Here is a 55,841-nt window from a genome sequence, read left to right as displayed (position 1 = left end):
TTACTTTTTTCCTTGCCCGCGCTGCGCGCCGTACTGCGCGTCTCGCCCCGGCGCTCGCGCTCGGCGCGGCGCTCGCCGCGTGCGGCCTCGTGCCGAAGGAGCCGATCGTGCAGCAGCCGATGACGGCCCGCCCGCCCGCGCCGCCCGCGAATACGCAGAGCCCCGGCGCGATCTACAACGCGGGCTATGCCGGCCGGCCGCTCTTCGAAGACCAGCGTCCGCGCAATGTCGGCGACATCCTGACCATCGTGATCTCGGAAAACGTGAACGCCACAAAGTCGTCGGCGGCGAACACGAACCGCGCGAGCAATGCCGGCTTCGGCGTGCCGGTCTCGCCGGGCATCTTCGGCGGCCTGTTCAACAACACCAACCTGACGGCGACGGGCGCGAACAAGTTCACCGCGACGGGCGGCGCGAGCGCGGCCAACACGTTCAGCGGCACGCTGACCGTGACGGTCACGGGCGTCCTGCCGAACGGCAACCTGATGGTGAGCGGCGAAAAGCAGATGCTCATCAACCAGGGCAACGAATTCGTGCGCTTCTCCGGCGTCGTCAACCCGACGACCATCTCCGGCAGCAACACGGTCTTCTCGACGCAGGTCGCGGACGCGAAGATCGAGTACTCGGCGAAGGGCTATATCGACGAAGCGCAGAACATGGGCTGGCTGCAGCGCTTCTTCCTCAACCTGGCGCCGTTCTGATCATGAACATTCTCACCCGACTTCTCGCCGTGCCACTCGCCGCGCTCGCCGTGGCCGCCGCATTGCCCGAACCGGCGCATGCCGAACGCCTGAAGGACCTCGTGTCGTTCCAGGGCGTGCGCGACAACCCGCTGATCGGCTATGGCCTGATCGTGGGCCTCGACGGCACCGGCGACCAGACGATGCAGACGCCCTTCACCACGCAGAGCCTGACCAACATGCTCGGCAACCTCGGCATCACGCTGAACTCGGCGAGCACGCAGAACATGCAGTTGAAAAACGTCGCCGCCGTGATGGTGACGGCGACGCTGCCGCCGTTCGCGCGTCCCGGCGAAGCGATCGACGTGACGGTTTCGTCGCTCGGCAACGCGAAAAGCCTGCGCGGCGGCACGCTCCTGATGGCGCCGTTGAAGGGCGCCGACGGCCAGGTCTACGCGATGGCGCAGGGCAACCTCGTCGTCGGCGGCGCCGGCGCGAGCGCGAACGGCAGCAAGGTGCAGGTGAACCAGCTCGCGGTCGGGCGCATTTCGGGCGGCGCGATCGTCGAGCGCGCCGTGCCGAACGCCATCACGCAGGCAGGCGGCACGATGCAGATGGAGCTGCGCGAGATGGATTTCGACACGACGCAGAAGATCGTCGCCGCGGTGAACAACCAGTTCGGCATGGGCACGGCGCTCGCGCTCGACGGCCGCACGATCCAGTTGCGCGCCCCGGCCGACGCGTCCGAACAGGTGTCGTTCATGGCGCAGTTGCAGAATATCGACGTGAAGCCGTCGCAGGCCGCCGCGAAGGTTATCCTGAACGCGCGCACCGGTTCGATCGTGATGAATCAGATGGTGACGCTGCAGAGCTGCGCGGTGGCGCACGGCAACCTGTCGGTTGTCATCAATACGCAGACGGCGGTGAGCCAGCCGGGCGCGTTCTCGAACGGCCAGACCGTGGCGGCGAAGCAGTCGCAGATCCAGTTGAAGCAGGACAGCGGCGCGCTCAAGTTGTTGTCGGCGGGCGCGAATCTCGCGGATGTCGTGAAGGCGCTCAACGCGCTCGGCGCGACGCCGGCTGACCTGATCTCGATTCTGCAATCGATGAAAGCGGCGGGCGCTCTGCGCGCCGACCTCGAAATCATTTAAGGACGACAGCGCATGAACTCGAACGCGAGCGGTATCGCCAGCAGTGCCCTGGCATCCACCGACACGAACGGCGGCATCGGCAATCTGTCGAACCGTTTTGCACTCGACGTGCAAGGCTTCGACGCCATGCGCGCGCAAGCGAATGCATCGCCGCAGCAGGGGCTGCAGGCGGCGGCCAAGCAGTTCGACGCCGTCTTCACGCAGATGATGTTGAAGAGCATGCGCGACGCGACGCCGTCGGACAGCCCGTTCGATTCGAACGAAAGCAAGTCCTTCACGTCGATGCTCGACCAGCAGTTGTCGCAACAGATGTCGTCGAAGGGAATCGGCGTCGCGGACATGATGCTCAAGCAGTTGATGCGCAATGCCGGGACCTCGGGTGGCGATGCAGGTGCCGCCGGCATGGCGGGCGGCGCGGGCGGCGACCTCAACGCGAACGCAGGCAACATCGCGGCCATGAACGCGATGGCGAAGGCCTACGCGAGCGCGGCGGCGTCGAAGAACAACTCGCTGCAATCGGGCGCGGGCTATACGGCGAACAGCGCGCTCGAACCGCCCGCGCGCGGCAACGGTTCCGACAAGGTCAATACGTTCGTCGACCGCCTCGCCGTGCCGGCGCAGGCCGCGAGCGCAGCGACGGGCATTCCGGCGCGCTTCATCATCGGCCAGGCGGCGCTGGAATCGGGCTGGGGCAAACGCGAGATCAAGAATTCGGACGGCTCGTCGAGCCACAACATCTTCGGCATCAAGGCGACGAAGGACTGGACCGGCAAGACCGTGAACGCCGTGACGACCGAATATGTGAACGGCCAGCCGAAGAAAGTGGTCGAGCGCTTCCGCGCGTACGATTCCTACGAGCACGCGCTGACCGACTACGCGAGCGTGCTGAAGAACAATCCGCGCTATGCGCCGGTCGTCGAAGCGTCTCGCGACGCCGCCGGCTTCGCGCACGGCATGCAGAAAGCCGGCTACGCCACCGATCCGCAGTACGCGAAGAAGCTCATTTCGATCATGCGGCAGATCGTTTGACCGGGATGACTGGCGTGACGCTTGCTTATTGGCGCTGCACCATGCGCGTTTCGGCACGGACGCATTCATACGCTGACCGGCATAAAGGGCTTTATCGGCACGCGGGCCGGGCGTGCCGTATCGGCGCGGCGCGTCGGGCAGAATAGGGGCGCGCAAACGTTGCACATCGGATCGGCGTCGAAACGAGGAAATTTTTCGCAGCAGGCCCTTAATTTTTCTACGGAACTGCCGCTAAACCTGAATACCGAGGTACCGGATCGACGCGATCCGGCCCGACGCGCGGTGCCTGCAAACGCGGCCACGCGTGAGCAAAACGAACACGGCTCGCACCATGAACAACAATCAGACGCACGATTACAACGTTGCTGACCAGGAAGATACCGTCGATTTCGGCCGGCGCACGCCGCTCGAAATCGGCGTCTCGCTGCGCAATCTGGTCAATCGCGGGGATTTCCTGACGGCCGAATATGTCGGCGGCCAGATCGTCACGCGCCTTCTGGATGTCGACGTGACGTCGCATACGTTCACCTTCGACTGGGGCGGCGTGGCCGACCAGAATCACGTCGTGCTCGCGGCACCGAAGCTCGTTTTCCACGCGGCGCCGGACGGCGTTCGCGTCGAGTTCTCGACGGGCACGCCGCGCCAGACCTTGTTCGAAGGCCAGCCCGCCTTCGAAGCCGATTTCCCCCCGGTGCTGTACTACATGCAGCGTCGCGAATATTTCCGCGTCGAGGCGCCGGTGCTCGATCCGTACATCTGCAGCGGCGAGTTGCCGAGCGGCGAGCGTTTTCGCTTCGAGGTGCACGATCTGTCGCTCGGCGGCGTCGCGCTGCGCACGATGGACGAGCGCGTCGCGGACCTGGAAATGGGCGTCACGCTGCACGACGTCGATCTGCATTTCAGCACGCCCGGCAAAGTGACGCTCGATCTCAAGCTCGTGTCGCATCGTGAATCGACGACGGCGAAGGGCGATCGACGCTTTACGCTCGGGTTCAAGTTCGGTTCGCTGCCGGGGTCGTCGGAGAACACGTTGCAGCGGCTGATCACGCAGCTCGAAATGAAGCGGCGGTCGCTCGCGAAGTGAACGACGCGTCGGGCTTGCGGCGCCGTTTCGCACGCCCGAACTCGACGACGAATTCCAAGCCGGGCGCCCCACGGGCTTGCCCGGCTTTTTAACAGGTTTTTGCGGTCTTGATTCGGCATCCGAAATAATCGCTGCACGCGTCAGCCGCCGGGCGCCATCTCGCCAAAAGGCGCCCGACCGCCGTCATTCGCGCGAATTAGCCTCACATTTCCCCTTTTCTTCCCGAATTGCTTGCCTGCCGCGGTGCAGATAATGGCTCTATCGCGTCTTGCGTTCTGAATCAGCGAGCGCCTTGCGCGAATGTCCAGGACCGGAGCGAGGCTTCGCCCGTTCGCGCTCAACTTTGTGCGTATCCGGCCGATATATAGAGCAGTTCTCGTCAAGCGGCGGCCGAGTGACGCCGCCTCACCAGGATTCACGCATGTCCAACAACATTTTCAACATCGGCGTCAGCGGTCTCAACGCAGCCCAGTGGGGGCTGACGACGACGGGACAGAACATCAGCAACGCTGCGACGCCCGGCTACTCGCTCGAAAAGGTGTCGTACCAGGAAGCGTCCGGCCAGTACACCGGCTCGGGCTTTCTCGGCAACGGCGTGCAGACGGCCACCGTCACGCGCTCGTACAGCCAGTACCTGACGACGCAACTCAACAACACCACGTCGACGAGCAGCGCCGCCAGCACCTACTACTCGCTGATCTCGCAGCTGAACAACCTCGTCGGCGATCCGACGAAGGGGATTTCGGCGGGCATCAGCAGCTACTTCACCGGCATGCAGTCGGTGGCGAGCTCGCCGAGCAGCACGTCGGCGCGTCAGGTGCTCGTGAGCTCGGCGCAAACGCTCGCGGACCAGATCACCACGGCCGGCACGCAATACAACCAGTTGCGCCAGAGCGTCAACACGCAATTGACGAGCGCAGTCACGCAGATCAACGGCTACACGCAGCAGATCGCCGATCTGAACAAGCAGATCAACATCGCGAGCGCGCAGGGCCAGCCGCCCAACCAGCTGCTCGATCAGCGCGACCTCGCCGTGCAGAACCTTAGTTCGATGGTCGGCGTGCAGGTCGTGCAGACCGACGGCAACTACAACGTGTATATCGGCAACGGGCAGCCGCTCGTCGTCGGCGGCAAGCAGTATGGCTTGCAGGCGGTGACGTCGGCGTCCGATCCGAGCGAACTGGCGATCGCGTTCAAGAGCAGCGACGGCTCCGCCCAGACGCTCGCCCAGACGCAATATGTTTCTGAGTCGGCGTTGTCGGGCGGTGTCGTCGGCGGGCTGCTCGATTTCCGCAGCCAGACGCTCGACCCGGCGCAGGCGCAACTCGGCGCGATCGCGACGAGCTTCGCCGCGCAGTTGAACCAGCAGAACGAACTCGGCGTCGATCTGACCGGGAACAAGGGCGGTGCGCTCTTCACGGCTGGCAGCCCGACCATCTACGCGAACGCGCGCAACACCGGCACGGCGGACGTCGGCGCTTCATTCGCCGACGGCACCCAGCCCACGACCGGCGACTACACGCTCTCGTTCGACGGCTCGAAGTACACGCTCGCGGACCGCGCGACCGGCACGGCTGTCGGCAGCTTCAGCTCGCCGGCGACGAGCGGCACGATCAACGGACTCAAGATCTCGGTGACGGGCGCGATGAACGCGGGCGACTCGTTCACGATCCTGCCGACGCGCGCAGCGCTCGACAACTTCGCGCTCTCGAACAGCAGCCCTTCGGCGGTGGCGGCGGCGTCGCCCGTGCTCACGTCGGCGGCGACGGGCAACGCGGGGACGGCATCGATTTCGTCGGCGAAGGTGGTCGCGGGCTACACCGCGAGCGCGATCAAGCTCACGTATGACTCGGCAGCGGGCGGATTCACGTCGAACGTCGATGTCACGCTGCCCGACTCCACCGTCGTCACGGCGGGCCAGACGATTCCCTACGATTCGTCGAAGGGGCTGACGGTCACGTCGAACGGCGTCTCGGCGACCCTCACCGGCAAGCCCGCCGACAAGGACGCGTTCAACGTCACGCCCAACGCGGGCGGCACGAGCGACGGCAGCAACGCGCTCGCGATGTCGAATCTCATCACGGCGAAGAGCATGAACGGCGGCACCGACACGCTCACGAGTTCCTACGCGAACTACGTGAACCAGATCGGCAACGACACGAACCAGCTGAAGAGCGCGAGCACGGCGCAGACCGCGCTGCTCAACCAGGCGACGTCGGCGCAGCAGGCGGTTTCCGGCGTGAACCTGAACGAGGAAGCGGCGAATCTGATGCAGTACCAGCAGCTCTATCAGGCGAACAGCAAGGTGATCCAGACAGCGTCGTCGCTGTTCCAGACGCTGCTCGGCATCTTCAACTGAGGCACATAGCGATGCGCATTTCCAGCTCCCAGTATTTCACGATGAACGTCCAGACGATGAGCGATCAGCAGAGTTCGCTCGCGTCGATGTACGCGCAGATTTCATCCGGCAACCGGCTGCAGACCTCGTCCGACGATCCGCTCGGCGCGGCGCAGGCGGTGCAGCTGACCATCAAGACCGCGGCGCTGTCGCAGTACGCGACGAACCAGAGCACGGCGCTCTCGTCGCTGCAGCAGGAGGACTCGACGCTGTCCAGCGTGAGCGGCGTGCTGCAAAGCATCCAGACGCAGATCGTGCGCGCCGGCGACGCTTCGCTCAACGACGCGAACCGCTCGTCGATCGCCGACCAGATCAAAGGTTATCGCGATCAGCTGATGAACCTCGCGAACACCACCGACAGCAACGGCAACTCCATCTTTGCCGGCTTCAAGAGCGGCTTGGCGGCGTTCACGGACAACGCGTCGGGGGTCGGCGCGACCTATGCGGGCGACCTCGGACAGCGTCAGGTGCAGGTGAACGACGGCCGCACGATCAACGTCGGGGATACGGGTGCGTCGGTTTTCCAGAGCGTGTCGCCGACGGAAAGCAAGCCTGTCTCGGCTGCGGGAAGCGCGAACAAGGGCTCGGGCACGATCAGCAGCGTCAGCGTGACGGATACGTCGAACGCGGCCAACGCGAAGAGCTACACGATTGCGTTCGCCGTTTCGTCGTCGGACGGCAGCTCGACGTATACGGTATCGCCGTCGCCGGACGGGTCGCCTGTCACGCCGGTGGCCTACACGGGCAAGACCGACATCACGCTCGGCGGCGAGAAGGTGACGCTCGACGGCACGCCCTCGGACGGCGACACGTTCAGCGTGGGGCCGGCTGCGTCGTCGGGCACGGACATCTTCGCGACGCTCGACAATCTCGTGAACGCGCTGAAGCAGCCGACCGGTACGGAAGCGCAGAAGGCCTCGCTTTCCAACGCGTTGACGACGGCGAGCACCAAGATCGACAACTCGTTCAACAACGTGCTCTCCGTGCAGGCGACGGTGGGCGGTCGCGAGCAGGAAGTGACGGCGACGCAGACCTCGATGCAGACCACGGCGACGCAGACGGCGAGCAATCTCGCGGATCTGACGAGCATCAATCTGGTTTCGGCGATCAGTCAGTACGAGTTGACGCAGAACGCGCTGCAAGGCGCGCAGATGGCGTTCTCGCAGATTCAGAAGATGTCGTTGTTTGATTACATCAGCGGGTGAGGGTTGTTGCTGGCGCTGAGGGGGTGGGTCGGTGAGCACCCGTTTGATGCGCCGGCGTTCTCGTGGAACTTGGATTCGCGTTGGTCTATTAGCACTGCCCCTGTCCGGGGCGGGACTTACTTTCTTTGGCTAGCGCAAAGAAAGCAGCTTTTTCAGACAGCAGTTTAAAAGCCGGCAACGCTCTTGAAGTACTGAGTGGACATACCGCCTAAGCGTCGCCCTCAAAGAACAAGTGGGGCCTGGGCGATTAACCACTGTGTCGTCGCACAGTGAATGGATTGGCACAGCAGTCATTCATCCGTTTTCGCTTCGCTGGACGACGGGTACATCAGTCTCGCGGTTGAGCTTCACGGTTGAGGTTAAAAACCGGTGGTTTTTGTTGTGCCCCTCGTTCGAGCGAAGCGCGGACGGAGCTGAACGGAGTGCATACCACTCCGTGTAAGTGCAGGAGATGGCAGTGTGTCCGCGCACCTAGCTGCGTGGATGTTTGAGGGTGACACTTAGGCGCTGCGCCAGTCAGTTCTGCGAGTGCGTTGACGCTCTGGGACTGCTGCCAGAAAAGCTGCTTTCTTTGCTGCTGCAAAGAAAGTTAGTCCCGCCCCGCACAGGCGCAGAGCGAACAGACCACTAAGAAACCAAGTTCCCCAGAAGCTGAGGCCGTCGCCCCCAACCCTCACATCCCCCCCGCAACGCGCCCCATCTGCGAAATCCCGCTTTCAAAAACCCGCTGAAAGAACGGAATCAGATTGGGAATCATGAGCTGGATGAGCAGCAACCCGACGAGCATCGTCACCGGAAACCCCACCTGGAAGATACCGATCTGCGGCGCCGCGCGATTGAGAATACCGAGCGCGAGATTGGAGATCAGCAGCGCGGCGACCACGGGCAACGAAAGCAGCAACCCCGTCGAAAACACGCTCGATCCATACGATGCCAGCGTCCGCCAGCCCTGCGCATGCACGACCGCGCCAAGCACATTCGCGCCGATCGGCACGCTCTGGAACGAATTGACGAGCGCACTCATCATCTGCAAATGGCCGTCGAACACGAGAAAGGCAAGCGTCGCGATCGTGTTCAGATAGCGCGAGATCACCACCGCATTGCCGCCCGCGCGGGGGTCGTAGAGCGATGCGAAGCCGAGCCCCATCTGCTGCCCGATGAACTCGCCCGCCGCATCGATCGCGGCGAACGCAATCTGCATCGTCATGCCGAGCGCCGCGCCGATCAGGAACTGGTTGATGATGATCCACACGCCATCCGCCGAGAAGACGGTGACTTGCGGCATCGCTTCGAGCGTCGGCGCGACGATCAGCGCAATGAAGCCGGCGAGGCCGATCTTCACGCGCATCGGCGTCGCGAGATGGCTCAGAACGGGCGCCGTCGCGATCAGTGCGAGGATGCGCACGAACGGCCACAGGAAAGACGTGAGCCAGACGTTGAGCTGCGCGTAAGTGACGGAGAACATCGGAGCAGGATCAGCCGGTGATCGCGGGCGTGATCGTGAAGACGTGGCGCATGTAGTCGAGCAGCGTCGTGAGCATCCAGGGCCCGGCGATCACGAGCGTCACCGCCACCGCGATCAGCTTCGGAATGAACGAGAGCGTCGATTCGTTGATCTGCGTGGCCGCCTGAAAGAGGCTCACCACCAGACCGACGACCAGCGCGACCAGCAGAAGCGGCGAGGCGAGCAGTAGCGCAACATACATCGCCTGATGCGCCATCGACATGACGGATTCGGGTGTCATCGTCCTTCTTCCTTGATTGAAACTTAAACGAAACTCTGTGCCAGCGAGCCGATCAGCAACTGCCAGCCATCGACGAGCACGAACAGCATCAGCTTGAACGGCAGCGCGATCGTCGCGGGCGACACCATCATCATGCCCATCGACATCAGCACGCTCGCCACCACCATGTCGATGATGAGAAACGGAATGAAGATCGTGAAGCCTATCTGGAAGCCCGTCTTCAGCTCGCTCGTGACGAACGAGGGCACCAGGAGCGACAGCGGCACGTCTTCGGGACCGTTCATCGGCGGCGCCTTGGAAATCTTCGCGAAGAGCGCGAGATCGGTTTCGCGCGTCTGGCGCAGCATGAACTGCTTGAACGGTCCGACGCCGCGCTGCATCGCCTGATCCATCGTGATCGTGCCTTCGGAGAAGGGCTTGTACGCGTCGTTATACGCGCGGTCGAGCACCGGCGACATCACGAAAATCGAGAGGAAAAGCGCAAGGCCGACCAGCACCTGGTTCGGCGGCGTGCTCGACGTGCCGAGCGCCTGCCGCAACAGCGAGAGCACGATGATGATGCGCGTGAAGCTCGTCATCATCAGCACCATCGCGGGCAGGAACGACAGCATCGTGAGCAGCAGCATCGTCTGGACGCTGAGCGAATACGTCGTGCCGCCGTTCGGACCCGGGCTCGTGTTGAAGGCGGGCAAGCCCGCCGTGCTTTGTGCGAACGCCGCGTAGGGAAGGGCGGCGATCACGACCGGCAACGCCAGCTTCACACCACGCACGATAAAACGACTGACCTGCATTTACTTGCTCCCGCCCGCGAATTTTTGCAGACGTTTTGTGGCTTCGCCCGCGAGGGCGTCGCGAAACCGTTGACCGAACGTGCCTTGCAACGTTTGCGTGGGCGCCGGCGTTTCAACACCGGTTGCAGCTGCCTCGGCCGATCCCGCGGGCATCGTGTGCAGAAGCCGCACGTTGCCCGGACCCGCGCCGACGACGAGCCACGTATCGCCGATCTCGACGACCGCGACGCGCTCCTTGCTACCGAGCGACGCGCCGCCCACGACCTTCACGAGCCCGCTGCGCTTGCCGCCCTGATAGCCGAACTTGCGGGCGAGCCATGCGCAGCCGAACACGAAGCCGATGACGATGACGAGACCGAAGAGGGTCTGCAGCACCGCGCCGAAACCGAGCGACGGCACGGCCGTCCCCGCGCCGACGTTCGATGCGATCTGCGCGGCGTGGTTGACGGCGTTCATGTCGGCGGCACGTGCGAGGAGCGGCGCGGCAGCGGCGAGCGCGACGGCGAGGCGTTTCATCGATTCAGCTTCCGGATGCGTTCGGACGGCGTGATGATGTCGGTCAGGCGAATGCCGAACTTGTCGTTCACCACAACCACTTCGCCCTGCGCGATGAGGCAACCGTTCACGAGCACGTCCATCGGCTCGCCGGCCATGCCGTCCAGCTCCACGACCGAACCCTGCGCCAGTTGCAGCAGGTTGCGGATCGCGATCTTCGTGCGCCCGAGTTCCACCGTCATCTGCACGGGGATGTCGAGGATCATGTCGATATCGTTGGGCGTCGAAAGCGTAGCGGCCTTCGAGAGCGGCTGAAACACGCCGGCCGTCGATGCCGCCGGCGTCTCGTTGCCATTCTGTTCGGCAAGCGCGCTTGCCCAGTCGTCCATCGCCATTTCGTCCTCGGTTTTCAGCGTGTTCAGCGTGTTGCCGAGACCGGCCGCGCCGGGCAACGTGCCTTCTTCCATCAAGTCACTCATATCCACCTTCCTTCAGCGTGTCCGTTGCGCTGACCATCTTCTGCACGCGCAACGCATATTGACCATTGAAAATTCCGTAACCGCATTCCATCACCGGCACGCCGTCCACCTTCGCGACCACGGTTTCGGGCACGTTGATCGGCAGCACGTCGCCGACCCGCATGTTCAGAAGCTGCTCGAACGAGGAGCGGATCTCCGCGAGATCGACGGTCACTTCGACTTCGGCCGTCTGCACCTGCTGCGACAGCACGCGCACCCAGCGGCGGTCCACTTCGAGCGCTTCGCCCTGGATCGGCGAGGAGAGCACGTCGCGGATCGGCTCGATCATCGAGTACGGCATGCAGATGTGCAGCGTGCCGCCCGTCGTGCCGAACTCGATCGAGAACTGCGTGACGATCACGATCTCGTTGGGCGTCGCGACGTTCGCGAACTGCGTGTGCATTTCCGAGCGCACGTGTTCGAACTGCAACGGACGCACGCTCTTCCACGACGCGGAGTAGTGCTCGAACACGAGGCTCAAGAGCTTGCTGATGATGCGCTGCTCGGTCTGCGTGAACTCGCGGCCTTCGACGCGCGTATGAAACCGTCCGTCGCCGCCGAACAGGTTGTCGACGACGAAGAACACGAGGTTCGGGTCGAAGACGAAGAGCGACGTGCCGCGCAACGGCTTCACATGGACCAGGTTCAGGTTGGTCGGGATCGGCAGGTTGCGGGTGAATTCGCTGTACTTCTGCACCTTCACCGGCCCGACGGAGATTTCCGCCGAACGCCGCATGAAGTTGAAAATGCCGACGCGCATGAGTCGCGCGAAGCGGTCGTTGATGATTTCGAGGCCGGGCATCCGGCCGCGGACGATGCGTTCCTGCGTCGCGATGTTGTACGGGCGCACGCCGGTCGGCTTGGTTTCGTCGGAAACCTGGTCGACTTCGCCGGTGACGCCCTTGAGGAGGGCATCGACCTCCTCCTGCGACATGAACTCTTCGTGGCCCATCGATATTCCTTTGCGCTGTGCTGTTCGGGGGTGCCGTCGGCTTACTGGACGACGAATTCGGTGAACAGCACGTCGTCGACGCGCACCGGCTGCTGCGCCGTGCCCGCCGTCATTTCGATCGCGGTGCGCAGTTCGCCCGCGAGCGTGCGCTTGCCTTCGACGGTCGCGAGGTCGTCGGGGCCCTTGCCCGAGAGCAGCAGGAGCACGCGGCTGCGGATTTCGGGCATGCGCTCGGTGAGCGCGGCCTGGGTTTTCTCGTCGCGCAGCTTGAGCGTGAGGCCCGTGCGCAGGTAGTGCATCGCGCCGTCGTCGGACTGCAGGTTGACGGTCAGCGATTCGAGCGGGAAGAACACGGGCGGCGGCACCGGCGCGGGTTTCGCGGGTCCGTGCGAGCCGAACTTGTTGATCGCGAAATACGCGCCGCCGGCGCCTGCGCCGACCAGTACGACCGCGCCGACCGCGATGACGAGAATGCGCTTGAGCTTGCCGCTCTTCGCGGGAACGATGGGTTGCTGGTTTGCGGTGGTGGTTGCCATGAGTGCGTACCTCTTTCTGTAGCCTGCATTGTTCGCGAAAGAGGCGTGCGGCGATGGGTCGAACAGAAGGGGGATTTGGGGCTAACTCGCGCGTTTAGGGTTTGCCAGCGCGCGGGCGGCGCTGGCGGCCCAAACGACAAAGGGCGCCTCGGCGCCCGTCGTCATTCGCAAAAGGGGTCGCGGCCGGCGGGCGCCGCGAGGATCAGGCGAACGTGTCCACGAGTCCCACGGTGCGCCGCAGCGGCATGCTCGCCGTCACCGTCGATCCGCCTTCGCCCGCGCTTCCGAGCGCCCCGATGCCGCTGCCATCCCGGCCGCCGCGCCCCGAACCCTGGTTCGCCTGCTGGTCCGAATGACCCGACTGACGCGCGAAACCGTCGTTGACGCTCGCGCTGCCGAGGCTGATGCCGTTCGCTTCCATCGCCTCGCGCAACTTCGGCAACGCCGCTTCGACCGCCTCGCGCACCTGCGCGTGCTGCGACACGAAGAGCGCGTGCGCATGGTTGTCGGCGACTTGCAGCGTCACCTGCAACGGTCCCAGATCCTTGGGATTCAGCGTCAGTTCCGCGCTCTGCTGGTGCGCGTTCGACAGGAACACGACCTTCTGGCTGAAGGCGTCGTCCCAGCCAGAACCGCCGACGTGCGGCGCGATCGCCGCGCTCGTCGCCGCTGCCAGCGTTCCCTGCACGCCCGACGCGCCCGTATTGGCCGTCGCCGATGCCGCCGCGAGCGCGCTCGCGTGCGCGGCTGCGTCCGCGGTCTGCTTGTAGGCCGCCGTGGCGTCGTCGGGCACTGCGAGCGCGGCCGCCTGCGTAGTCGCGAGCGCCGCTGCGTTGGCCGACGCGTTGGCCGATAAGGCCGCTCCCTTGCCTTCCCCGAGCAGCGTATTGCCCGCGTCGGTCGCGCGGTTCGCGCGGCCGAGGCCCGTGCCGGCGCCTTCGGCGGAATTCGCGGAAACCGACGAAACCGCTGCGTTCGCCGGTGCCGCAGCCGGCGCGTTGTTCAGCGCCGCGAGCGCCGCCTGCAACGCGTCCTGCGGAGATTTCGCGTCGACGGCGGATTTGCGCGTCGCGGACGTCGTTTTTGTGTCGCCGGTGGCGGTCGCATCCGTCGGTGCTGCCGTCGCGGCCGTTGTCTCATCCGCCGCGTTCGCCAGCTGGGACAGCGCCGCGTTCGCATCGGCTGCGGCGTCCGCGCGGTTTTTCGCCGCCGCGGCCGTGGTCGCGGCCTGCGCGGCGGCCTTCGCCTGCGCATCGCCGGCGGCGGGCGCGACGTCGTCCTTCGCGTTGGCGGTGTCGGCGGACGATGGCTTGTCGCTCTTTTGAGCGCCCGCGCTCTTGCCGGCCTGATCGCTCTCGCTGGCGGCCTGCGCCTCGTCGGCGTCGCTCGTCGAATCGGACGCGGCGGCGGGTTCGTCGTCGGGCTTGGGCGCGTCGTGCACGCTGCTGCGAGGCGCCGAAGACATCGCCGACGACGCCGCGTCGCGCGCCGCCTGCGCCTGCGCGTTCGCCTTGTCGGTCATGCTTTGCAGCGTCAGGCCGAAGGACGCGGACGCGCTGTTGTCGCGTGACGCCGCCGCGTGGCTCTTCGACACCGGCGACGCCGCGCCAACCGGCGCGCTGCCAAACGATACGGACGACATGTTTTTCCTCTCGAATTCTGTTTGATGGTCCAGCCGCGTTCCGCGCGTCAGGCCTTTTCGGCCCGCATGCGCAGGATCTTCGCGGCGTGTTCGTCGGCGTCGCGCTGTTCGACGCGCGCCGCTTTTTTCTGCAGCAGCGCTTCGCCGCGCGCCGCGAGCACTTCGTAGGAGCCGAGCTTCTGCTTCTTCATGCGCCACTCGGGCTTCGCGGCCTCCAGCCGCTGCTCGCCCGCCGCGAGGAGCGCGCGCTGCTGGCCGATCGCGGCGTCGAGCGTATCGACGAAAGCCTGGAAGTTGCGCAGCGTCTGCGCCGTGGTCCCTTGCTGTGCCGACGCCGTGAAGCGCGCGTGATATTCGTCGCGATAGGCGATGAGCGAATTCAGCTGTGCCTCGATCTCGTTCCTCTCCTGCTGGAGCTTGCCGAGTTTCTTGGTGGCGGCATCGAGTTCTTCTTCCGCGAGGTTGATCAGCGTCTTGATCGGCAAATGTTTGGACATGAGCTTCAGTTTCCTCAGCTTCCTTGGTCGAATAACTGGTCGAGCTGGGCGAGGCTCGGCTCGAACGGCGCCTGTTCGCGGAATCCCTGCTGCAGGAACGCTTCCATGCGCGGATAGAGCGCGATCGCGCGGTCGAGCAGCGCGTCGCGGCCGCTCGAATAGGCACCGACGTTGATCAGATCGCGATTGCGCTGATAGCGCGAGAGCATCTGCTTGAACATGCGCACGCGCTCGAGATGCTTGTCGTCGATCAGCGCGGTCATGGCCCGGCTGATCGACTGCTCGATGTCGATGGCCGGATAGTGCCCCGCTTCGGCAAGCGTGCGGTTCAGCACGATATGGCCGTCGAGAATGGCGCGCGCCGAATCGGCGATGGGGTCCTGCTGATCGTCGCCTTCCGTCAGGACGGTATAGAACGCAGTGATGGACCCGCCGCCTTCCGGTCCGTTCCCCGTCCGTTCGACGAGTGCCGGCAATTTGGCGAACACCGACGGCGGATAACCCTTGGTCGCGGGCGGTTCCCCGATCGCGAGCGCGATCTCGCGCTGCGCCATCGCGTAACGCGTGAGCGAGTCCATCAGCAGCAGGACGTGCTTGCCCTGATCGCGGAAATATTCGGCGAGCGAGGTCGCGTAGGTCGCGCCCTGCATCCGCAGGATCGGCGAGACGTCCGCCGGCGCCGCCACGACGACCGAACGCGCGAGACCGTCCTCGCCCAGAATCTGCTCGATGAATTCCTTCACTTCGCGGCCGCGTTCGCCGATGAGGCCGATCACGATCACTTCGGCGCTCGTGTAGCGCGCCATCGTGCCGAGCAGCACCGATTTACCGACGCCCGAGCCCGCGAACAGGCCCATGCGCTGTCCGCGTCCCACGGTCAGCAGCGTGTTGATCGCGCGCACGCCCACATCCAGCACCTTGTGGATCGGCTCGCGGTTCAGCGGGTTGATGGTCGGCGCGGAGAGCGGTGCATCGACGCGCGCGCCGAGCGGCCCGAGTCCGTCGAGCGGACGGCCCGACGCGTCGACCACGCGCCCGAGCATTTCCCAGCCGACCGGCAGACGCTTCGCGCCCGCCATCGGATCGTTGATCGGCGCGCTTTCCAGCGGATAGACGCGCGCGCCGGGCAAAAGGCCCGCGACTTCGGTCGTCGGCATCAGGAAGAGCTTGTCGCCCGAGAAGCCGACCACTTCGGCTTCGGCCATCGGAATCGAACTGCCGGCAGGCAGCTCGATCATGCATTCGGAACCGACGCCGAGCTTCAGCCCGACCGCTTCCAGCACGAGGCCGGCCGCGCGCGTGAGACGTCCGGACGGACGCAGCGGGCGGGCGATGCCGCTTCTTGCCTTGAGCGCGTCGAGCTGCGCGCGCCAGCCGTCGAGATGCGGATTGCCGGCCAGATCGGCCAGTTGCACGATGGTTTGCGCCGCGCGTTCCTCGACGCTCGCCGCGACGGTTTCGCCGTCGTTCGGCAGCGGCCCGAACGACGCGCGCGCGATTTCCTGTTCGAGTTCGCTCAAGCCGTCCTGCGTGATGCGGCGCGCGGGCGCGATCGGATGCGGATGGGCCTGCTGATGCGAGTTCACCACGGCTGGGTCCTCCCGAGCGCCGCCGCGACGCGCTCCCAGCGCGTGACGTTGGTCGCGTCGATTTCGCCGGTCGCGGCCTGCGCGCGGCAGCCGCCGCGTTCGATCGCGGGATCGGTGCGCACGCTCCAGCCGGCAGCTTGAAGTTCTTCCTGCAAATACGCTTCGACGACCGGCAGATCCGCCGGATTCACCGTCAGATGCGGGGCGCCCGCGAGCGCCGGTTCGGCGGCGATCACTTCGCGGGCGACGGCGAGAAGCGCCGTCGGATCGAGCGCGATGTGCTGCTGCACGACCTGTTGCGCGATGTCGAGCGCGAGCGCGGTCAGCGATTCCGCGACCACCGCGTCGGCGGCCTGAAGCGCGGTCTTGAACGCGTCGGCGAGATCGGCGAGACGCGCGGCTTCGGCGAGCGCCTCCTTGCGGCCGTCCTCGAAACCTTTCGCGAGACCCTGCTCGTAGCCGGTCTGATACCCCATCGCCTGCCCGGCGACGTGCCCCTGCGCGAGTCCCTGCGCGTGTGCGTCTTCCTGCACGCGACGCAAATGGGCTTCGAGCGCGGCCTGCTCGGCGGCGCTGTTGTCGACTGTCACCGGGTCGAACGACGCCATCTCCCAGCGCTGGTACGCCGAAAGCTGCGGCTTGTGCGCCTTTTGCGCGCGAGCAGTATCAGACATAAGCATCCTCGGCCTTGCCGCCTAACTGGATCTGGCCGGTTTCGGCGAGATTGCGCACGATCTGCAGGATCTTGCGCTGTTGCTGCTCGACTTCCGACACGCGCACCGGACCGCGCGAATCGAGGTCTTCCGCGAGCAGTTCGGCCGCGCGCTGGGACATGTTCGACAGGAACTTCTGGCGCAGCGCGGGCTGCGCACCCTTCAGCGAGACGATCAGCGTCTCGGATTCCACTTCCTTCAGCAGCAACTGGATCGCGCGGTCTTCGAGGTCGAGCAGGTTTTCGAACACGAACATCTGGTCGACGATCTTCTGCGCCAGTTCCGCGTCGTATTCCTTGACGTTTTCCAGCACGCCTTCCTCGTGATTGCTCGACATGAAGTTGAGGATTTCCGCCGCCGTCCGGATCCCGCCCATCGGCGCGCGCTTCAGGTTGTCGGAACCGGAGAGGAGCGTGGTCAGCACGTCGTCGAGTTCGCGCAGCGCCGCCGGCTGAATGCCGTCGAGCGTCGCGATGCGCAGCAGCACGTCGTTGCGCAGGCGCTCCGTCAAAAGCGAGACGATTTCCGACGCCTGGTCGCGGTCGAGGTGCACGAGGATCGTCGCGATGATCTGCGGGTGCTCATTCTTGATGAGTTCCGCGACGGCCGCCGAGTCCATCCACTTCAGACCTTCGATGCCGCTCGTGTCGCTGCCCTGCAAGATGCGGTCGATCAGCGCGCCGGCCTTGGTTTCGCCGAGCGCCTTCGTCAGCACGGAGCGGATGTACTCGTTCGAATCGAGCGAGAGCGCCGTGTGCTTCTCGGCTTCGCTGACGAATTCGGTCATCACGTTGTCGAGCTGCTCGCGCGTGACGTTCTTGAGCGCCGCCATCGTCGCGCCGATCTTCTGCACTTCGCGCGGAGCGAGGTACTTGAAGACTTCGGCGGCTTCTTCCTCACCGATCGACATCAGGAGGAGGGCGGATTTATTCAGGCCTTCAGCGTTCATCGGACACCCAATTCTTTACGACCGTCGCAACGATTCTCGGATCCTGGCGCGCCACCATGCGTGCGTAGTCGAGATTGCGTTCGAACTTGGCCTTGCTGCTTTCATGACCGAGGAGACTGACCTCGGCATCCTTGTCTTCTTCCGCCGTCTTGGCGTCAGGCATCGACGGGCCGTCGAGGAGCGACAGTTCGTCGGACGGCGAGAGCGCGGCGGGCGGCTCGGGCGGCGGGAACGCGCGGCGCATCGCCGGCTTCACCATGCTGAAGTAGAGGAACAGCGCCACGAGGCCGATGCCGAGATACTTCGCGAGCTGGATGCCGCGCGCGATCATGTCCGGCGTACGCCACCACGGCAGGTCCGGCGTGAGGTCGGTGTCGCCCGAGAACGTGCTGTTCACGACGTTCACCGAGTCGCCGCGCTTCTCGTCGTAGCCCATCGCGTCCTTCACGAGTTGCTGGACCTGCGCGAGTTTCTCGGCGGCGAGCGGCGTCATCGTGACGTTGCCCTTCGCGTCGACCTGCTTCTGGTAGTTCACGACCACCGCCACCGACAGCCGCTTGATGCCGCCCGTCGCCTGCTCGAAGTGGCGCACCGTGCGGTCGACTTCGTAGTTGGTGGTCGTGTCCTTGCGCAGGTTGGTCGGCGTGGTTTTCACGGCCGCGCCCGTCGCGTCGGGCGCCGGCGCCACGATCGGCGCGGACGCCGGCTGCGGCGGCTGGTTCGACAGCGCGCCCGGCACGCCCGAGGCGCCCGCGCCCGAACTTTCGCTCGATTCGCTCGATTGCTGGCTGCGGATCGCCGTCGCCTGCGAGTTGGCGTTCGGGCCGTAGCTCTCGGCGGTCTGTTCGAGCTTCGAGAAATCGACGTCGGCGCTTACCTGCGAACGCGCGTTGCCCGATCCGAAGAGCGGCGCGAGGATCGCGTCGATGCGCTTTTGCGTGTTGTGCTCGATCTGCTGGACGTATTTGAGCTGCGAGGCGTCGAGACCGTTGACGGCGCTCTGCTGCGTGAGCAGGTTGCCGTCCTGATCGACGATGTTGACGTTTTTTACCGGCATGTCCGGCACGCCGGAGGAAACCATGTGCGCGATCGCCAGCACCTGGCCTTCGTCGAGCACGCGGCCCGGATACAGATTCACCATGACGGACGCGGTCGGCAGTTCCTTCTCGCGCACGAAGACGGTCGGTTTCGGAATCGCGAGATGCACGCGCGCCGTCTTCACCGACGAAATCGAGCCTATCGTCTTTTCGAGTTCGCCTTCCAGCGCGCGCTGGTAGTTCACCTGCTCGGCGAATTGGCTGATGCCGAACTTCTGGTTGTCCATCAATTCGAAGCCGACCGAGCCGTTCTTCGGCAGGCCCTGGCTGGCGAGCCGCAGGCGCGTTTCGTGAACCTGCTCGGACGGCACGAGGATCGCGCCGCCGCCGTCGGACAGACGATACGGAATGTTGCCCTGCTGGAGCGCGGCGACGATGGCGCCGCCGTCGCGGTCCGACAGATTGGAGAACAGCACGCGGTAGTCCGGCTGGCGCGACCACAGCACGAGGGCGGCCACCACGGCCGCCAGCAAGGCGACCGCGACGATCAGCGGCATGCGCGGATTCGAGCGGAACTGCGACAGCATCGGCATGCGCTGCGCGAGACCGCCGAAATCGGCGCCGCCGCCGAGGCTCGCGGCGGGCGAGACGTTCCCGAGCGTGCCGGGCTGGGCACCGGCCAGGCCCATTCTGGCGTCGGGCGTAATGAGGGAATTGTTGGGCGTTTCCATTGCGTCGATGCTCTCCGAATCTTGGCGTCGTCCCGGTCGCGCCTTGAATCACGCGCCCATTGGAGACTTTCACGACAGGATTATCCGCACACGGAAGCAAGTCGATTCGGCAAACAGAGCCGGGTTTTACCCCTTCTTTCACCGCTTTGGAAAACGCACCACTGCTATTCTTTTTTGCAATCGGTCGTACCGTATCGACGAACCGCCCAGACAGGAAGCAGTGAGGTTGCGCATTCCCGTCTGCGGCCTGGGACAGCCCCGGTTCGAAGTCCTGCTTCACCCTCGATATGCCGCGTCCGGTTCCCCTGTCATTCGGAGCAAACATGAATTCTTCCATCAACCCGCTGGGTTCCGCGCTCGCCGCACTGCATTCCATGGCCGCACAGGCGACCGGTGGTACCGGCGCGACGGTCGCCACGGGCAGCGTGACGGGCACATCGTCGTCGAGCGCGGTCAGCGCGGGCGGTTTCGCCGACGCGCTCAAGTCGTCGATCGAAAAAATCAGCGACAACCAGACCAAGGCGCTCGGCCAGGCGCACGCGTTCGAAGTCGGCGCACCGAACGTCTCGCTCAACGACGTGATGGTGGACATGCAGAAGGCGAACGTCGGACTGCAATTCGGGCTGCAGGTCCGCAACAAGCTCGTTTCCGCCTACAACGACATCATGCAGATCTCGGTCTGACCGTTCGCCCGGGGACTCGCGGCGCCTCGCGCCGGGAGCAGGTTCGCCTTGTGGCCTAAAGCTTTTGCGCGTTTCTCCGATAACCCCGATAACAGCACGATGCAAAGGCCGCGCAGACGACGCGCGCAGCCGGGCGTCGGCGGCATCGATTCACACCGGGAACGCCCCGGCCGGCGTCTCGCAAAGCACGTTCGTTCGTGCGACGCGCGCGAGGGTCGCGGTGAGGCGTATCGGACGCATAAGGAGAACCACAGATGTATTCCCCAGGACACGCTGGAGCGAGCGCCTACGCGCGCGTCGGCCTTCAGACAGGAGTGACCGGCGCAAGCCCGCACCGGCTGATCGTGATGCTCTATCAGGGCGCACGTCAGGCGGTCGCGCAGGCGCGGATGCATCTGCAGCAGGGCAATGTCGAGGCGCGGGGCATCGCGATCGGCAAGGCGATCAGCATCGTCGAGACCGGTTTGCAGCAGGCGTTGAACAAGGAGGCGGGCGGCGAGATCGCCGAGCGGCTGGACGCGCTGTATACATATATGACGCACCGGCTTCTGGAGGCGAACTTGCGTCAGGACGAGCGGTTGCTGGTGGAGGTCGACGGCCTTCTCGCGACGCTCGAGGAAGCGTGGATAGGAATCGGACCGGAAGTGGCTCAGGCGGCCGCGGCGAATGCGGCGGCGCATGCCATCTAAGAATGAAGACAACTGAAGAATATTTCGAGCATTACGAGGCCATTGCGGCACTTTCCGGCCAGATGCTCGTCGCCGCGCGCAGCGGCGAATGGGGCGAGCTGAAGTCGATGCAGGTGGCGTACCGCCAGCTCGTCGATCGCCTGAAGGAAGTGGACAGCGGCTCCGAACTCGACGAAAGCGCGAAGGCGCGCAAGCTCGATCTGGTGAAGCGGATTCTCGCCGACGACGCCGCCATCCGCGATCTGACCTCGCCGTCGCTCGCACGCCTGTCGGCGCTGTTCACGACGAACAGTCCGGCGCGCGTGCTCAAGAAGATCATCGGACTGCGCTAGACAAGTCGGGCGCAGCCCTGTTGCATGGACCGGAGCGGGCACAGGGTGCCTGCTCCGGTCGACAAGGAAACCGGCATGACGGGACTGGACAACGCGATTTCGACGCTCCTCGCCAGCCGGGCCGAGTTGCTCTTGTCCGCGATCCGTCCGTCGCCGGGCGCCACTACCGGCCAGACGACGACCCAGACCGGCACGTCCGAACTGCTCGTCGAGGCGCAGCCAGGCACGGGCGGCGCGCAGAATGGCGCGTCGGGAGCGGGCGGGGCGTCGGCGCAGACGGCGCTCAGCACCGTCGCGCGCACGCTCGACGCCATTTCCCGCTTCGGCGGCGGCGCCACGCCGGCGCTCACCGGCACCACGCCCCTCTGGCCGACCGCGCCGCGCGCCGCGAGCGCTTTCGCGGCGCTCAGCGGCGGCCTCTTCGATCACGCGTTTTCCTCGCCGTCCACCCTCGGCGCAGTCGCGAACGCCGCCGCTGCCCGCGCCGCGAGCCAGCCGGCGCCGCCGCTGCCCGCCAGCGCGCTCGCGGCGGCGCTCTCGAAGACGGTCGGCGAAAGCGGTCTTTTCTACGAATCCCATCTCGTCGACTGGCTCGCGGGCCAGCGCCCGGCGGCTTCGCTCGCGAGCGAGCCGCAAGCGCGCGTCGATCCGCGCGCGATGGCCCTTCCTCTGGACATTCCCGATCAGCCCGCCGACGCCGATGTCTGGCTCGACGACCCGCGCGGGTCGCAGCGTTTCGCCGGCGCGGCCGACCTGCCGGACCTGCAGGGGACGCCGCACGCGTTCGTGCCGCCGCGCAACGCGGAGCAGGCGGCGGCGCTCGCGCATTCATTGCGCGATGCGCCCGCTTCGGTGTTTTCTCCGGCGGGATCGGCGGCGGGAAGCGCGGCGAGCGCGCCGGCGCCGAAGGACTCGGCCGTGCAGGCGGCGCTGATGGCGGGAATCCATCCGTCGACGATTCCGCTCGTGCGCCAGCAGCTCGACCTGCTCGCGACCAATCAGTTTCGCTGGTCCGGCGAAGCGTGGCCGGGCGCGCGTTTCGAATGGGAAATCGCGCCGCAGGAACGCGACGCACGCGCGCCCGACACCGGCGCGTCCGCCGAACGCCCGTGGCGCACGCGCGTCACATTGTCGCTGCCGACGCTCGGCACCGTCGACGCCGATCTCGTGCTGACGGGCGACAAACTCGTCGCGCGGATCAACGCGGGCGCGCATGGCGCGGCGCGCCTTGCCGCCGATGGCGAGGCGTTTCGCGAGCAACTCGCGGCGGCGGGCATCGGGTTGGCGGGACTGTCGATTCGCGCGGTGGGCGGCGCGGGCGAGAGCCTCGACGGCGGGGCGCTGGCGAGTGCTGCGGGTGCGCACAAGCCAGTGCCGTCGCCGTTCGAGCATCTGTTCCGGGCACCGGGCTCTTCAAGGGGGACGGGATCGTGAGCGCGCCGAACTACCCGTCCGACGTGCGCAAGCAGGCGACCGCGCTCGCCTACGACAATTCCAATCGCGATGCGGCGCCACGCGTCGTCGCGAAGGGCTACGGGATCGTCGCGGAGATGATCGTGCAGCGCGCGAAGGAAGCGGGGCTGTATGTGCACGAAGCGCCGGAGATGGTGTCGCTGCTGATGCAGGTCGATTTGGACGCGCGCATTCCGCCCACGCTGTATCAGGCCGTGGCGGAATTGCTGGCGTGGCTGTATCGGCTGGAAAACGGCGACGCGTCGGGCGAATCCGCGCCTTCCCCTAGCCATTTGTCCACGACGAAAGCTCCCCGCTTGCCGCGCTGACGAGACGCGTCGCGCGCCTACGCCGCGAACGCCCGCGCGACCAGCGACGCGTGATCGAACCGCCCGGGCAGCGTGCCGTAGACACGGCCCGTTTGTCCGCAGGCCTCGCCGAGCCGCGTCTCGATGAACGCATCGGCCACCGCTTCCGGCGCATGCCGCGCGAGCAGCACCGCCTGCGCCGTCAAAACCAGTTGCTGCGCGATCCGCCGCGCCGATGCCTCACGCGTCGCCGGATCGTCGGTGAGTGCGCGCACGAGTGCGTCAAGCGCCGGAGTCAGCGCCGGATGCGCGCGCGCGGTCTCCTGCCACGACGCGAACATCGCGTGCGCCGCCTCGGACTCGCGCTCGAACGCCCGCAGCACGTCGAGGCACATCACGTTGCCGGAACCTTCCCAGATCGAATTGACCGGCGCCTCGCGATAGAAGCGCGCCATCGGCCCGGTCTCGACGTAGCCGTTGCCGCCCCACACTTCCATCGCCTCGCCGGTGAATTCGAGCGCACGCTTGCAGACCCAGAACTTCGCGGCGGGCGTGATGAGCCGGCGCCACGCGCGCTCCTCCGGCGTGCCGCCGGCCGCGGCGCTCGTCTCGAACGCGCCCGCGAGCCGCATGAAGAGCAGCGTGGCGGCTTCGGATTCGAGCGCCAGGTCGGCGAGCACGTTGCGCATCAGCGGCTGGTCGACGAGTTTCGCGCCGAACGCGCTGCGATGCCGCGCGTGGTGGATCGCCTGGACGAGCGCGGCGCGCATGAGTGCCGCGCTCCCGATCACGCAGTCGAGCCGCGTGTAGTTCGCCATCTCGATGATCGTCGGCACACCGCGCCCTTCTTCGCCGATCATCACGCCGTACGCGTCGAGAAACTCCACCTCGCTGCTCGCGTTCGACCGGTTGCCGAGCTTGTCCTTCAGGCGCTGGACTTCGACCGTGTTGCGGCTGCCGTCGGGCGCGAAGCGCGGCACGAAGAAGCACGAGAGCGCGTCGCTTTCGCTTGCGCGCGCGAGCACCAGATGGGCGTCGGATTGCGGCGCGGAAAAGAACCACTTGTGCCCGAGCAGCCGGTATTCGCCGCCGCGCCCGGGCGTGCCCGCCGCGTGGGCGCGGGTTCGGTTGCTGCGCACGTCCGAGCCGCCCTGTTTTTCGGTCATGCCCATGCCGACCAGCATCGAGCGCTTGCCTTCGGACAGCGGAATGTCACGCGGATCGTGCTCACGCGAGAGCAACGCATCGCGCAGCGTCGCATAGAGCGCCGGTTCCTTTTGCAGCACGGGGATGCTGGCGAAGGTCATCGTCGGCGGACACAGCGAGCCCGATTCCAGCTGACCGTGCAGGAAATAGCCGGCACAACGCGCGGCCATCGCGCCTGCTTTTTCCCGATACGCGTCCTCGAACGGCAGCGCGTGGAGCCCTTCGCGCCGCAGCAGCGCGAGCAGTTCGTGCCACGCGGGATGAAACTCGATGACGTCGATGCGCTCGCCGCGCGCGTCGTGCGTGTGCAGTTCGGGCGAATGGCGGTTGGCGAGATCGGCGAGCGCGAGCACGTCGGGCTGTGTCAGCGCGCGGCCGTGACGCGAGAGCGTCTCGGCATGCCAGCCCGCGCCTTCGCGCGCGAGCGCGGCGACGAGCGCTGGATCGGCCGAGAACATGTCGTAGCCGACGAGCGGCGGACTCTGATTGAAGACATCGTGCGTCTCGCCGAAGCGCGGCGGTCGTGATGGCGTGCTCATCGTCGTCGGTCTCCTGTGTCGGCCGGAGTTAGCGCTTACTCCGGCCCCCATGCGCTTACTCCGCTCCCATGCAAGATGTTTGCGGTCGGCCGGAGTTGGCGCTGTCGGCCCCATGCGTGGGGGTTGCGGCCTCTGCGCGCCGCGCCGCGCGACCATGCGGCAATGTCACGGCGCCGGAAAAGATCCACGCCTCGCCGTGATCGAATCGCCTTTAATGCGCCCGACCATTCATCTCGAATTTAAGAATCATAGGCGGCGCATTCGTTCGATGCCTAGAGGAAAGATTCGCCGAAAAACCTTTCGAAAACCATGCGACGCGCGTGCGCGAAGCCCTGTCGCCACAAGGCGCGGCCCGCGCGAATGCCGCGTTGAGGTAAATCCGATTTTTTATTTAGACAACCTGAACTAAGGAATGCCGATCCTATAATCAGCGCGCCCAAATGGGGCTGCTGTGCAATCACGCATTTCGAGGGAAGCATTTCATGAGCATTAACATTATCCAATTGGTACAAGGCGCTTTGACCGAAAGCGTGTTGCAGCAGCTCGCTACGCGTATCGGCGTGGCGCCCGAGTCTGCAAAGCGTGTGGTCGGCCTGGTGGCACCGGCGCTCGTCGGCTCGCTGATGAACAAGGCGGCGTCGCCGGAAGGCGCGCGCGGGCTGTTCGCCGCGGTCATGTCGCCGGACACGAACGCGAACATCATCGAGCAATTGCCGTCGCTCGTGCAAGGCGACGGCCTGCAGAAGCTGCTCGGCATGGGCACGCGTCTCGTGGGCGCAGTCGCGCCGGCCGAGCGTCTCGAAGCGCTGGCCGGCTCGGTCGCGACGCAGACCGGCGTGGCCGCCAGCGCGACGCACGCGCTGACGGGCGTGGTCGGCACGATCCTGCTCGGCGTCCTCAAGCACTACTTCACGCAGCACAACGGCGCTGCGGGCGCGTTGCCCACGCTGCTCGGCCATCAGCTTCCGTTCGTGAAGCCGGCCCTGAACGACTCGATCACGAGCGCGCTCGGTCTTGGAAGCGCAGGCAGTTTCCTCTCCGGCGTCGGCGCGCAGATGAAGGCGGTGTCGTCGCATCTGGAGCATCCGTCGGCGCAGAACGCACGCGTATCGGCCGTGAACAGCTCGGTCGACAAGATCGTCGTGCAGGAGAAGGCAAGCAAGAAGAAGTGGTGGTGGCTCGCAGTGCTGGCCGCGCTCGCGCTCCTCGCGCTGTTGCTCGGCCGCGGTTGTGTCGGCGAGAAGCAGCAGCCGGCAGCGGAACCTGCCGCAGCGTCGGACGCAGCTTCGGCGGTAGCGGCATCGGCGGCTCCTGAGGCATCGGCGGCATCGGCCGCTCCCGCAGCAATGGCCGCGGCGCCCGCTTCGGAAGTCGCTTCGCAACCGGCCGTCGTGCCGACCAAGGACGCGCTGCTGACGTTCTCCGTCGACAAGGCCGGCGTGCCCACGCTCAACGCAACGGTTGGCAGCGAAGCCGAGAAGAAGACCTTGCTCGACGCGCTGACGGCGAAGTTCGGCGAAGGCAAGTTCACGGCGAACGTGACGGTCGATCCGGAGACGAAGCCGGCTTCCTGGCTCGACAAGCTCAATGGCCTGCTGCCGCTGATGGCGTTGCCGGGCGCGGAAGTGAAGCTCACGGGCGAGAAGATCGAACTGAGCGGCACGGCAGCGGACGCAAAGCTCGGCTGGCTCGACAAGCTGAAGAACCTCTTCGGCGCGGGTTTCACGATCGGCACGTTCGACGTGAAGCAAGCCGTGGCGAGCGCGAAGGATTCGTTCATGAACGCGTTCAGCGCATTCAAGTCGGATGACTGCGCGGCAACGGATGTCGCGAAGGTGCTGAACCTGCAGGTGATCAACTTCGCGACCGGCTCGGACGTTCCGCCGCAAGACGCGCAACTGGCGCTCGCGAAGTCGGCCGAATTGCTGAAGACCTGCACGACGGCCGGCAAGACCGTGAAGATGGAAATCGGCGGCTATTCGGACAACGTCGGCCGTGCTGAAACGAATCTGGCGCTCTCGAAGAAGCGTGCGGAAGCGGTGCGCGCGTTCCTCGTGAAGCACGGCGTTCCGGCCGATTCGCTGACGCCGCAAGGCTACGGCGATGCCAACCCGGTCGCGGATAATTCGACGGCAAGCGGCCGCTTTGCGAACCGCCGCATCGAGTTCAAGGGTCAGGAATAATTGACCCTGGCGGGCGATGCGTCGCTTCGCTCGTGACTGAAAACGCCGTCCGCTTCATCGAACGGGCGGCGTTTTTTCGTTCAGCGCGGCCCGGCGTTCGGATCGCGCGACGGAAAGCGTTCCGCCGACAGGAAATCCTGACCCAAATTCGAGGGCAACGTCTGCCGCGCGACGTCGAGCCACGCGCGCGCCGCATGCGACAGATATCCGTTGCGCCGCCAGCCGACGGCCATGTCCCAGCGGATCTCCGGCTCGACGACCGGGCGGCAGGTGAACGTATCGGCGTCGAGGCGGCGGCAGTAGGGCGCCGGCAACAGCGCGATACCGACTCCGGCCTGTACCAGCGCCGCCATGAAGTCCCAATGACCGCTGCGTCCGACGATCGTCGGCGAAAAGCCTGCTTCGCGGCACGCGTTCAGCACGACGTCGGAGAGCGCGAGGCTCTCGCCATAGAATACGAACGGCTCGCTCGCGAGGTCCGCGAGCGCGACTTCCGCTTCCTGATCCCAGCGCGAGCCTTTCTGCGCGACGAGCCACAGAAGCTGACGGCTGACCGGCAGGACGTCGAACATCGCGAGGTCGACGGGTTGCAGCACACCGCCGAGTTCCAGTTCGCCGTCGAGGAGCGCGGCCTCGATCGCCTTCGATCCGCGCTCGAACAGCTTCAGTTCCACCTTCGGATAGCGCTGCTTGAATGCCGCGATCGCGGGCGTGAAGAGCGAGCCGCCCATCGGCGGGATGCCGATCGTCAGCGTGCCGCGCCCGAACGTGCCGAGATCGTTGAGCTCGGCTTCGAGCAGCGCGTGCGCGGCCAGCACGTCGAGCCCGCGCTGATAGACGATCTGGCCGGCGTCGGTCAGCACCATCTGGCGCCCTTCGCGCAACAGAAGCGGCGAGCCGATTTCGTCTTCGAGCGCCTTCACCATCTTGCTGATGGTCGGCTGCGTGACGAACATTTGCTCCGCCGCGACGGTGAAGCTCTTCTGCTTCACGACTTCGACGAAATACCTCAGCGCACGCAACTCCATTCGACTCTCCGCGATTCCGAAATGGAATGTTCCAGATAAGTTTAAGTCATTTTTATTATGTTTAAGGGCGCCCTATACTTGGTCTACAGGTTAACCCTAGTCCGACGCATCGAGGCCCACCATGTCCTTTCTTATCGCTGTCTTATCGAACGCCATCGGCTCGCAGGGCGCGATCGGCCGTTTCATGCGGATCGCGCTACAGAGCGCGGCGCTCGCGGCCATCTGGTTCGTCGCCGATATCGTCGCGCGCAAGCTGGCGCTGCCGGTGCCGGGCGGCGTCGTCGGCTTGCTGGCGCTGCTCGCGCTGCTCTTTTGCGGCGGCGTCGCGCCGCGCTGGGTGAAAGCCGGCGCCGACTGGCTGCTCGCCGACATGCTGCTGTTTTTCATCCCCGCCGCAGTGGCGGCCGTGCAGTACGGCGGCCTCTTCATGGAAGACGGCTGGCGCCTCGCGCTCGTGGTGGTCGGCGGGACGCTGATGGTGATGATCGCGGTGGCATTCGCCGTTGATCGCGCTGCGCGCTTCGAACGGCGTCTCGCCGTGCGCCGCGCGGTGATTGCGCGCCACGCGGCGCGGGCGTGAAGTTCGAATAAACGCACCGAAACCGGCCAGCCGATGACCCACTTCTACGACTCCCTCTTCGCCGACGACGCCGCGCGTCTCATCGCGGCGGGCTGTTTCGTGCTGACGATCGCGCTCTATTTCGGCTCGAAGCGGCTCTACGCGCGCTTTCGCAGTCCGTGGCTCACGCCGATGCTGGCCGTTCCCGTCGTTCTCGCGCTGATCGTGGTGTTCGCGCGGATTCCGTATCCGGTCTATTTCGCCGACACGCGCTGGCTGATGTGGCTGCTCGGCCCGGCGACGGTTGCGTTCGCCGTGCCGATCTACGAATACCGGCATCTGCTGAAGCGGCACTGGATTTCGCTGTCGGTCGGCGTGACGGTCGGGATTCTGGTCGCGGTCGGCGGGTCGCTCGTGCTGGCGAAGCTGCTGCATTTGTCGCCGGAATTGCAGCGCAGTCTCGCGACGCGCTCGGTATCCACGCCGTTCGCGCTCGCCGTCTCCGACAAGATTCACGCGCCCAGGGACCTCACCGCGCTGTTCGTCATCGCGACGGGCGTCTGCGGCATGCTCTTCGGCGAGATCGTGCTCGCGCTCGTGCCGCTGCGCACGCGGCTCGCGCGCGGCGCGCTGTTCGGCGCGGCGGCGCACGGCGTCGGCACCGCGAAGGCGCGCGAGCTCGGCAGCGAGGAAGGCGTCGTCGCGAGCCTGACGATGATGATCGCGGGTGTCGTGATGGTGCTGATCGCGCCGCTGCTTTCTGTCTTGCCCTTCTGATTCCCGCGCTCAAACTCCCCGCACATTTTTGCTACAATCGCCATTCGCTTCCGAGGAGCGTTGCGACGGTTTCAGCATCAGCGAAGCCGCCAGGCTCGGAGCATTCAATCCGGACGGTTCGAAGGCGTGACAAACGCTCATTGACCGGCCGCATCGAACGGCGCTCACGTCAACATTTCTAGCTTATTAGAAAGGAGGGCGTGATGAACGCCGCAGTCATCGATTCCAAGAATTTCACCGATTACGTCGTCGCCGACATGTCGCTTGCCGCCTGGGGCCGCAAGGAACTCGACATCGCCGAGACGGAAATGCCCGGTCTCATCCAGACGCGCGAAGAGTACAAGACGCAGCAGCCGCTGAAGGGCGCGCGCGTCGCCGGTTCGCTGCACATGACGATCCAGACGGGCGTGCTGATCGAAACGCTGACGGCGCTCGGCGCCGACGTGCGCTGGGCGTCGTGCAACATCTTCTCGACGCAGGATCACGCCGCGGCCGCCATTGCCGCGGGCGGCACGCCGGTGTTCGCGTTCAAGGGCGAATCGCTCGACGAATACTGGGAGTTCTCGCACCGCATCTTCGAATGGCCGAACGGCGAATTCGCGAACATGATCCTGGACGACGGCGGCGACGCCACGCTCCTCCTGATCCTGGGCTCGAAGGCCGAGAAGGACCGCTCGGTCATCGGCAAGCCGACGAACGAGGAAGAAGTCGCGTTGTACAAGTCGATCGCTTCGCACCTCGACGCCGATCCGACGTGGTATTCCACGCGCCTGAAGCACATCCAGGGCGTGACGGAAGAAACCACGACGGGCGTGCATCGCCTGTACCAGATGGAGAAGGAAGGCCGCCTGCCGTTCCCGGCGATCAACGTCAACGATTCGGTCACGAAGTCGAAGTTCGATAATCTCTACGGCTGCCGCGAGTCGCTCGTCGATGGCATCAAGCGCGCCACCGACGTGATGATCGCGGGCAAGATCGCGGTCGTCGCGGGCTACGGCGACGTAGGCAAGGGCTGCGCGCAATCGCTGCGCGGCCTGGGCGCGACCGTGTGGGTCACGGAAATCGATCCGATCTGCGCGCTGCAGGCGGCGATGGAAGGCTACCGCGTCGTGACGATGGAATACGCCGCCGACAAGGCCGACATCTTCGTGACCGCGACCGGCAACTACCACGTGATCGGCCACGACCACATGAAGGCGATGCGCAACAACGCGATCGTCTGCAACATCGGCCACTTCGATTCGGAAATCGACGTCGCGTCGACGCGCCAGTACACGTGGGACAACATCAAGCCGCAAGTCGATCACATCATCTTCCCGGACGGCAAGCGCATCATCCTGCTGGCGGAAGGGCGTCTCGTGAACCTCGGCTGCGCGACCGGCCACCCGTCGTTCGTGATGTCGAATTCGTTCACGAACCAGACGCTCGCGCAGATCGAACTGTTCACGCGCGGCAACACGTACGAGAACAAGGTCTATGTGCTGCCGAAGCATCTCGACGAAAAGGTCGCGCGTCTGCATCTGGGACGCATCGGGGTGGACCTGACCGTGCTGTCGGACGAACAGGCCGGCTATATCGGCGTCGACAAGAACGGTCCGTTCAAGCCGAACCACTATCGTTACTAAGCGGTTCACGGTAGCGCCGACGTAGTCGAACGACGGGCGAGGGCGGCCAGCCTTCGCCCGTATTCACGAATGCCGTAGACAATTTCACCGGAGAATCATCGATGACCGTGCTGTTGACCTGGCTGATCAATGCGCTCGCGCTTTTGATCATCACCTATCTCGTGCCGTCGATCCACATTCGCAACTTCGGCACGGCGCTGATCGTCGCGATCGTGCTGGGTCTCATCAACGCGGTATTGCGCCCGGTGCTGATCCTGCTGACGCTGCCAGTGACCGTGCTCACGCTCGGGCTTTTCATCCTCGTCGTGAACGCGCTCTGCTTCTGGCTGTGCGCGTCGCTGCTGAAGGGCTTCGAGGTGTCGGGATTCTGGTCGGCGTTCTTCGGTTCGATTCTCTACAGCATCGTGTCGTGGCTGCTGTCGGCGCTGATCTTCGGGCAGCGCAACTTCGGGTGACGTGACGTTATGTCGCCCGTACATTGACCATCATGAAACCGATCGAACTTTCATTCGAATTCTTCCCGCCGAAAACGCAAGAAGGCGTCGACAAACTGCGCGCCTCGCGCGCGCAACTCGCGCTGCTTAAGCCGAAGTTCGTCTCCGTGACGTTCGGCGCGGGCGGCTCGACGCAGCAAGGCACGCTCGATACCGTGCTCGAAATGAAGCAGGAAGGCCTGGAAGCGGCGCCGCATCTGTCGTGCATCGGGTCGTCTAAGGAGAGCTTGAGGGCGATCCTCGGTCAGTACCGCGAAAACGGCATTCGCCATATCGTCGCGCTGCGCGGCGACCTGCCTTCGGGCATGGGCGAAGTCGGCGAGCTGCGCTACGCGTCGGAGCTGGTGAGCTTCATCCGCGCGGAACATGGCGACTGGTTCAACATCGAAGTGGCCGCGTATCCGGAATATCACCCGCAGGCGCGAACGCCCAAGAGCGATCTGGAGAACTTCGTGCGCAAGGTGCAGGCGGGCGCGAATTCGGCGATCACGCAGTACTTCTATAACGGCGACGCGTATTTCCGTTTCGTCGACGAAGCGCGCAGGCTGGGTGTGGATGTGCCGATCGTGCCCGGCGTCATGCCGATCACGAACTTCACGCAACTGGTGCGTTTTTCGGAGATGTGCGGCGCGGAAGTGCCGAAGTGGATCGCGCGCCGGCTGGAAAGCTATGGCGACGACCGCGAGGCGATTCGCAATTTCGGGCTGGATGTGGTGACGGATTTGTGCCGCCGCCTCGTCGATGCAGGCGCGCCCGGGCTGCATTTCTATACGCTGAACGGCGCGGCCGCGACGAAGACGATTTGCGAGCGGTTGAATCTGAAGGGTGTTTGACGTATTACCTGTTTTGCCCGCGCGGCGTTCGCCGCGCGGTTTTCGTTTCCTCTCGTTTCGGTTCCAATTGCCCCGCTCGTTTCAGTTTCAGCGCGTCGCCTTGCGCGCGGCAACCGATATTTCGCGCCCCGACCTATCACGTCCACGCATCGTCGATAACCTAACCGTATCGAATCGCGCCCACGTGAAAAAATCCTCGAAGAATCAACTGCGCGCGCTGAATTTGTTCGTGCTACGGTAGCGCCCGAATTCGCCGTCGAGCCCGTTTTTCGCGCGCCGATCCGCACCCGCAGCGCTTGATTTTCATCGATCAGAAAGCGTTCCTTACAGATTCCCGCGGTAAAACGCCGCGCGCGGAAGACCCGGCCCCGGATTGCATTCATCGCGTATGTTTCGCACATCGCACATAAAGCCGTACTTCGCCGCGCCAGAACGAGCCCCTGCGGATTTCACGCGAAATCCGCTGCCTTGTTCGGGCCGGTAAAGCTCAGTAATATCGCGTCACGCTGGAACACCAGCACCGAACCTGGAGGAAACATGAAAAAAAATGGCCTGTTGCGAGCCGCTCGCGTGTCGATGCTCGTCGGCGCCGCCGTCACGGCGTCGCTCTTTGCAGCGACCGCCGCCCACGCCGCCATCCCGAACAAGACGCTCGTCTATTGCTCGGAAGGCAGCCCGGCCGGTTTCGATCCCGCTCAATACACGACGGGCGTCGATTTCACCGCGAACACGTTCACCGTGTATAACCGCCTCGTCGAATTCGAGCGCGGCGGCACGAAAGTCGAGCCCGGTCTCGCGGAGAAGTGGGACATCTCGCCGGACGGACTGACCTACACGTTCCATCTGCGCCACGGCGTGAAGTTCCAGACGACGTCCTTCTTCAAGCCGACGCGCGAATTCAACGCGGATGACGTGCTCTTCACGTTCAACCGCATGCTCGATCCGAACCAGCCGTTCCGCAAGGCGTACGCGGTGCAGTTCCCGTACTTCACCGACATGGGCCTCGACAAGCTCATCACGAAGGTCGAAAAGGTCGATCCGTACACGGTCAAGTTCACGCTGAAGGAAGTCAACGCGCCGTTCATCCAGAATCTGGCGATGGAATACGCGTCGATCCTCTCGGCCGAATACACCGACAAGCTGCTGAAGGACGGCAAGGCCGCCGACATCAACCAGTATCCGGTCGGCACGGGCCCGTTCATCTTCCGCAGCTACACGAAGGACGCGACGATCCGCTTCGACGGCAATCCCGACTACTGGAAGCCGAGCGAAGTGAAGGTGTCGAAGCTGATCTTCTCGATCACGCCGGACGCCGCCGTGCGCGTGCAGAAGATGAAGAACAACGAGTGCCAGGTGATGAGCTATCCGCGTCCGGGCGACATCGGGCCGCTGAAGGCCGCATCGAATCTCGATACGCCGTCGCAGCCGGGCTTCAACGAAGGCTACGTCGCGTACAACGTGACGAAGAAGAACCTCGGCAACACCGACGTGCGCCGCGCGCTCGACATGGCGATCAACAAGAAGGCGATCATCGAATCGGTGTATCAGGGCGCGGGCCAGGCGGCCACCGCGCCGATGCCGCCGACGCAATGGTCGTTCGACAAGAACCTGAAGGCGCAACCGTACGACACCGCGAAGGCGAAGGAACTGCTGACGAAGGCGGGCTTCCCGAACGGCTTCGAGATCACGCTGTGGGCGATGCCGGTTCAGCGCGCGTACAACCCGAACGCGCGTCTGATGGCGGAGATGATCCAGGCGGACTGGGCGAAGATCGGCGTGAAGGCGAACATCGTCTCGTATGAATGGGGCGAGTACCTGAAGCGCGCGCACGCGGGCGAACACGACGCGATGCTGATTGGCTGGACGGGCGACAACGGCGATCCCGACAACTGGCTCGGCACGCTGCTCGGCTGCGACGCCGTGAAGGGCAGCAACTTCTCGAAGTGGTGCTACAAGCCGTTCGACGATCTCGTCGCGAAGGGCCGCGTGACCAACGACATCGCGCAGCGCACGAAGGCGTACACCGACGCGCAGCAGATCTTCGGCCAGCAACTGCCGTTCTCGCCGATCGCGCACTCGACGGTCTATCAGCCGGTCAGCAAGAAGGTGACGGGCATGAAGATCGAGCCGCTCGGCTACGTCCGTTTCGACGGCGTCGGCATGCAGTAAGCTGGCAAGCGGTACGCTTTTTGCACTAACTCATAACTAGTCGAAAAGGTCCGGCGACAAGGGTCACGAGCCCGCGTCGCCGTTCGCATTTTTCCTCCCCCAAAGAGACGACCATGTTCCGATTCGTTTTGCGGCGCATAGGCATGGTGATTCCGACGTTCATCGGCATCACGATCCTCGCGTTCGCACTCATCCACCTGATCCCGGGCGATCCCATCGAAGTGATGATGGGCGAGCGCGGCGTGGACCCGGCCGCGCACGCCGAAGCCATGAAACGGCTCGGGCTCGACCAGCCGCTGCCGCTTCAATATCTCCACTACGTCGGACATGCGCTGAAGGGCGACCTCGGCATGTCGATCATCACGAACACGAGCGTGATGGGCGAATTCATGGCGCGCTTTCCCGCGACCGTCGAGCTGTCGATCTGCGCGATGATCTTCGCGCTCGTGGTCGGCCTGCCGGCGGGCGTGATTGCGGCGTTGAGACGCGGCACTGTCGTCGATCACGGCGTCATGGGCACCGCGCTCACCGGCTATTCGATGCCGATCTTCTGGTGGGGCTTGATCCTCATCATGTTCTTTTCCGCGAAGCTCGGCTGGACGCCGGTGTCGGGCCGCATCGCGGTCGAATACGACATTCCGCACGTCACGGGCTTCATGCTGTGGGACGCGCTCTTTTCCACCGACGAAGGCGCGTTCAAGTCGGCCGTGAGCCACCTGATCTTGCCGACCATCGTGCTCGGCACAATTCCGCTCGCGGTGGTGGCGCGGATGACGCGCTCGTCGATGCTCGAAGTGCTGCGCGAGGACTATATCCGCACCGCGCGCGCGAAGGGTCTCGCGCCCGCGCGGATCGTGGTCGTGCATGCGCTGCGTAATGCGCTGATTCCCGTCGTCACCGTGATCGGCCTGCAGGTCGGCACGCTGCTCGCGGGCGCGGTGCTGACCGAAACGCTGTTCTCGTGGCCGGGCGTCGGCAAGTGGCTGATCGACGCGATCTCCCGGCGCGACTATCCGGTCGTGCAGGGCGGCATATTGATGATCGCGACGCTCGTGATTCTGGTGAATCTCGTCGTCGATCTGCTCTACGGCGTGTTGAATCCGCGCATTCGCCACACGAGGTAATGAATATGCACCCCCACGCTCACATTCGTTCGCTGCCCCCCGAGGGGGCGCATGCCTCCTTTGAGGCGGCTCGGCAGGAGGCATGATGCACCCCCACGCTCACATTCGTTCGCTGCCCCCCAAGGGGGCGCATGCCTCCTTTGAGGCGGCTCGGCAGGAGGCATGATGCACCCCCACGCTCACATTCGTTCGCTGCCCCCCGAGGGGGCGCATGCCTCCCTTGAGGCGGCTCGGCAGGAGGCATGATGGCCGACATCCAAAACAATCTCCCCCCACAAGCCGTCACGCCGCCGCCGAGCGGTCGGCTCGTCGCGGGCCGCGAGTTCTGGGCGAACTTCTCGCGCAATCGCGGCGCCGTCGTGTCTGGCGTGATCGTGCTCGTGCTGATCTTCATCGCGATCTTCGCGCCGCTGATCGCACCGCACAGCCCGATCGAGCAATATCGCGACTTCGTGAAAATCCCGCCCGCGTGGCTCGAAGGCGGCAACCGCCAGTTCCTGCTCGGCACCGACGAAGCCGGCCGCGACATCCTCTCGCGCCTGATGTACGGCGCGCGGCTGTCGTTCTGGATCGGCTTCGTGTCGGTCGTGCTCGCGCTGATTCCGGGCGTCGTGCTCGGCCTCTGCGCCGCCTTCTTCCACTGGCTCGACACGCCGATCATGCGCGTGATGGACGTGTTGCTCGCGCTGCCCTCGCTGCTGCTGGCGGTAGCGGTCGTCGCGATCATCGGGCCGGGGCTCGTCAACACGATGCTCGCGATCGCGATCGTCGCGCTGCCGGGTTACGTGCGTCTCACGCGCGCCTCGGCGCTCGGCGAACTGCAGAGGGAATACGTGACGGCTTCGCGCGTCGCGGGCGCGGGCACCGTGCGGCTGATGTTCTCGCAAGTGCTGCCGAACTGCGCCGCGCCGCTGATCGTGCAGGCGACGCTCGGCTTTTCCTCCGCGATCCTCGATGCCGCCGCGCTGGGCTTTCTCGGTTTGGGCGTGCAGCCGCCGGCGGCGGAATGGGGCGCGATGCTCGCCTCGGCGCGCGACTACATCGAAAGCGCGTGGTGGATCGTCACCATGCCGGGTCTGTCGATCCTGATCTCGGTGCTCGTCATCAACCTTCTCGGCGACGGGCTGCGCGACGCGCTCGATCCGAAACTGAAACGGATGGCATGACATGAGCGATCTACTGACTATCCGCAATCTCGAAGTCCGCTTCGGCGGCACGCAGGCGGTCGATCGCATCGACCTGAGCGTGAAGCCCGGCGAAGTGGTCGGCGTGGTCGGCGAATCCGGCTCGGGCAAGAGCGTCACGATGATGGCGCTGATGGGCCTGATCGACGCGCCGGGCGTCGTCACCGCCGACGAAATCGCTTTCGATGGCAAGAACCTGCTGAAGGCGTCGGCGCGCGAGCGTCGCCGCATCATCGGCAAGGACATCGCGATGGTGTTCCAGGACGCGCTCTCGAGCCTGAACCCGAGCTACACCGTCGGCTATCAGATCAAGGAAGTGCTGAAGCTGCACGAAGGCCTGCGCGGCGACGCGCTGAACCGCCGCACGCTTGAACTGCTCGATCAGGTCGGGATTCCCGATGCGAAAAGCCGCGTCGATGCGTTTCCGCACCAGATGTCGGGCGGCATGAACCAGCGCGTGATGATCGCGATGGCGGTCGCGTGCAATCCGAAGCTGCTGATCGCCGACGAGCCGACCACCGCGCTCGACGTCACGATCCAGGCGCAGATCATGGAACTGCTCGTGCAGTTGCAGAAGGAGCGCGGCATGGCGCTCGTGCTGATTTCGCACGATCTCGCGGTCGTGTCGGAAGTGGCACAGCGCGTGGCCGTGATGTACGCGGGCGAGATCATCGAAACGAATCACGTGCCGACGATCTTCAGTGAGCCGCATCATCCGTACACGGAAGCGCTGCTCGCCGCGATTCCCGAGCACAGCCGCGGCGCCGAACGGCTCGCCGCGTTGCCGGGCATGGTACCGGGCCGCGACGATCGTCCGAGCGGCTGTCTTTTTGCGCCGCGCTGCAAGTATGCTGTCGATGAGTGCTGGAAAGGCCGTCCGGCGCTCTTCCAGCTCGATCCGAACGACCCGGCCGTGCGGGCGCGCTGCATCAAGCCGCTCAACATGCAAGCCGTGGAAGCACCAGGAGGCGCGCGATGAACGCGGTCCCTCAAGATTTCACTCAGAACAAGGACATCGTCCTCGCCGCCGACAAGCTCGCGAAGCACTACAGCGTCAAGCGCAGCATGTTCACGCAGGGCACGGTGAAGGCGCTCAACGGCGTGTCGTTTGCGCTGGAGCGCGGCAAGACGCTCGCGGTCGTCGGCGAATCGGGCTGCGGCAAGTCGACGCTCGCGCGCCAGCTCACGATGATCGAGCCGCCGACTTCGGGGCGTCTGCTCATCGACGGAGAAGACGTCGCCGGCGCCGATGCCGCGAAGATCGCCGCGTTGCGCCAGCGCGTGCAGATGGTGTTCCAGAACCCGTTTGCATCGCTCAATCCGCGCAAGACGGTCGCGCAGACGCTCGGCGAACCGCTCGCGATCAACACGAAGCTCACCGCCGCCGAGCGCGCCGAGCGCATCGCGCACATGATGCGCACCGTCGGCCTCAGGCCCGAGCATGTGTCGCGCTATCCGCACATGTTCTCGGGCGGACAGCGTCAGCGCGTCGCGATCGCGCGGGCGATGATCTTGGAGCCGCAGATCGTCGTCGCCGATGAACCGGTGTCCGCGCTCGACGTGTCGATCCAGGCGCAGATCCTGAATCTCTTCATGGACTTGCAAGCGCAGTTCGGCACGAGCTACGTGTTCATCTCGCACAACTTGTCGGTGGTCGAGCATATCGCCGACGACGTGATGGTCATGTACTTCGGCGGCGTCGCCGAACTCGGCGACAAGAACACGATCTACGCGCACCCGCGCCATCCGTACACCCGCGCGCTGATGTCGGCGACACCGGCGATCTTCGAGGAAGACCGCACGATCAAGATCAAGCTGCAGGGCGAAATGCCGTCGCCGCTCAATCCGCCATCGGGCTGCACGTTCCATCAGCGCTGCCCGTATGCGATCGAGCGATGCCGCACTGAAGAGCCGGCGCTGCGCTACGTCGATGGGCGGCATGTCTCGTGTCACCGTGCGGAGGAGGTGGGGGAAGCCGATGCCTGAATTGCGGGCGGCGCGCACGATCACGCGCCGCTTCGCGTTTGGCGCAGTGGCGGCGGTGATGGCTTTCTGCTGCGCCTTGCCGGCCTTTTTTTCGACGGCCGCGTGGGCCGTGGGCAATACGCCGCCTGCTGCCGTGCCGCCGCCGCACGGCGCGCTTTCGCCGCCCGCGCGCGCCGACCGCTCCGATGGCACGACGGCAAGCGGCCCGGTGCGCGCCCAGCCGCCGCGCATGCCGTTCTACGTCGCGACCAAGGGTCAGACGACGCTCTATGTGCTTGGCACGCTGCACGTCGGCTATGCGAACGACTATCCGCCGGACCAGCCGTTTCGCAAGCCGATTCTCGCGGCGCTCGATGCGTCGCCCGTTCTCGCACTCGAAATTTCCCCCGACGATCTGCTCTTCTCGCAGGAAGACGTGCAGCGCTATGGCATGTGTCGCAGCGAGTGTCTGCTCGACTATCTGCCCGATTCGATGTGGAAACAGGTCGAGGCGCGCATGCGCAGCAATCCGGCCGCGCTCGCGCAATTGCGGCACACGCGGCCCTGGCTCGCGTCGATGCTGGTCGAGACCTACGACACGCTCAAGGCCGGCTTCCTGAGCGAGTACGGCACGGAGGCGCAATTGCAGAACGTCTACTTGCGGGCGAAGGGAAGGATCGTCGGACTGGAGACGCTCAACGAGCAGATATCGACGTTCACGCGGCTCACTTCGCCGCAGCAGCGGGAAATGCTCGCGCAGGATCTGGTGCAGACGCCGGCCGAGAATGTCGCCGACGTGAAGGAGTTGCACCGGCTATGGCGGATCGGCGACGCCGATGCGCTCAAGGCCTGGGACGATGCGAAAGGGCAGAAGCTCGCGCGGTCGAAGGCGTTGGCGGCTTCGGTGGATAACCGCGTTGTCTACGAACGCAATCGGCGCTTCGTCACGCGCATGCTGGCGCTCGCCGCGCTGAACAAGCCGCTCTTCGTGGCGATCGGCGCACTGCATCTCGGCGGGCAGCGCGGCGTGCTCGAATTGCTCAGGCGGCATGGGTTTGTAGTCGAGCCGGGGTGAGGCGTCGATGCATCGCACCGGCTCGGCCGATCAAAGAAACATCAGCCAGTTCAACAAAAAGATATTCACGACCAACAAGGAAAGCGCCGTCGGCACCTGCACCTTGATCACCGCATTCTTATCAGGCAACTCCAGCAGCGCCGCCGGCACGATATTGAAATTCGCGGCCATCGGCGTCATCAGCGTGCCGCAGTAGCCCGAGAACATGCCGATCGCGACCATCGTCGCCGGATTGCCGTGGAAGACGCCCACCAGAATCGGCACGCCCACGCCGCCCGTCATCACGGGAAACGCCGCGAATCCATTGCCCATCACCATCGTGAAGAGCGCCATGCCGACGCAATACACCGTCACCGCCACCAGCCGGTAGTCGAGATTCACATAGGCCGTCGTCACGTGCGCGACCGCCTTCCCGACGCCCGCATCCGAGAACACCAGCCCGAGCATGCCGAGCATCTGCGGCAATACGGCTGCCCACGAGAGCGCGTCGATCAGGCGCCGCGTCTCCTGCATCGACTGCCCGACGGTATCGCGCGTCATGACGCAGGCGATCGCGAGCGCGATCACGCAGCCGATCCCGAAGCCGATCAGCGTGACGTTCTTCAGTTCGATCAGCGGCGTGCCGCCGAACACCAGATACTTCGCGCCGAGCGTCACGATCACGGTCACGACCGGAATGGTCAGCGCGGGAACGAAGAGCTTGTTGCCGAGCCGCACCGCGCTCTGGCGGCGCGTCTCCTCCGACAGCATCTTCGGCTTCGCGCCCGTCACGCCGCCCAGTCCGGCGATCAGCGCCATCGCGATCACCAGCACGCCGACTACCGCCGGCGGCAGCAGATCGCCGATCAGGAAGACGAGCGCATAGACCAGCCAGAACGTGCCGGCGGTGAGCCGGCGCGGATGCGACTTGTCCGTGAGGATCATCCCGCCGACGACCACCAGCACGAGACCGACCAGATAGAACAGATAGTTGATCGTGAGCGTCATGCCTTTTCTCCCGCGACGTTGCGCGTCAGCGCATCGAGTTCGCGCGCGAGTTGCCGGTCCAGCAGCCACAGCCGGAAGCCGTGGATGAGAAACGCGCAGATCGCGGTCGGGATGCCCCAGACGGCCACATGCAACGGCTCGACGACGATCCCCGCTTCCTTCAGGAACGTGACCATCAGCACGATCGCGCCGAACGCGACGAAGATGTCCTCGCCGAAGAACAGGCCGACGTTGTCGGTCGCAGCGGAATACGCGCGCAGCTTGAAGCGGATCTTGTCGGAGAACTTGCCGTAGCGCGCTTCGGTCGCGCCCTCCGCCATCGGCGCGAGGAGCGGGCGCACCATCTGCGGATGACCGCCGAGCCCGGTCAGGCCGACGGCCGCCGTCAGTTCGCGAATCAGCAGATACACGATCAAAAGACGCCCGGCCGTCGCCGCCTTGATGCCGGAAATCCAGATTTGCGCGCGTTCGCGCAGACCGTGCCGTTCCAGCAGGCCGATCACCGCGAGCGGCAGCAGAATGATCAGCGGGATGTTGCGGGTCTTGAGAAAACCCGTGCCGATCGCAGCAAGAATGCGATCGAGCGGAAAATGCGCCGCAAAGCCCGTGACCATCGCGGCGGCGGCCACGATCAGCATCGGATTGAAGCGCAGGACAAAGCCCACGATGATGACGGCCACACCTATCAGTGGCCATAGATTGACTGCGGTTGCCATGAGATCTCCAATCGGTTCGACGTCATGTCCCGGAGGGCCGGGACGCGTTCCCGATGCGAACGCACGAGCGCCGCACCGGTGTGCCAAGCGGCTCTGACGGCCGCTTTGTGCTAAAACGCCCCGCGAAACCGCCGGGGCGTTCAATGCTTCATTGCCTCAATACTTCGGTATCGCGCAGTCAGTTGCCGTGCGCGGCCCGCACGTCGATGCCCGCATCCGCGAGCGCCGTGCGGATGCGTCGCGCGAATGCCAGCGCGTGCTCGCCGTCGCCGTGCAGGCAGATGGTCTGCGCGTGGAGCGGCACCCATTCGCCGCTCACGGCCTTCACGCGCTGCTCGCGCACCATCGCGAGCGTGCGGTCGAGCACGATGTCTTCGTCGTCGAGCAACGCGCCCGGCTCCTTGCGCGGCACGAGCGAGCCGTCCGCGCGATAGCCGCGGTCGGCGAACACTTCCTCGATGGCGACGATGCCCGACTTGCGCGCGGCCTCGACGAGCCCGCTGTTCGCGAGCCCGAACACCATCAGCGACGGATCGAAGTCGTGCACGGCGGAAACGATCGCATCGGCGATGGCCGGGTTGCGCGCCGCCTGGTTGTAGAGCGCGCCGTGCGGCTTCACGTGCGCGATGCGTCCGCCTTCGGCCTGCGCGATCGCCGAGAGCGCGCCGAGCTGGTACAGCACGCCCGCGTAGATCTCCGAGGCCGGCAGGTCCATTTCCTTGCGGCCGAAATTTTCGGGATCGTTGAAGCTCGGATGCGCGCCGATGGAGACGCCCTTTTCGACCGCCCAGCGCACGCAATCGCGCATCGCGGTGGCGCCGCCTGCGTGCCAGCCGCACGCGATGTTCGCGGAGCTGACGAGGTCGAGCAACGCTTCGTCGGAGCCGCAACCTTCGCCGAGATCGGCATTGAGATCGATTTCCATGTCGTTCACCTGATCCTTTGCGTTCATCGGGGGCTCCGCGCGCAGCGTTCTTCGTGCATCGCGATCGCGGTCTGCACCTGTTTCACATACATCCGTTCCTCGGCGAGCGCGTGGCGCGCCTCTTCCACCGACGTCTCGATGAACCGTACGCCGCTGTTCAACCGCGCCTGCGCGAGCTTCCACAGGTCGGCCTGGATCACGGCGCCGATCTTCGGATAGCCGCCCGTCGTCTGGGCATCGCCCATCAGGACGATCGGCTGACCGTTCGGCGGCACCTGGATCGTGCCGGGCAGCACCGCGTGCGACAGCAAATCCGTCCCGCTCTTGCGCTCGAGCGCCGTGCCCGCGAGGCGAAAGCCCATGCGGTTGCTGTTCGGCGTGATCGTCCATTCTTCGTTCCAGAAGTCCGCCTGGGCCGCGTCGGTGAAGCTCTCGTATTCCGGGCCGCGCAACACGCGGATCGGGATCGACCACGCGACGCCCGCCGCGTGCCGCCCGCGCCGCAGCGGTTCGTCGACGAGCACGAACTTGCACCACGCGGGCGCCTTCACGCCAAACGCGGGCTCGTCCGGCGAAAACGCGATGCCCGGATGCGGCAGCGGCACGCCGACCGGTAGCCGGTCGCCGTCGGTGAGCGCGCGGCCGCCGAGCCCGCCGAAGCACGCGCCGAGATCGGTGCTGCGCGAGCCGAGCATCGGCAGCACGTCGATGCCGCCCGCCACGCACACGTAGCCGCGCATGCCGCGCTTTGCCGCGCGCAAGGTGAGTTCCTGACCCGCTCGCACGGGCAGGCTCCACCACGAAAAGACCGGTTCGCCGTCGAGCGTCGCGCCGAAATCCGTGCCGGTGATCGCGACGCGCGTCGCGTGTTTGAAGCGCAGCACGGTCGGTCCGAAGGTCACTTCGATGCCCGCCGCATCCGGCGCATTGCCGACGATCCGGTTGCCGATTTCGAGCGACAGCGCATCGAGCGCCCCGCCCGAACTCACGCCCAGATGCCGGTAGCCGTGCCGCCCGAGGTCCTGCACGGAGGTGAGTACGCCCGCGCGAATCACGTCGATCATGCCCGCACCTCCAGCGCGGTGAAGCGCACGCGGTCACCGGGCTGCATGAGCGTCGGCGGATGGCGGGCGGGGTCGAAGAGCTTGAGGTCGGTGCGTCCGAGCAACTGCCAGCCGCCCGGCGACGCCGCCGGATAAATGCCCGTCTGCTCCCCGCCGATGCCGACCGATCCGGCCGGCACTTCGAGCCGCGGTTCCGCGCGGCGCGGCATGCAGAGCGACCGGTCGAGGCCGCCCATGTACGCGAAGCCCGGCTGGAAGCCGAGGAAGAACACGACGTACTCGGCCTCGGTGTGCCGCTTCACGACTTCATCGACCGACAAGCCCACGTATTTCGCGAGCGTCGCGAGATCCGGTCCGTCGGTGCCGCCGTAGCGCACCGGAATCTCGATCTCCGCCGCGCCGGATTCGACGACGGCCACGGTGTCCCAGCCGTCGTCCAGTTGCTGCGCGAGGCTTTCGTATTCGGCTTCGAGCGGATCGAACACGATCGTCAGATTGTTCATGCCGGGCACGACTTCGACAATGTGCGGCCAGAGCCGCGCGCTGTCCGCGAGCGCCCACATGCGGCGCTGGCAGTCGAGCGTCGCGGGCGGCGGCGCCGTGCAGACGAGGGCGGTGTCGCCGAGCGAGTGGATTTGTGGTCGTGTCATGCGTGTTTTTCGGGTAAGCGGGACGCACACGATGATGCAGGGCGCCGCGGCAGAATGTACATTATCAATAAATTATCGACAAATTATCTATCAGCGTTTCTTCCGATGCGCTTCGAAATCAGTCGATACGCTACACTCCAACGCACTCAAAACCGGGCGAGAACCATGCCGCGCCATCCCACCAAGATCGTTTCCTCCGAGCATCTCGTCTCCGAATCGAGCGCGGAACTGTCCGAACTCGAATACGGGCTCATCATGGCGAGCAACGCGTTCAACCGCTGGATGGTGCGCTGCATGTCGGCGGCGGGCGCGAAGGACATGACGGCGGTCGAGGTGTCGCTGCTGCACCACGTGAGCCATCGCGACCGCAAGAAGAAGCTCGCCGACATCTGCTTCGTGCTGAACATCGAGGACACGCATGTCGCTACGTATGCGCTGAAAAAACTCGTGGCGCGCGGCTACATCAAGAGCGAAAAGACCGGCAAGGAAGTGTTCTTTTCCGCGACGCCCGCCGGCCGGGAGCTATGCGGCAAGTATCGCGAAGTGCGCGAGAGTTGTCTGATCACGACGCTGCGCGAAAGCGGTCTGACGAACGAACAGATCGGCGAAGCGGCGCAACTGATGCGTAATGCGTCGGGTCTTTACGACACCGCCGCGCGCGCCGCTGCTTCGCTTTGATCTTTGATGCACGCGCTCAATAAATTGCGACTTCGGTGACGACCGCATCGAGCGGCATGTCGTGCGCCTCGTGCGGCAGCGAATCGCACCGGCTGGCTTCGAACGCGACGCCGATCGTCACCGGCTTTTTTGCCGCCGGCCACGCGGCCAGCGTGCGATCGTAATAGCCGCCGCCATATCCCAGCCGATAGCGGTGTTCGTCGAACCCCACGCAAGGTATCAATAACAGATCCGGCACGACCGCGCGCTCGTCGAGCGGTACCGGAATGCGATAGCGGCCCGCCTTCATCGGCGCATCCTCGCGCCACGCGTGAAACAGCATCGGCGCATGCTTCTCCACGACGACCGGCAGCGCCGCACTGCGCGACGCATCGAGCGCGAGCCACACGGCGAGCGCATTGCGCGCATCGAACTCGCCCGCAACCGGCCAGTAAAAGCCGATGCACGACGCCTCCGGGTGCCGCGCGATCGCGGCCATCAGACGGCGTGCGAGCGCCCCGTTTCGCGCCGCGTGATCAGCCTCTTCGCGTTGCGCTTCGCGGCTTGCGAGCAAGGTCGCGCGCAGTGCGCTTTTCGGTTCTGGAGAAGGGTTGCGTGCTATGCTTTCGACCAATTCGCGCTCCTGAAATAACGATGTCAAAACGCCTCAATCGAGTATATCTCGCGGTCGGTTCGGTGCTCGCGACGCTCAGTTTCGTCGCTTGCAGCACCGCTTCCGCCGTCCGCCCCGACGCCGACTTCATCCCTTCGTCCGACGACCGCGTCTTCATGCAGTTGCGCGAAGCGGCGCGCAACAACGACGCGGGCAAAGCCGCCGCGCTCGCGGCGCAGATTCCGGAGTATCCGGCGCCGGGATATATCGAATACTTCACGATCAAGCCGCAACTGTTCGACTCGCAGGGCCACGCGCGCGTCGATGCGCCCGACGAACCGGTGCTCTCGTTCCTGCAGCGCTACGACGGCCAGGCCATCGCGGACCGCATGCGCAACGACTACCTCGTGGTGCTCGGCGGCCGTCACGACTGGCGCAACTTCGAGCAGCAGTATTCACGTTTCGTGCTCAACGACGACACGCAGGTGAAATGCTACGCGCTCGAAGCGCGCGCGGCACGCGGAGAAAATGTCGCCGACGCGGCGCGCGCCCTGCTCGTCGATCCGAAATGGTATGGCGACGGCTGCGTCGATCTGATCGGCGCGCTGGCTCGCAACCAGCAATTCTCAAGCGACGACGTCTGGCAGCAGATTCGTCTCGCCTACGAGCAGAACTATACGAACACGGGCGCGAAGATGGTCGATGCGCTCGGACAGGAACGTCCCGATGCGACGCTCTTCGACAACGCCACCAGCACGCCGCCGCTCTATCTCGCGCGCGGCGTGATGCCGAACACGCCGGCGCATCAGCTGACGCTCGTCGCGATCACGCGCATGGCGCGCAACGATCCCGCGATGGCCGCCGCCACGTTCAGCTCGGTCGCACCGAGCCTGACCGCGCCGGAGCGCGCGATCGGCTGGGGCACCATCGGCTATCAGGCGGCGCTCAAGCGCATGCCGGGCGCGGCGGACTGGTATCGGCTGTCGGTGAATGCACCGCTGTCGGTTCCGGCTTATGAATGGCGCACGCGCAGCGCGTTGCTCGCCGGCGACTGGAACATGGTGCGCTGGTCGGTCGAGCAGATGCCGCCCACGCTGCGCAGCCAGCCCGCGTGGATCTACTGGCACGCCCGCGCGCTGAAGCAGGCCGGCGACACCGCGACGGCCGCGCGCGAATTCCAGTCGATTGCCGATCGCTTCGACTTCTACGGCCAGCTGGCTTCGGAAGAACTCGGCCAGAAGATCACGATTCCGCCGCGCACATCCGTCTCCGACGCCGAGATCGCGCAGATGCAATCGGTGCCGGGCTTCGCGCTGTCGCAGCGTTTCTACGCGATGAACCTGCGTCTCGAAGGCAATCGCGAATGGAACTGGCCGCTGCGCCAGATGAGCGATCGGCAACTGCTCGCCGCCGCGCAGTACGCGCGCCGCATCGAACTGTTCGACCGCACGGTCAATACCGCCGACAAGACCAAGACGGAGCACGATTTCTCGCTGCGCTATCTCTCGCCGTTTCGCGAGATCGTCGAGCGCGATGCACAGAACACCGGGCTCGACGTCGAATGGGCGTATGGGCTGATCCGGCAGGAATCGCGCTTCATCATCAACGCGCGCTCGGAAGTCGGCGCGGGCGGGCTGATGCAGCTGATGCCGGGCACGGCGCAGCTCGTTGCCAAGAAGATCGGCCTCGGCACGGTTTCCCGCGCGCAAATGAACGACATCAATACGAACATTCTGCTCGGAACCAACTATTTGTCGATGATCTACAATCAATTCGACAATTCTCCGGTGCTCGCCACGGCAGGCTACAACGCCGGTCCGGGACGTCCGAACAAGTGGCGCGGCGACCTCACGGCGCCGGTCGAAGGCGCGATTTTTGCTGAAACCATTCCGTTCTCCGAGACGCGCGACTACGTGAAGAATGTGCTGTCGAACACCGTCTACTATGCGGCGCTGTTCGAAGGCCGTCCGCAATCGCTGAAGGCACGGCTCGGCTACATCGCGCCGTAAGCCTTGCCTGCAAGGCCGCGCGTTTCATCACTCCGTTCAACGGAAAGACGCGCGGCCCGGGTGTCACGTGAAGCAGTCACGTGAAGCAGTCACGTGAAGCAATCGCGTGAAGCCCTTGCGTGACGCCGCCGCCATCCATCAGGGGCGAATATGCGACATCAGAAAGTAGCGCTGATCGGCGGTTCGGGTTTCATCGGCAGTCATCTCGTGAACGCGCTCGTCGAGTTGGGCAAAAATGTGCGCATCGCGACGCGGCGGCGAAACAATGCCGCGCACCTGACGCTGCTTCCCGTCGATGTGATCGAAACCGACGTGCATGATCCGGCGCAGCTTGCCGCGTTCGTCGCCGAGGCCGATGCGGTGGTCAACCTCGTCGGCATCCTGCAAGGGCGGCGCGGTGATCCGTACGGTCCCGAGTTCGCGAAGGCGCATGTCGAGTTGCCGAGGCGGATCGTCGCGGCTTGCGAGTCGAAGGGCGTGCGGCGTCTGTTGCACATGAGCGCAATCGGCGCCGATCCGAACGGCCCGAGCATGTATCTGCGCTCGCGCGGCGACGGCGAGAAGGTGATCCGCGAATCGTCGCTCGCCACGACCATCTTCCAGAGTTCGGTCGTGTTTGGCCCCGAGGACAACCTGCTGAACCAGTTCGCGTTTCTCGAACGCCTGTTCCCGGTGATTCCGCTCGCCTGCGCCGACGCCCAGTTCCAGCCGGTATTCGTCGGCGACGTGGCGAAGGCGATCGTCAACGTGCTCGATCTCGATGCCGCGAGCGGACGCACCTACGAACTCGCGGGGCCGGCCGTCTACACGCTCGCGGAACTCGTGCGCTTCAGCGGCGCGACGATCGGCAAGCACGCGAAGATCATCAAGCTGCCGGACAGCCTCGGCCGATTGCAGGCGATGGCGCTCGAACTGGCGCCCGGCGAACCAATGATGTCGCGCGACAATCTCGATTCGATGAAAACGCCGAGCATCGCGAGCGGACCGCTCGCGCCGGAACTCGGCATCGGCGAGCCGGCGAGCATCGAGGCCATCGCGCCCCTGTATCTGACCGGCAATTCGTCGCGCTCGCGCTTCAGCACGTTTCGCGCGTCGGCGCATCGTTAATTTTTTTTTCCTTCAAGCGTGCCCATGAAACTTCTTATCGGTGACAAGTCCGTGTCGTCCTGGTCGATGCGACCGTGGCTCCTGCTGACGCACTTCGCGATTCCCTTCGACGAAATCGCAGTGCGCCTCGGCCGTCCCGACTCGAAAGAGCAGATCCTGCGCTATTCGCCGTCGGGCAAGGTGCCGTGCCTGATCACCGATGCGGGCGAGCCGGTCTGGGAATCGCTCGCGATCATCGAGACGCTTGCCGAACAGTATCCGCAGCACGCCATGTGGCCGCGCGACGCGTCGGCCCGCGCACGGGCGCGCAGCATCAGCGCGGAAATGCACGCGGGTTTCGCGGACCTGCGCAGCGACATGCCGATGGATGTCAAGAAGCGCGCGCCCGGCACCGGCCACACGCCTGAAGCGCTCGCCAACGTGGCGCGCATCGAGGCGATCTGGCAGGCGTGCCTGAGCGCGCACGGCGGCCCGTTCCTGTTCGGCGAATTCGGTATCGCCGACGCGATGTTCGCGCCGGTCGTGATGCGCTTCAATTCCTACGCACCGCCGCTCTCCGACGTGGCGCGCGCCTACGCCGAGCGCGTGACGGCACTGCCGGCGGTCGCCGCGTGGATCGACGCCGCGGGCAGCGAGCAATGAACATCTACGCCGTGGGCGGCGCGATCCGCGACGAACTGCTCGGCGTGCCGGTAGTGGATCGCGATTACGTCGTGGTCGGGGCGACGCCCGAGCAGATGGTCGCGCAAGGGTATCGGCCGGTCGGGAAGGACTTTCCGGTGTTCCTGCACCCGGTGACGCATGAGGAATATGCGCTCGCGCGCACCGAGCGCAAGACGGCGGCCGGCTATCACGGCTTCCAGTTCTACTATTCGCCCGACGTGACGCTCGAAGAGGATCTCGCGCGCCGCGACCTGACGATCAACGCGATGGCGCGCGAAGTGAGCCCGGACGGCGAACTCACCGGTCCCGTCATCGATCCGTTCAATGGGCGCGCCGATCTCGCGCAGAAGCTGTTTCGCCACGTCGGGGAAGCGTTCGTCGAAGATCCGGTGCGCATTCTGCGCATCGCGCGCTTCGCGGCGCGTTTCGCGGATTTCACCGTCGCCGACGAAACGCGCGCGCTGATGAAGAAGATGGTCGCGGCGGGCGAGGTCGACGCGCTCGTGCCCGAACGCGTGTGGCAGGAAGTGTCGCGCGGACTGATGGAGCGCACGCCCTCGCGGATGTTCGACGTGCTGCGCGAAAGCGGCGCGCTCGCGCGCATCCTGCCGGAAGTCGAGGCGCTGTGGGGCGTGCCGCAGCGCGCCGACTATCACCCCGAAGTCGATACCGGCGTGCACGTGATGATGGTGCTCGACTACGCGGCGTCGCAGGGTTTCGCGCTGCCGGTGCGGTTCGCGGCGCTCACGCACGACCTCGGCAAGGCAACCACGCCCGACGATATCCTGCCTCGCCATATCGGTCACGAAGGACGCAGCGTCGATCTGCTCAGGCCCTTGTGCGAGCGGCTGCGCGTGCCGAACGAATGTCGCGATCTGGCGCTGCTCGTCGCGCGCGAGCACGGCAACATTCATCGCGTGATGGAGATGGGACCGGCGGCGCTCGTGCGCCTCTTCGAGCGCTGCGACGCGCTGCGCAAGCCCGCGCGTTTCGCGGAGGCCTTGCAGGCGTGCGTCGCGGACGCGCGCGGGCGGCTCGGCCTGTCGCAGCAGCCGTATCCGCAGGCGGAGCGGCTGCGCGAAGCGCTGGTGGCGGCGCGCGCGGTCGATGCGGGCGCCGTCGCGCAGCACTACGCGAGCGCGCCCGCGAAGATCAAGGACGCGGTGCATCACGCGCGCGTCGAGGCGGTCAAGGCGGCGCTGGAGAACGCGGCGGGTTGAGCGGACTTGTGGTGGCCTGGCGGTATTCGGGTCTACTGTGCAATGGTTCCTCACCGCCCGACTGAATCCGCATCACACACCACGTGTGCCGCTCGCGCCCTGCACGCGTTGCGCTTGCCGGCATCGATCCCGAAAGCGCACCTGTCGCCATCCTGCCATGCCGTCATTGTCACGGCCGTCGCGCATCGTTCATGATTTTGACTCACATCTCCTGCAATGAAGATCGAATTCTTGCGGACCTAATTTTCGGATGAATCGTATGGGGGCGGGCCGAACGCCGTGCGATTTTACGGTTTGTCATCCTAACGGTTGACTTGAAAACCCGGCTTTCAGAGCCGGGCAAACTCATGCAAAACGGAGGGCAGGCAAAAAGCCAACCTTTCTTAGTAGGCCGAGCGGCCACGACGTCGATCGTTGATCGTCAGCCGCATTCATATCAGGATCCGAAAATGACAACGAAAACGAAACTCTGCATCCTTGCACTCACTTTGCTTGCCTCGCACACAGCCTTCGCTGCGGGCGGCAAGGGTATGACGTGGTTCAAAACGGGCCATGCGAATGGCGTGGACAGCGTGAGCTGCACCAACACTGACGGCACGAAGTGCGACGCATACCAGGGTGATACTGCTTGTTCCATTAAACTGCCCGTGCTCTGTATCAATCAGGACGGTGCGCCGGGGCCAGTCCCCAGCAATTCCTATAACGGTTGGGCCAAAGGCAACATAGGCCTGAGCCGGGCAGTGCGTGGCGATACCATGACGAGCCTTGCCGATGGCAATGCAATCTGCCGCGGCGAATTTGGTCCCGGCTATCGAATGGCGGAATTTCACGACGGCAGCGGCGGCTGGGGCTGGCAAGCGTACGGAAACATAGATGGCTCGAGCCGCTTTTGGGTGACGACAAGCGATCAGTCGTCCAACTGCTGGAACAAGTGATGCCCCGTCGATGAGTTCTTGATTGAGCCAGCGCTTCCTCCTCTGGCGACAGGCCCGTGCTAAAGAGGAGGAGTCGCTGTGATCGATTCGGCGTTGCCCGCGCCGTCTAAAGCAGCCGTGCGATCAGCGAAAGCAGCATCGAAAGAATCAGCGTCGACATGAACGGGAACGGATACTCGCGCCCGAACAGACGCAGCGTGAAATCGCCGGGCAGCCTGCCGATGCCGAGCTTTCTGAGCCACGGCCAGCAGGCCGAGAGGATCGACAGCGCGACGAAGGTGGTGAGCAGCCAGCGGATCATGGCGCGTTCCTACAGCGTGTGCGAGCGGTCGCCGGCCGCGAAGGCGTCGAGCGTCTCGTCGATGCCGCGCGAGAACGCGATCACCTTGAACAGCTCGCCCATCTCCGCTTCCGACAACAGCTTCTGCACCGCGTTGGCCGCCGGCAGATAGCGGCGGGCGTCGGCGGGATCGATGTCGGTGAGGACATCGGTGATGCCCGCATTCATGAGAAAGCGCGCCTGCGACGTGAAGCCGAGCAGGTCCGCGCCCGTGTCTACGCCCGCTTCGGCGATGCCGGTGAATTCCACGTGCGCGGTGATGTCCTGCAAGCCGGGATACAGGAACGGATCGGCGTGCGCGCGATGCCGGTAATGGCACATCAGCGTGCCGCCCGCGCGTTGCGCGTGATAGAACTCGTGACGCGGAAACCCGTAGTCGATGAAAAACGCCGCGCCGCGCGTGAGCATCGCGCAAACCGTCTTCGTGAACGCGAGCGCAGCTTCGTGCGTCTCGGTGACGTATTCGGCGAACGGCTCGTCGTTGACGGCGTCGATGGCGGTGTCGATCGTCGCGACGAGCGGATCGGCGGCGAGCGGCTTGTCGTCGAAGGCGAAACGGCCGTCCAGTTCCACCACGCCGCGTTCGTGCCACGCGCCGAGCTTGCGCACGACAAGACGCACCGGCATCGCATCGAGCACTTCGTTGCCGATCACCACGCCCGCGAATTCCTCCGGAAGCGCATCGAGCCATTTCACCCTCGACGCGAGGACGGGTGCCTCGGCTTCCAGCGTCGCGCTCTGGCGCTCGCGCAATTCGCCCGACAAATCGACGATGGAATAGCTGTCGAACGGGACGTCGAGGTCGGCGAGCGCGTTCAGGAGCCCCGCCGCCAGCTTGCCCGTGCCCGCGCCGAATTCCATCAGGTCGCGCGTGCCGCTTTTCCGTAGCGCTTGCGCAACAGGCCGGGCGAGCGTGGCGGCGAAGAGCGGCGAGAGTTCCGGCGCCGTCACGAAGTCGCTGCCGTCTTCCGCGCGACGGCCGAATTTCATCGCGCCGCCGCTGTAGTAGCCGAGGCCCGGCGCGTACAGCGCGAGTTCCATATAGCGGTCGAAGGGCAGCCAGCCGCCCGCGTCGGCCATGCGCTCGCGAATCAGGGCCGTGAGCGCTTCGGATTGCGCCAGCGCGTCGGCGCCGGGAGCAGGTAAACTGTCGGATTGTCGGGCATTCGGATTCATCCCAGTATTGTAAATGAGCGTTTCTTCTTCAGTTTCCGCGCCCGTTGGGCCCCAGTCGGCCGAGAAGCCGCGCGTCGTGCTCGTCACCGGCGCGGCGAAGCGCATCGGCCGGGGCATCGCGCTCGGTTTTGCGTCGCGCGGCTGGGACGTCGCCGTGCATTTCGGCGAATCGGAGCACGACGCGCGCGAAACGGTCGCGGAAATCGCCGCGCTCGGCCGCCGGGCGGTCGCGCTGCGGGCGGATCTCGCCATCGAGGCGGAGGTCGCCGCGCTCGTGCCGGCCTGCGTCGAGGCGCTCGGCGGCCTGGCTTGCGTGGTGAACTGCGCGTCGCGTTTCGTCGAAGATACCGCGCAGGATTTCGGCTACGCCAGACTGCTGGAAATGACCGCCGTGAACCTCGCCGCGCCGCTGACGCTGGCCCGCGCGCTCTACGAAACGGTGCCGGAAGCGGCCGTCGAGGACGAAAACCAGCGCGGCGTCGTGATCAACGTGCTCGATCAGAAGCTGTACAACATGAATCCGGATTACTTGTCGTACACGCTGACCAAGGCCGCGCTCGACAACGCGACCATCGCGCTAGCGCAGGCGCTCGCGCCGAAACTGCGCGTCGTCGGGCTCGCGCCCGGCCTCACGATGATCTCCGCCGGCCAGACGCCCGCCACGTTCGAAGCGGCGCACCGCGTGACGCCGCTCGGACGGGCGTCGCGGGTCGAAGACGTCGCCGAGGCCGCCTGCTATCTGGCGACGGCGCACGGCGTGACGGGCACGACGCTCGTCGTCGATGGCGGGCAGCATCTCGTGCCGAGCCCGCGCGACGTGATGTTCATCATCGGCAACCCGCATTGAAGACGCACGCACCACCTAACGGAAAACACCATGCTTGCCGCACTTTCGCATCCCCGGCTTGCCGACTGCCGGCGGCTCTTTCTGCGCAATTACGAAGTGCGCATCAACATCGGCGTGCATGACTTCGAAAAGCAGGGCGAGCAGCGCGTCGTGATCAATGTCGAGCTGTTCGTGCCGCTCGCGCTGTCGACGCCTGTCGAGGACAAACTGCGCGAAGTCGTCGACTACGACTTCATGCGCTCGACCATCGCGGAACGCGTGAAGCGCGGCCACATCCATCTGCAGGAAACGCTCTGCGACGACGTCGCGGCCGCGTTGCTGGCGCATCCGCGCGTGCTGGCGGTCGCCGTATCGACGGAAAAGCCCGACGTTTATCCCGACTGTGACGCCGTGGGCGTCGAAGTCTTTCGCATCAAAGAGGAACGAGCATGAACACGCCCGCTCAAGCCGCCCCGCACGCGCACGGAGAGACGCCCGAGCGCGCCGCGCTCACGCGCCGCGAGCAAAAGGAGGCCTACGAGAACAACAAGCTCTTCAAGCGCCTCGCGCGGCAAGTGGGCCAGGCAATCGGCGACTACAACATGATCGAGCAGGGCGACAAGGTGATGGTCTGCCTGTCGGGCGGGAAGGACAGCTACGCCATGCTCGAACTCCTGATGCGACTGCGCGAGCGCGCGCCGATCGACTTCGAGATCGTCGCCGTCAATCTCGACCAGAAGCAGCCAGGTTTTCCGGAGCACGTGCTCCCCGACTATCTGAAGAAGCTCGATATTCCGTTTCATATCGAGAATCAGGACACGTACAGCATCGTCAAGCGGCTGGTGCCCGAGGGCAAGACGACGTGTTCGCTCTGCTCGCGGCTGCGTCGCGGCATCCTGTACCGCGTCGCGGGCGAACTGGGCGCGACGAAGATCGCGCTCGGCCATCATCGCGACGACATCCTGCAGACGCTTTTGCTCAACATGTTCTACGGCGGCAAGCTGAAGGGCATGCCCCCGAAGCTGCAATCCGACGACGGCAAGAACGTCGTGATCCGGCCGCTCGCCTACGTGAAGGAAGCGGATCTCGAGAAATACGCCGATCTGCGCGAATTTCCGATCATTCCGTGCAACCTGTGCGGCAGCCAGCCGAACCTGAAGCGCGCGGAAATGAAAGCGCTGATCCGCGATTGGGACAAGCGTTTTCCGGGGCGCGTCGAGAACATGTTCAATGCGCTCGGCAACGTGGTGCCGTCGCATCTGATGGATCACACGCTGTTTCCGTTCGCCGGCCTCCGGGCGACGGGCGAGGCCGATCCGCAAGGCGACATCGCATTCGACGAGGAACCGTGCGCGAGCGAACCGTCAGGCACGACGAACACCGTTTCAATCGTCCAGTTCGATGACCTTTGACGCACTGCGCAATCCGGTTCCCCGCAAGGCCGCGCGGGCTTCGCACGGCCCTGGCCGCCGCGGCCGCCATGCTATATTGGCCGCCCGATTTTCCTCACATCATTCGACGCGATGAACATAGTCATCCTGGCTGCCGGCATGGGCAAGCGCATGAATTCGGCACTCCCGAAAGTGCTGCACGCGCTGGCCGGCAAACCGCTGCTGTCGCACGTGATCGACACGGCAAGAACGCTCAAGCCGACGCGCCTCGTCGTCGTCGTGGGACATGGCGCCGAGCAGGTCCAGGCCGCCGTCGGCGCGCCGGACGTGCAGTTCGCCGTGCAGGCGCAGCAGCTCGGCACGGGCCACGCGGTGCAGCAGGCGCTGCCGCTCGTCGATCCGTCGGTGCCGACGCTCGTGCTCTACGGCGACGTGCCGCTCACGCGGGCGAGCACGCTCGAACGTCTCGTCGATGCCGCGAGCAACGGCCGCTACGGCGTGCTGACCGTCACGCTCGATGACCCGACGGGTTACGGGCGCATCGTGCGCGATGCGGCGGGCGCCGTGCGCAAGATCGTCGAGCAGAAGGACGCCA

The 55,841-nt window shown here is 65.2% G+C and carries 56 protein-coding genes and 1 riboswitch (2 of these 57 cut by a window edge); of the genes, 33 read left to right on the top strand and 23 right to left on the bottom strand.

Annotation, left to right across the window (positions count from 1 at the left end; genetic code table 11):
• The 6 genes from AWB66_RS19110 to flgL all read left to right on the top strand — a co-directional run.
• Positions 1-701: the 3' portion of a flagellar basal body L-ring protein FlgH gene (locus AWB66_RS19110; protein ID WP_087631745.1), read on the top strand. 7 nt of this gene lie to the left of the window's left edge; only the last 701 of its 708 coding nucleotides appear in the window; its start codon lies off the left edge, out of view; the stop codon is at positions 699-701.
• Positions 702-703: 2 nt separating this feature from the next.
• Entirely contained in the window at positions 704-1,831 is a 1,128-nt protein-coding gene (locus AWB66_RS19105; protein ID WP_087631744.1) for a flagellar basal body P-ring protein FlgI, read from the top strand.
• A gap of 12 nt (positions 1,832-1,843) precedes the next feature.
• Complete coding sequence (flgJ, locus tag AWB66_RS19100) at positions 1,844-2,860, top strand: flagellar assembly peptidoglycan hydrolase FlgJ (RefSeq protein ID WP_087631743.1); 1,017 nt, start codon at positions 1,844-1,846, stop codon at positions 2,858-2,860.
• Between the two features lie 331 nt (positions 2,861-3,191).
• The gene (locus tag AWB66_RS19095; RefSeq protein ID WP_087631742.1) at positions 3,192-3,944 is read left to right on the top strand and encodes a flagellar brake protein; all 753 of its coding nucleotides are present in this window, start codon (positions 3,192-3,194) and stop codon (positions 3,942-3,944) included.
• 421 nt (positions 3,945-4,365) lie between these two features.
• Entirely contained in the window at positions 4,366-6,303 is a 1,938-nt protein-coding gene (flgK, locus tag AWB66_RS19090; RefSeq protein WP_087631741.1) for a flagellar hook-associated protein FlgK, read from the top strand.
• Positions 6,304-6,314: 11 nt separating this feature from the next.
• On the top strand, positions 6,315-7,547 hold the full coding sequence (flgL, locus tag AWB66_RS19085) for a flagellar hook-associated protein FlgL (RefSeq protein ID WP_087631740.1): 1,233 nt from the start codon (positions 6,315-6,317) through the stop codon (positions 7,545-7,547).
• A 673-nt stretch (positions 7,548-8,220) separates the two neighbouring features.
• Here flgL and fliR read toward each other — a convergent pair.
• From fliR to fliF, 13 genes are all read right to left on the bottom strand, one after another.
• Positions 8,221-9,012, bottom strand: coding sequence for a flagellar biosynthetic protein FliR (gene fliR, locus AWB66_RS19080; protein WP_087631739.1), 792 nt, complete (start codon positions 9,010-9,012; stop codon positions 8,221-8,223).
• A 10-nt stretch (positions 9,013-9,022) separates the two neighbouring features.
• Positions 9,023-9,292, bottom strand: a complete 270-nt coding sequence (gene fliQ, locus AWB66_RS19075) for a flagellar biosynthesis protein FliQ (protein ID WP_087631738.1) — start codon at positions 9,290-9,292, stop codon at positions 9,023-9,025.
• A 23-nt stretch (positions 9,293-9,315) separates the two neighbouring features.
• Positions 9,316-10,083 carry a flagellar type III secretion system pore protein FliP gene (gene fliP / locus AWB66_RS19070; RefSeq protein ID WP_125469749.1) on the bottom strand — a complete coding sequence of 256 codons (768 nt, stop codon included), beginning with the start codon at positions 10,081-10,083 and terminating at the stop codon, positions 9,316-9,318.
• On the bottom strand, positions 10,084-10,599 hold the full coding sequence (fliO, locus tag AWB66_RS19065) for a flagellar biosynthetic protein FliO (protein ID WP_087631737.1): 516 nt from the start codon (positions 10,597-10,599) through the stop codon (positions 10,084-10,086).
• The gene (gene fliN, locus AWB66_RS19060; protein ID WP_407642299.1) at positions 10,596-11,045 is read right to left on the bottom strand and encodes a flagellar motor switch protein FliN; all 450 of its coding nucleotides are present in this window, start codon (positions 11,043-11,045) and stop codon (positions 10,596-10,598) included. Before fliN ends, fliO begins: the two co-directional genes overlap by 4 nt.
• Before the next feature lie 4 nt (positions 11,046-11,049).
• A complete protein-coding gene (gene fliM, locus AWB66_RS19055; RefSeq protein ID WP_087631736.1) occupies positions 11,050-12,048 on the bottom strand; it encodes a flagellar motor switch protein FliM in 999 nt (332 codons plus the stop codon).
• Positions 12,049-12,089: 41 nt separating this feature from the next.
• Complete coding sequence (gene fliL, locus AWB66_RS19050) at positions 12,090-12,584, bottom strand: flagellar basal body-associated protein FliL (protein ID WP_087631735.1); 495 nt, start codon at positions 12,582-12,584, stop codon at positions 12,090-12,092.
• A gap of 202 nt (positions 12,585-12,786) precedes the next feature.
• On the bottom strand, positions 12,787-14,226 hold the full coding sequence (locus tag AWB66_RS19045) for a flagellar hook-length control protein FliK (protein WP_087631734.1): 1,440 nt from the start codon (positions 14,224-14,226) through the stop codon (positions 12,787-12,789).
• Positions 14,227-14,273: 47 nt separating this feature from the next.
• Positions 14,274-14,723 carry a flagellar export protein FliJ gene (fliJ, locus tag AWB66_RS19040; protein WP_087631733.1) on the bottom strand — a complete coding sequence of 150 codons (450 nt, stop codon included), beginning with the start codon at positions 14,721-14,723 and terminating at the stop codon, positions 14,274-14,276.
• Between the two features lie 14 nt (positions 14,724-14,737).
• Positions 14,738-16,312: a flagellar protein export ATPase FliI gene (fliI, locus tag AWB66_RS19035; RefSeq protein ID WP_327354866.1), complete on the bottom strand. Its 1,575-nt coding sequence runs from the start codon at positions 16,310-16,312 to the stop codon at positions 14,738-14,740.
• Positions 16,306-16,992 (bottom strand): flagellar assembly protein FliH, encoded by a 687-nt coding sequence (gene fliH, locus AWB66_RS19030; protein WP_407642296.1) that lies wholly within the window; start codon positions 16,990-16,992, stop codon positions 16,306-16,308. Before fliH ends, fliI begins: the two co-directional genes overlap by 7 nt.
• Entirely contained in the window at positions 16,979-17,974 is a 996-nt protein-coding gene (gene fliG, locus AWB66_RS19025; protein ID WP_087631731.1) for a flagellar motor switch protein FliG, read from the bottom strand. The genes fliH and fliG overlap by 14 nt, the downstream gene beginning before the upstream one ends.
• On the bottom strand, positions 17,964-19,742 hold the full coding sequence (fliF, locus tag AWB66_RS19020) for a flagellar basal-body MS-ring/collar protein FliF (protein WP_087631730.1): 1,779 nt from the start codon (positions 19,740-19,742) through the stop codon (positions 17,964-17,966). Before fliF ends, fliG begins: the two co-directional genes overlap by 11 nt.
• A gap of 323 nt (positions 19,743-20,065) precedes the next feature.
• Here fliF and fliE point away from each other — a divergent pair, with 323 nt between their 5' ends.
• The 5 genes from fliE (at position 20,066) to AWB66_RS18995 (ending at position 23,227) form a co-directional block, all read left to right on the top strand.
• Positions 20,066-20,425, top strand: a complete 360-nt coding sequence (gene fliE / locus AWB66_RS19015; protein ID WP_087631729.1) for a flagellar hook-basal body complex protein FliE — start codon at positions 20,066-20,068, stop codon at positions 20,423-20,425.
• Between the two features lie 254 nt (positions 20,426-20,679).
• The gene (fliS, locus tag AWB66_RS19010) at positions 20,680-21,114 is read left to right on the top strand and encodes a flagellar export chaperone FliS (RefSeq protein ID WP_087631728.1); all 435 of its coding nucleotides are present in this window, start codon (positions 20,680-20,682) and stop codon (positions 21,112-21,114) included.
• A gap of 2 nt (positions 21,115-21,116) precedes the next feature.
• Positions 21,117-21,446 (top strand): flagellar protein FliT, encoded by a 330-nt coding sequence (locus AWB66_RS19005; protein WP_087631727.1) that lies wholly within the window; start codon positions 21,117-21,119, stop codon positions 21,444-21,446.
• Between the two features lie 75 nt (positions 21,447-21,521).
• Positions 21,522-22,880: a flagellar hook-length control protein FliK gene (fliK, locus tag AWB66_RS19000; RefSeq protein ID WP_087631726.1), complete on the top strand. Its 1,359-nt coding sequence runs from the start codon at positions 21,522-21,524 to the stop codon at positions 22,878-22,880.
• Positions 22,877-23,227, top strand: coding sequence for an EscU/YscU/HrcU family type III secretion system export apparatus switch protein (locus AWB66_RS18995; RefSeq protein WP_407642295.1), 351 nt, complete (start codon positions 22,877-22,879; stop codon positions 23,225-23,227). The genes fliK and AWB66_RS18995 overlap by 4 nt, the downstream gene beginning before the upstream one ends.
• Before the next feature lie 17 nt (positions 23,228-23,244).
• Here AWB66_RS18995 and AWB66_RS18990 read toward each other — a convergent pair whose 3' ends face one another.
• Positions 23,245-24,951: an isovaleryl-CoA dehydrogenase gene (locus AWB66_RS18990; RefSeq protein ID WP_087631725.1), complete on the bottom strand. Its 1,707-nt coding sequence runs from the start codon at positions 24,949-24,951 to the stop codon at positions 23,245-23,247.
• A gap of 482 nt (positions 24,952-25,433) precedes the next feature.
• Here AWB66_RS18990 and AWB66_RS18985 point away from each other — a divergent pair, with 482 nt between their 5' ends.
• Positions 25,434-27,134, top strand: coding sequence for an OmpA family protein (locus tag AWB66_RS18985; protein WP_087631829.1), 1,701 nt, complete (start codon positions 25,434-25,436; stop codon positions 27,132-27,134).
• 80 nt (positions 27,135-27,214) lie between these two features.
• Here the strand turns inward: AWB66_RS18985 and AWB66_RS18980 are convergent, their stop codons facing one another.
• Positions 27,215-28,162, bottom strand: a complete 948-nt coding sequence (locus AWB66_RS18980; RefSeq protein WP_087631724.1) for a LysR family transcriptional regulator — start codon at positions 28,160-28,162, stop codon at positions 27,215-27,217.
• A gap of 121 nt (positions 28,163-28,283) precedes the next feature.
• Here AWB66_RS18980 and AWB66_RS18975 point away from each other — a divergent pair, with 121 nt between their 5' ends.
• The 11 genes from AWB66_RS18975 to AWB66_RS18925 all read left to right on the top strand — a co-directional run bounded on the left by AWB66_RS18975 (position 28,284) and on the right by AWB66_RS18925 (position 39,967).
• On the top strand, positions 28,284-28,742 hold the full coding sequence (locus tag AWB66_RS18975; RefSeq protein ID WP_087631723.1) for a CidA/LrgA family protein: 459 nt from the start codon (positions 28,284-28,286) through the stop codon (positions 28,740-28,742).
• Positions 28,743-28,775: 33 nt separating this feature from the next.
• Positions 28,776-29,498 carry an LrgB family protein gene (locus AWB66_RS18970; protein WP_087631722.1) on the top strand — a complete coding sequence of 241 codons (723 nt, stop codon included), beginning with the start codon at positions 28,776-28,778 and terminating at the stop codon, positions 29,496-29,498.
• 46 nt (positions 29,499-29,544) lie between these two features.
• Positions 29,545-29,671: riboswitch (S-adenosyl-L-homocysteine riboswitch) on the top strand.
• Positions 29,672-29,701: 30 nt separating this feature from the next.
• Positions 29,702-31,123, top strand: a complete 1,422-nt coding sequence (gene ahcY, locus AWB66_RS18965; RefSeq protein WP_087631721.1) for an adenosylhomocysteinase — start codon at positions 29,702-29,704, stop codon at positions 31,121-31,123.
• Between the two features lie 101 nt (positions 31,124-31,224).
• A complete protein-coding gene (locus tag AWB66_RS18960) occupies positions 31,225-31,578 on the top strand; it encodes a phage holin family protein (protein WP_087631720.1) in 354 nt (117 codons plus the stop codon).
• Positions 31,579-31,610: 32 nt separating this feature from the next.
• Entirely contained in the window at positions 31,611-32,450 is an 840-nt protein-coding gene (gene metF, locus AWB66_RS18955; RefSeq protein WP_087631719.1) for a methylenetetrahydrofolate reductase [NAD(P)H], read from the top strand.
• Positions 32,451-32,987: 537 nt separating this feature from the next.
• The gene (locus tag AWB66_RS18950; RefSeq protein ID WP_087631718.1) at positions 32,988-34,619 is read left to right on the top strand and encodes an ABC transporter substrate-binding protein; all 1,632 of its coding nucleotides are present in this window, start codon (positions 32,988-32,990) and stop codon (positions 34,617-34,619) included.
• Positions 34,620-34,732: 113 nt separating this feature from the next.
• On the top strand, positions 34,733-35,743 hold the full coding sequence (locus AWB66_RS18945; protein ID WP_087631717.1) for an ABC transporter permease subunit: 1,011 nt from the start codon (positions 34,733-34,735) through the stop codon (positions 35,741-35,743).
• Between the two features lie 245 nt (positions 35,744-35,988).
• Positions 35,989-36,909 (top strand): ABC transporter permease subunit, encoded by a 921-nt coding sequence (locus tag AWB66_RS18940; protein WP_087631716.1) that lies wholly within the window; start codon positions 35,989-35,991, stop codon positions 36,907-36,909.
• Between the two features lies 1 nt (position 36,910).
• Positions 36,911-37,906 (top strand): ABC transporter ATP-binding protein, encoded by a 996-nt coding sequence (locus tag AWB66_RS18935; protein ID WP_087631715.1) that lies wholly within the window; start codon positions 36,911-36,913, stop codon positions 37,904-37,906.
• Positions 37,903-38,913, top strand: a complete 1,011-nt coding sequence (locus AWB66_RS18930) for a peptide ABC transporter ATP-binding protein (RefSeq protein ID WP_087631714.1) — start codon at positions 37,903-37,905, stop codon at positions 38,911-38,913. The genes AWB66_RS18935 and AWB66_RS18930 overlap by 4 nt, the downstream gene beginning before the upstream one ends.
• Entirely contained in the window at positions 38,906-39,967 is a 1,062-nt protein-coding gene (locus AWB66_RS18925; protein WP_087631713.1) for a TraB/GumN family protein, read from the top strand. The genes AWB66_RS18930 and AWB66_RS18925 overlap by 8 nt, the downstream gene beginning before the upstream one ends.
• Before the next feature lie 30 nt (positions 39,968-39,997).
• On the opposite strand, the gene AWB66_RS18920 is transcribed toward AWB66_RS18925, so the two are convergent.
• The 5 genes from AWB66_RS18920 to pxpB all read right to left on the bottom strand — a co-directional run bounded on the left by AWB66_RS18920 (position 39,998) and on the right by pxpB (position 44,309).
• The gene (locus tag AWB66_RS18920; protein WP_087631712.1) at positions 39,998-40,954 is read right to left on the bottom strand and encodes a DUF979 domain-containing protein; all 957 of its coding nucleotides are present in this window, start codon (positions 40,952-40,954) and stop codon (positions 39,998-40,000) included.
• On the bottom strand, positions 40,951-41,670 hold the full coding sequence (locus AWB66_RS18915) for a DUF969 domain-containing protein (protein ID WP_087631711.1): 720 nt from the start codon (positions 41,668-41,670) through the stop codon (positions 40,951-40,953). The genes AWB66_RS18920 and AWB66_RS18915 overlap by 4 nt, the downstream gene beginning before the upstream one ends.
• A gap of 178 nt (positions 41,671-41,848) precedes the next feature.
• A complete protein-coding gene (pxpA, locus tag AWB66_RS18910; protein WP_087631828.1) occupies positions 41,849-42,595 on the bottom strand; it encodes a 5-oxoprolinase subunit PxpA in 747 nt (248 codons plus the stop codon).
• A gap of 23 nt (positions 42,596-42,618) precedes the next feature.
• The gene (locus AWB66_RS18905; RefSeq protein WP_087631710.1) at positions 42,619-43,659 is read right to left on the bottom strand and encodes a 5-oxoprolinase subunit C family protein; all 1,041 of its coding nucleotides are present in this window, start codon (positions 43,657-43,659) and stop codon (positions 42,619-42,621) included.
• The gene (pxpB, locus tag AWB66_RS18900) at positions 43,656-44,309 is read right to left on the bottom strand and encodes a 5-oxoprolinase subunit PxpB (protein ID WP_087631709.1); all 654 of its coding nucleotides are present in this window, start codon (positions 44,307-44,309) and stop codon (positions 43,656-43,658) included. Before pxpB ends, AWB66_RS18905 begins: the two co-directional genes overlap by 4 nt.
• A gap of 165 nt (positions 44,310-44,474) precedes the next feature.
• Here pxpB and AWB66_RS18895 point away from each other — a divergent pair, with 165 nt between their 5' ends.
• Positions 44,475-44,987 (top strand): winged helix DNA-binding protein, encoded by a 513-nt coding sequence (locus tag AWB66_RS18895; RefSeq protein WP_087631708.1) that lies wholly within the window; start codon positions 44,475-44,477, stop codon positions 44,985-44,987.
• 16 nt (positions 44,988-45,003) lie between these two features.
• Here the strand turns inward: AWB66_RS18895 and AWB66_RS18890 are convergent, their stop codons facing one another.
• Positions 45,004-45,600, bottom strand: coding sequence for a 5-formyltetrahydrofolate cyclo-ligase (locus AWB66_RS18890; protein ID WP_087631707.1), 597 nt, complete (start codon positions 45,598-45,600; stop codon positions 45,004-45,006).
• Positions 45,601-45,620: 20 nt separating this feature from the next.
• Between AWB66_RS18890 and AWB66_RS18885 the strand changes: the two genes are divergently transcribed.
• The 5 genes from AWB66_RS18885 to AWB66_RS18865 all read left to right on the top strand — a co-directional run bounded on the left by AWB66_RS18885 (position 45,621) and on the right by AWB66_RS18865 (position 51,513).
• Positions 45,621-47,588: a lytic transglycosylase domain-containing protein gene (locus tag AWB66_RS18885; RefSeq protein ID WP_087631706.1), complete on the top strand. Its 1,968-nt coding sequence runs from the start codon at positions 45,621-45,623 to the stop codon at positions 47,586-47,588.
• A gap of 150 nt (positions 47,589-47,738) precedes the next feature.
• Positions 47,739-48,695 carry a complex I NDUFA9 subunit family protein gene (locus tag AWB66_RS18880; protein ID WP_087631705.1) on the top strand — a complete coding sequence of 319 codons (957 nt, stop codon included), beginning with the start codon at positions 47,739-47,741 and terminating at the stop codon, positions 48,693-48,695.
• 24 nt (positions 48,696-48,719) lie between these two features.
• Positions 48,720-49,337, top strand: coding sequence for a glutathione S-transferase family protein (locus AWB66_RS18875; protein ID WP_087631704.1), 618 nt, complete (start codon positions 48,720-48,722; stop codon positions 49,335-49,337).
• Positions 49,334-50,578 carry a multifunctional CCA addition/repair protein gene (locus AWB66_RS18870; protein WP_087631703.1) on the top strand — a complete coding sequence of 415 codons (1,245 nt, stop codon included), beginning with the start codon at positions 49,334-49,336 and terminating at the stop codon, positions 50,576-50,578. The genes AWB66_RS18875 and AWB66_RS18870 overlap by 4 nt, the downstream gene beginning before the upstream one ends.
• 449 nt (positions 50,579-51,027) lie before the next feature.
• A complete protein-coding gene (locus AWB66_RS18865) occupies positions 51,028-51,513 on the top strand; it encodes a hypothetical protein (protein WP_087631702.1) in 486 nt (161 codons plus the stop codon).
• A gap of 106 nt (positions 51,514-51,619) precedes the next feature.
• On the opposite strand, the gene AWB66_RS18860 is transcribed toward AWB66_RS18865, so the two are convergent.
• Together AWB66_RS18860 and AWB66_RS18855 are read right to left on the bottom strand one after the other, a co-directional pair.
• Positions 51,620-51,814, bottom strand: a complete 195-nt coding sequence (locus tag AWB66_RS18860; protein WP_087631701.1) for a DUF2905 domain-containing protein — start codon at positions 51,812-51,814, stop codon at positions 51,620-51,622.
• Between the two features lie 9 nt (positions 51,815-51,823).
• Complete coding sequence (locus AWB66_RS18855; RefSeq protein WP_087631700.1) at positions 51,824-53,029, bottom strand: class I SAM-dependent methyltransferase; 1,206 nt, start codon at positions 53,027-53,029, stop codon at positions 51,824-51,826.
• 13 nt (positions 53,030-53,042) lie between these two features.
• Here AWB66_RS18855 and AWB66_RS18850 point away from each other — a divergent pair, with 13 nt between their 5' ends.
• The 4 genes from AWB66_RS18850 to glmU form a co-directional block, all read left to right on the top strand.
• A complete protein-coding gene (locus AWB66_RS18850) occupies positions 53,043-53,876 on the top strand; it encodes an SDR family oxidoreductase (RefSeq protein WP_087631699.1) in 834 nt (277 codons plus the stop codon).
• A gap of 30 nt (positions 53,877-53,906) precedes the next feature.
• Positions 53,907-54,308 (top strand): dihydroneopterin aldolase, encoded by a 402-nt coding sequence (locus AWB66_RS18845; RefSeq protein ID WP_062631897.1) that lies wholly within the window; start codon positions 53,907-53,909, stop codon positions 54,306-54,308.
• Positions 54,305-55,267: a tRNA 2-thiocytidine(32) synthetase TtcA gene (ttcA, locus tag AWB66_RS18840; RefSeq protein ID WP_087631698.1), complete on the top strand. Its 963-nt coding sequence runs from the start codon at positions 54,305-54,307 to the stop codon at positions 55,265-55,267. The genes AWB66_RS18845 and ttcA overlap by 4 nt, the downstream gene beginning before the upstream one ends.
• A gap of 111 nt (positions 55,268-55,378) precedes the next feature.
• On the top strand, positions 55,379-55,841 hold the 5' portion of the coding sequence (gene glmU / locus AWB66_RS18835; RefSeq protein ID WP_087631697.1) for a bifunctional UDP-N-acetylglucosamine diphosphorylase/glucosamine-1-phosphate N-acetyltransferase GlmU. It continues 899 nt past the right edge of the window; 463 of the gene's 1,362 nt are visible here — the first part of the coding sequence; the start codon lies at positions 55,379-55,381; its stop codon lies off the right edge, out of view.

The sequence above is a fragment of the Caballeronia telluris genome (assembly GCF_001544495.1).
Lineage (GTDB): Bacteria > Pseudomonadota > Gammaproteobacteria > Burkholderiales > Burkholderiaceae > Caballeronia > Caballeronia telluris.
The sequence above is the reverse complement of the archived record's forward strand: the minus strand, read 5'-3'. Positions and strand labels throughout refer to the sequence as shown.

Bases quoted from the DNA above. Each gene is read 5' to 3' on its own strand.
- fliJ (WP_087631733.1), bottom strand. From the start codon at position 14,723: ATGTCCAAACATTTGCCGATCAAGACGCTGATCAACCTCGCGGAAGAA.
- AWB66_RS18865 (WP_087631702.1), top strand. From the start codon at position 51,028: ATGACAACGAAAACGAAACTCTGCATCCTTGCACTCACTTTGCTTGCC.
- fliP (WP_125469749.1), bottom strand. From the start codon at position 10,083: ATGCAGGTCAGTCGTTTTATCGTGCGTGGTGTGAAGCTGGCGTTGCCG.
- fliS (WP_087631728.1), top strand. From the start codon at position 20,680: ATGTATTCCCCAGGACACGCTGGAGCGAGCGCCTACGCGCGCGTCGGC.
- ahcY (WP_087631721.1), top strand. From the start codon at position 29,702: ATGAACGCCGCAGTCATCGATTCCAAGAATTTCACCGATTACGTCGTC.
- AWB66_RS19045 (WP_087631734.1), bottom strand. From the start codon at position 14,226: ATGTCGTCCGTATCGTTTGGCAGCGCGCCGGTTGGCGCGGCGTCGCCG.
- AWB66_RS18885 (WP_087631706.1), top strand. From the start codon at position 45,621: ATGTCAAAACGCCTCAATCGAGTATATCTCGCGGTCGGTTCGGTGCTC.
- fliK (WP_087631726.1), top strand. From the start codon at position 21,522: ATGACGGGACTGGACAACGCGATTTCGACGCTCCTCGCCAGCCGGGCC.
- AWB66_RS18845 (WP_062631897.1), top strand. From the start codon at position 53,907: ATGCTTGCCGCACTTTCGCATCCCCGGCTTGCCGACTGCCGGCGGCTC.
- pxpA (WP_087631828.1), bottom strand. From the start codon at position 42,595: ATGGAAATCGATCTCAATGCCGATCTCGGCGAAGGTTGCGGCTCCGAC.
- fliN (WP_407642299.1), bottom strand. From the start codon at position 11,045: ATGGAAGAAGGCACGTTGCCCGGCGCGGCCGGTCTCGGCAACACGCTG.
- ttcA (WP_087631698.1), top strand. From the start codon at position 54,305: ATGAACACGCCCGCTCAAGCCGCCCCGCACGCGCACGGAGAGACGCCC.
- fliL (WP_087631735.1), bottom strand. From the start codon at position 12,584: ATGGCAACCACCACCGCAAACCAGCAACCCATCGTTCCCGCGAAGAGC.
- AWB66_RS18980 (WP_087631724.1), bottom strand. From the start codon at position 28,162: ATGGAGTTGCGTGCGCTGAGGTATTTCGTCGAAGTCGTGAAGCAGAAG.
- AWB66_RS18875 (WP_087631704.1), top strand. From the start codon at position 48,720: ATGAAACTTCTTATCGGTGACAAGTCCGTGTCGTCCTGGTCGATGCGA.
- fliE (WP_087631729.1), top strand. From the start codon at position 20,066: ATGAATTCTTCCATCAACCCGCTGGGTTCCGCGCTCGCCGCACTGCAT.
- flgJ (WP_087631743.1), top strand. From the start codon at position 1,844: ATGAACTCGAACGCGAGCGGTATCGCCAGCAGTGCCCTGGCATCCACC.
- AWB66_RS18940 (WP_087631716.1), top strand. From the start codon at position 35,989: ATGGCCGACATCCAAAACAATCTCCCCCCACAAGCCGTCACGCCGCCG.
- metF (WP_087631719.1), top strand. From the start codon at position 31,611: ATGAAACCGATCGAACTTTCATTCGAATTCTTCCCGCCGAAAACGCAA.
- AWB66_RS19095 (WP_087631742.1), top strand. From the start codon at position 3,192: ATGAACAACAATCAGACGCACGATTACAACGTTGCTGACCAGGAAGAT.
- AWB66_RS18935 (WP_087631715.1), top strand. From the start codon at position 36,911: ATGAGCGATCTACTGACTATCCGCAATCTCGAAGTCCGCTTCGGCGGC.
- AWB66_RS18895 (WP_087631708.1), top strand. From the start codon at position 44,475: ATGCCGCGCCATCCCACCAAGATCGTTTCCTCCGAGCATCTCGTCTCC.
- AWB66_RS18990 (WP_087631725.1), bottom strand. From the start codon at position 24,951: ATGAGCACGCCATCACGACCGCCGCGCTTCGGCGAGACGCACGATGTC.
- fliR (WP_087631739.1), bottom strand. From the start codon at position 9,012: ATGTTCTCCGTCACTTACGCGCAGCTCAACGTCTGGCTCACGTCTTTC.
- AWB66_RS18850 (WP_087631699.1), top strand. From the start codon at position 53,043: ATGAGCGTTTCTTCTTCAGTTTCCGCGCCCGTTGGGCCCCAGTCGGCC.
- AWB66_RS18920 (WP_087631712.1), bottom strand. From the start codon at position 40,954: ATGACGCTCACGATCAACTATCTGTTCTATCTGGTCGGTCTCGTGCTG.
- AWB66_RS18930 (WP_087631714.1), top strand. From the start codon at position 37,903: ATGAACGCGGTCCCTCAAGATTTCACTCAGAACAAGGACATCGTCCTC.
- AWB66_RS18855 (WP_087631700.1), bottom strand. From the start codon at position 53,029: ATGAATCCGAATGCCCGACAATCCGACAGTTTACCTGCTCCCGGCGCC.
- AWB66_RS18880 (WP_087631705.1), top strand. From the start codon at position 47,739: ATGCGACATCAGAAAGTAGCGCTGATCGGCGGTTCGGGTTTCATCGGC.
- AWB66_RS18860 (WP_087631701.1), bottom strand. From the start codon at position 51,814: ATGATCCGCTGGCTGCTCACCACCTTCGTCGCGCTGTCGATCCTCTCG.
- flgK (WP_087631741.1), top strand. From the start codon at position 4,366: ATGTCCAACAACATTTTCAACATCGGCGTCAGCGGTCTCAACGCAGCC.
- AWB66_RS18870 (WP_087631703.1), top strand. From the start codon at position 49,334: ATGAACATCTACGCCGTGGGCGGCGCGATCCGCGACGAACTGCTCGGC.
- AWB66_RS18915 (WP_087631711.1), bottom strand. From the start codon at position 41,670: ATGGCAACCGCAGTCAATCTATGGCCACTGATAGGTGTGGCCGTCATC.
- fliQ (WP_087631738.1), bottom strand. From the start codon at position 9,292: ATGACACCCGAATCCGTCATGTCGATGGCGCATCAGGCGATGTATGTT.
- fliF (WP_087631730.1), bottom strand. From the start codon at position 19,742: ATGGAAACGCCCAACAATTCCCTCATTACGCCCGACGCCAGAATGGGC.
- fliM (WP_087631736.1), bottom strand. From the start codon at position 12,048: ATGGGCCACGAAGAGTTCATGTCGCAGGAGGAGGTCGATGCCCTCCTC.
- pxpB (WP_087631709.1), bottom strand. From the start codon at position 44,309: ATGACACGACCACAAATCCACTCGCTCGGCGACACCGCCCTCGTCTGC.
- AWB66_RS18950 (WP_087631718.1), top strand. From the start codon at position 32,988: ATGAAAAAAAATGGCCTGTTGCGAGCCGCTCGCGTGTCGATGCTCGTC.
- AWB66_RS18945 (WP_087631717.1), top strand. From the start codon at position 34,733: ATGTTCCGATTCGTTTTGCGGCGCATAGGCATGGTGATTCCGACGTTC.
- AWB66_RS18975 (WP_087631723.1), top strand. From the start codon at position 28,284: ATGTCCTTTCTTATCGCTGTCTTATCGAACGCCATCGGCTCGCAGGGC.
- AWB66_RS18985 (WP_087631829.1), top strand. From the start codon at position 25,434: ATGAGCATTAACATTATCCAATTGGTACAAGGCGCTTTGACCGAAAGC.
- AWB66_RS18925 (WP_087631713.1), top strand. From the start codon at position 38,906: ATGCCTGAATTGCGGGCGGCGCGCACGATCACGCGCCGCTTCGCGTTT.
- AWB66_RS18905 (WP_087631710.1), bottom strand. From the start codon at position 43,659: ATGATCGACGTGATTCGCGCGGGCGTACTCACCTCCGTGCAGGACCTC.
- AWB66_RS18960 (WP_087631720.1), top strand. From the start codon at position 31,225: ATGACCGTGCTGTTGACCTGGCTGATCAATGCGCTCGCGCTTTTGATC.
- flgL (WP_087631740.1), top strand. From the start codon at position 6,315: ATGCGCATTTCCAGCTCCCAGTATTTCACGATGAACGTCCAGACGATG.
- fliG (WP_087631731.1), bottom strand. From the start codon at position 17,974: ATGAACGCTGAAGGCCTGAATAAATCCGCCCTCCTCCTGATGTCGATC.
- AWB66_RS19105 (WP_087631744.1), top strand. From the start codon at position 704: ATGAACATTCTCACCCGACTTCTCGCCGTGCCACTCGCCGCGCTCGCC.
- AWB66_RS19005 (WP_087631727.1), top strand. From the start codon at position 21,117: ATGAAGACAACTGAAGAATATTTCGAGCATTACGAGGCCATTGCGGCA.
- fliH (WP_407642296.1), bottom strand. From the start codon at position 16,992: ATGCTTATGTCTGATACTGCTCGCGCGCAAAAGGCGCACAAGCCGCAG.
- AWB66_RS18970 (WP_087631722.1), top strand. From the start codon at position 28,776: ATGACCCACTTCTACGACTCCCTCTTCGCCGACGACGCCGCGCGTCTC.
- fliO (WP_087631737.1), bottom strand. From the start codon at position 10,599: ATGAAACGCCTCGCCGTCGCGCTCGCCGCTGCCGCGCCGCTCCTCGCA.